Origin of the sequence: Bradyrhizobium sp. RT6a (assembly GCF_040547675.1) — a bacterium.
Taxonomy (GTDB): Bacteria; Pseudomonadota; Alphaproteobacteria; order Rhizobiales; family Xanthobacteraceae; genus Bradyrhizobium.
This window is the reverse complement of sequence record NZ_JBEPQC010000008.1, coordinates 57,672-115,342: the sequence shown is the minus strand read 5'-3', so window position 1 is coordinate 115,342 and position 57,671 is coordinate 57,672. Positions and strand designations below refer to the sequence as shown.

48 protein-coding genes and 1 pseudogene (1 of these 49 only partly in view) are annotated in these 57,671 nt (G+C 64.2%); 32 read left to right on the top strand and 17 right to left on the bottom strand.

Translation table 11 applies throughout. From position 1 onward, the window contains the following. Positions 1-52: 52 nt before the first annotated feature. The 5 genes from ABIC03_RS31425 (at position 53) to ABIC03_RS31405 (ending at position 4,473) form a co-directional block, all read left to right on the top strand. Positions 53-751 carry a cytochrome c biogenesis CcdA family protein gene (locus ABIC03_RS31425; RefSeq protein WP_354063872.1) on the top strand — a complete coding sequence of 233 codons (699 nt, stop codon included), beginning with the start codon at positions 53-55 and terminating at the stop codon, positions 749-751. A 31-nt stretch (positions 752-782) separates the two neighbouring features. After that, entirely contained in the window at positions 783-1,346 is a 564-nt protein-coding gene (locus tag ABIC03_RS31420; RefSeq protein WP_354063870.1) for a thioredoxin family protein, read from the top strand. A gap of 84 nt (positions 1,347-1,430) precedes the next feature. After that, positions 1,431-2,405 carry a hypothetical protein gene (locus ABIC03_RS31415; protein WP_354063868.1) on the top strand — a complete coding sequence of 325 codons (975 nt, stop codon included), beginning with the start codon at positions 1,431-1,433 and terminating at the stop codon, positions 2,403-2,405. Between the two features lie 382 nt (positions 2,406-2,787). Then, positions 2,788-3,381 carry a L,D-transpeptidase gene (locus tag ABIC03_RS31410; RefSeq protein WP_354063866.1) on the top strand — a complete coding sequence of 198 codons (594 nt, stop codon included), beginning with the start codon at positions 2,788-2,790 and terminating at the stop codon, positions 3,379-3,381. Positions 3,382-3,435: 54 nt separating this feature from the next. Continuing rightward, entirely contained in the window at positions 3,436-4,473 is a 1,038-nt protein-coding gene (locus ABIC03_RS31405; protein WP_027565946.1) for an amino acid ABC transporter substrate-binding protein, read from the top strand. 199 nt (positions 4,474-4,672) lie between these two features. Here ABIC03_RS31405 and ABIC03_RS31400 read toward each other — a convergent pair whose 3' ends face one another. Both ABIC03_RS31400 and ABIC03_RS31395 read right to left on the bottom strand, forming a co-directional pair. Continuing rightward, the gene (locus ABIC03_RS31400; protein WP_354063864.1) at positions 4,673-5,812 is read right to left on the bottom strand and encodes an acyl-CoA dehydrogenase family protein; all 1,140 of its coding nucleotides are present in this window, start codon (positions 5,810-5,812) and stop codon (positions 4,673-4,675) included. A gap of 148 nt (positions 5,813-5,960) precedes the next feature. Next, positions 5,961-7,175 carry an acyl-CoA dehydrogenase family protein gene (locus ABIC03_RS31395; RefSeq protein WP_354063862.1) on the bottom strand — a complete coding sequence of 405 codons (1,215 nt, stop codon included), beginning with the start codon at positions 7,173-7,175 and terminating at the stop codon, positions 5,961-5,963. A gap of 137 nt (positions 7,176-7,312) precedes the next feature. Between ABIC03_RS31395 and ABIC03_RS31390 the strand changes: the two genes are divergently transcribed. Then, the gene (locus tag ABIC03_RS31390; protein WP_354063860.1) at positions 7,313-7,858 is read left to right on the top strand and encodes a carboxymuconolactone decarboxylase family protein; all 546 of its coding nucleotides are present in this window, start codon (positions 7,313-7,315) and stop codon (positions 7,856-7,858) included. Positions 7,859-7,948: 90 nt separating this feature from the next. Then, complete coding sequence (locus ABIC03_RS31385) at positions 7,949-8,440, top strand: VOC family protein (protein WP_354063858.1); 492 nt, start codon at positions 7,949-7,951, stop codon at positions 8,438-8,440. A gap of 100 nt (positions 8,441-8,540) precedes the next feature. On the opposite strand, the gene ABIC03_RS31380 is transcribed toward ABIC03_RS31385, so the two are convergent. Then, positions 8,541-9,779: an MFS transporter gene (locus ABIC03_RS31380; RefSeq protein WP_354063856.1), complete on the bottom strand. Its 1,239-nt coding sequence runs from the start codon at positions 9,777-9,779 to the stop codon at positions 8,541-8,543. 141 nt (positions 9,780-9,920) lie between these two features. Further along, positions 9,921-11,168: an MFS transporter gene (locus tag ABIC03_RS31375; protein WP_354063854.1), complete on the bottom strand. Its 1,248-nt coding sequence runs from the start codon at positions 11,166-11,168 to the stop codon at positions 9,921-9,923. Between the two features lie 217 nt (positions 11,169-11,385). Between ABIC03_RS31375 and ABIC03_RS31370 the strand changes: the two genes are divergently transcribed. After that, positions 11,386-13,452, top strand: coding sequence for a prolyl oligopeptidase family serine peptidase (locus ABIC03_RS31370; protein ID WP_354063852.1), 2,067 nt, complete (start codon positions 11,386-11,388; stop codon positions 13,450-13,452). A gap of 116 nt (positions 13,453-13,568) precedes the next feature. On the opposite strand, the gene ABIC03_RS31365 is transcribed toward ABIC03_RS31370, so the two are convergent. Further along, a complete protein-coding gene (locus tag ABIC03_RS31365) occupies positions 13,569-14,240 on the bottom strand; it encodes a DUF938 domain-containing protein (protein WP_354063850.1) in 672 nt (223 codons plus the stop codon). Positions 14,241-14,499: 259 nt separating this feature from the next. Here ABIC03_RS31365 and soxX point away from each other — a divergent pair, with 259 nt between their 5' ends. From soxX to ABIC03_RS31315, 10 genes are all read left to right on the top strand, one after another. Continuing rightward, the gene (soxX, locus tag ABIC03_RS31360; RefSeq protein WP_354063848.1) at positions 14,500-14,853 is read left to right on the top strand and encodes a sulfur oxidation c-type cytochrome SoxX; all 354 of its coding nucleotides are present in this window, start codon (positions 14,500-14,502) and stop codon (positions 14,851-14,853) included. A gap of 32 nt (positions 14,854-14,885) precedes the next feature. Further along, on the top strand, positions 14,886-15,377 hold the full coding sequence (soxY, locus tag ABIC03_RS31355) for a thiosulfate oxidation carrier protein SoxY (protein ID WP_275168513.1): 492 nt from the start codon (positions 14,886-14,888) through the stop codon (positions 15,375-15,377). A 15-nt stretch (positions 15,378-15,392) separates the two neighbouring features. Continuing rightward, a complete protein-coding gene (gene soxZ / locus ABIC03_RS31350; protein ID WP_354063846.1) occupies positions 15,393-15,704 on the top strand; it encodes a thiosulfate oxidation carrier complex protein SoxZ in 312 nt (103 codons plus the stop codon). Then, positions 15,704-16,570, top strand: a complete 867-nt coding sequence (soxA, locus tag ABIC03_RS31345) for a sulfur oxidation c-type cytochrome SoxA (RefSeq protein WP_354063844.1) — start codon at positions 15,704-15,706, stop codon at positions 16,568-16,570. The genes soxZ and soxA overlap by 1 nt, the downstream gene beginning before the upstream one ends. Then, a complete protein-coding gene (locus ABIC03_RS31340; RefSeq protein WP_354063842.1) occupies positions 16,567-16,884 on the top strand; it encodes a hypothetical protein in 318 nt (105 codons plus the stop codon). The genes soxA and ABIC03_RS31340 overlap by 4 nt, the downstream gene beginning before the upstream one ends. A 55-nt stretch (positions 16,885-16,939) precedes the next feature. Further along, positions 16,940-18,691, top strand: coding sequence for a thiosulfohydrolase SoxB (gene soxB, locus ABIC03_RS31335; protein WP_354063840.1), 1,752 nt, complete (start codon positions 16,940-16,942; stop codon positions 18,689-18,691). After that, entirely contained in the window at positions 18,688-19,146 is a 459-nt protein-coding gene (locus ABIC03_RS31330) for a DsrE family protein (RefSeq protein ID WP_354063838.1), read from the top strand. The genes soxB and ABIC03_RS31330 overlap by 4 nt, the downstream gene beginning before the upstream one ends. 271 nt (positions 19,147-19,417) lie before the next feature. Then, on the top strand, positions 19,418-20,455 hold the full coding sequence (locus tag ABIC03_RS31325) for an MBL fold metallo-hydrolase (protein WP_354063836.1): 1,038 nt from the start codon (positions 19,418-19,420) through the stop codon (positions 20,453-20,455). Positions 20,456-20,543: 88 nt separating this feature from the next. Then, entirely contained in the window at positions 20,544-20,717 is a 174-nt protein-coding gene (locus ABIC03_RS31320; RefSeq protein ID WP_354063834.1) for a hypothetical protein, read from the top strand. Between the two features lie 278 nt (positions 20,718-20,995). After that, on the top strand, positions 20,996-22,204 hold the full coding sequence (locus ABIC03_RS31315; protein ID WP_354063832.1) for an MFS transporter: 1,209 nt from the start codon (positions 20,996-20,998) through the stop codon (positions 22,202-22,204). Positions 22,205-22,272: 68 nt separating this feature from the next. Here the strand turns inward: ABIC03_RS31315 and ABIC03_RS31310 are convergent, their stop codons facing one another. Next, positions 22,273-23,607, bottom strand: coding sequence for an MFS transporter (locus tag ABIC03_RS31310; protein WP_354063830.1), 1,335 nt, complete (start codon positions 23,605-23,607; stop codon positions 22,273-22,275). Positions 23,608-23,752: 145 nt separating this feature from the next. Here ABIC03_RS31310 and ABIC03_RS31305 point away from each other — a divergent pair, with 145 nt between their 5' ends. From ABIC03_RS31305 to ABIC03_RS31290, 4 genes are read left to right on the top strand one after another with little or no spacing between them, the layout of a single operon-like run. Continuing rightward, positions 23,753-24,406: an ABC transporter ATP-binding protein gene (locus tag ABIC03_RS31305; protein ID WP_354063828.1), complete on the top strand. Its 654-nt coding sequence runs from the start codon at positions 23,753-23,755 to the stop codon at positions 24,404-24,406. Continuing rightward, positions 24,403-26,865 carry an FtsX-like permease family protein gene (locus ABIC03_RS31300; protein WP_354063826.1) on the top strand — a complete coding sequence of 821 codons (2,463 nt, stop codon included), beginning with the start codon at positions 24,403-24,405 and terminating at the stop codon, positions 26,863-26,865. Before ABIC03_RS31305 ends, ABIC03_RS31300 begins: the two co-directional genes overlap by 4 nt. Then, a complete protein-coding gene (locus ABIC03_RS31295) occupies positions 26,855-27,937 on the top strand; it encodes a lipocalin-like domain-containing protein (RefSeq protein ID WP_354063824.1) in 1,083 nt (360 codons plus the stop codon). The genes ABIC03_RS31300 and ABIC03_RS31295 overlap by 11 nt, the downstream gene beginning before the upstream one ends. 27 nt (positions 27,938-27,964) lie before the next feature. Further along, a complete protein-coding gene (locus ABIC03_RS31290; protein ID WP_354063822.1) occupies positions 27,965-28,351 on the top strand; it encodes an MAPEG family protein in 387 nt (128 codons plus the stop codon). Between the two features lie 177 nt (positions 28,352-28,528). Here the strand turns inward: ABIC03_RS31290 and ABIC03_RS31285 are convergent, their stop codons facing one another. The 3 genes from ABIC03_RS31285 to ABIC03_RS31275 form a co-directional block, all read right to left on the bottom strand. Then, positions 28,529-29,722, bottom strand: a complete 1,194-nt coding sequence (locus ABIC03_RS31285) for an ABC transporter substrate-binding protein (RefSeq protein ID WP_354063820.1) — start codon at positions 29,720-29,722, stop codon at positions 28,529-28,531. 307 nt (positions 29,723-30,029) lie between these two features. Next, on the bottom strand, positions 30,030-33,194 hold the full coding sequence (locus tag ABIC03_RS31280; protein WP_354063818.1) for an efflux RND transporter permease subunit: 3,165 nt from the start codon (positions 33,192-33,194) through the stop codon (positions 30,030-30,032). Next, positions 33,191-34,408 (bottom strand): efflux RND transporter periplasmic adaptor subunit, encoded by a 1,218-nt coding sequence (locus ABIC03_RS31275; RefSeq protein WP_275168528.1) that lies wholly within the window; start codon positions 34,406-34,408, stop codon positions 33,191-33,193. Before ABIC03_RS31275 ends, ABIC03_RS31280 begins: the two co-directional genes overlap by 4 nt. A 282-nt stretch (positions 34,409-34,690) precedes the next feature. Between ABIC03_RS31275 and ABIC03_RS31270 the strand changes: the two are divergent. The 7 genes and pseudogenes from ABIC03_RS31270 (at position 34,691) to ABIC03_RS31240 (ending at position 43,193) form a co-directional block, all read left to right on the top strand. After that, positions 34,691-35,844 (top strand): annotated as a pseudogene (locus ABIC03_RS31270) (iron-containing alcohol dehydrogenase). 18 nt (positions 35,845-35,862) lie between these two features. Beyond that, complete coding sequence (locus tag ABIC03_RS31265; protein WP_354063815.1) at positions 35,863-37,413, top strand: AMP-binding protein; 1,551 nt, start codon at positions 35,863-35,865, stop codon at positions 37,411-37,413. 296 nt (positions 37,414-37,709) lie between these two features. Beyond that, positions 37,710-39,308, top strand: coding sequence for an ABC transporter substrate-binding protein (locus ABIC03_RS31260; protein WP_354063813.1), 1,599 nt, complete (start codon positions 37,710-37,712; stop codon positions 39,306-39,308). Between the two features lie 35 nt (positions 39,309-39,343). After that, positions 39,344-40,291, top strand: a complete 948-nt coding sequence (locus ABIC03_RS31255; RefSeq protein ID WP_354063811.1) for an ABC transporter permease — start codon at positions 39,344-39,346, stop codon at positions 40,289-40,291. Positions 40,292-40,300: 9 nt separating this feature from the next. Further along, the gene (locus tag ABIC03_RS31250) at positions 40,301-41,194 is read left to right on the top strand and encodes an ABC transporter permease (RefSeq protein ID WP_018455966.1); all 894 of its coding nucleotides are present in this window, start codon (positions 40,301-40,303) and stop codon (positions 41,192-41,194) included. Beyond that, the gene (locus ABIC03_RS31245; RefSeq protein ID WP_354063809.1) at positions 41,194-42,201 is read left to right on the top strand and encodes an ABC transporter ATP-binding protein; all 1,008 of its coding nucleotides are present in this window, start codon (positions 41,194-41,196) and stop codon (positions 42,199-42,201) included. Before ABIC03_RS31250 ends, ABIC03_RS31245 begins: the two co-directional genes overlap by 1 nt. Further along, positions 42,198-43,193 carry an ABC transporter ATP-binding protein gene (locus ABIC03_RS31240; RefSeq protein WP_354063807.1) on the top strand — a complete coding sequence of 332 codons (996 nt, stop codon included), beginning with the start codon at positions 42,198-42,200 and terminating at the stop codon, positions 43,191-43,193. The genes ABIC03_RS31245 and ABIC03_RS31240 overlap by 4 nt, the downstream gene beginning before the upstream one ends. 105 nt (positions 43,194-43,298) lie before the next feature. Here ABIC03_RS31240 and ABIC03_RS31235 read toward each other — a convergent pair whose 3' ends face one another. The 7 genes from ABIC03_RS31235 to ABIC03_RS31205 form a co-directional block, all read right to left on the bottom strand. Next, positions 43,299-45,275, bottom strand: coding sequence for an acetyl-CoA carboxylase biotin carboxylase subunit (locus ABIC03_RS31235; RefSeq protein ID WP_354063805.1), 1,977 nt, complete (start codon positions 45,273-45,275; stop codon positions 43,299-43,301). Continuing rightward, entirely contained in the window at positions 45,272-46,888 is a 1,617-nt protein-coding gene (locus tag ABIC03_RS31230; RefSeq protein WP_354063803.1) for an acyl-CoA carboxylase subunit beta, read from the bottom strand. Before ABIC03_RS31230 ends, ABIC03_RS31235 begins: the two co-directional genes overlap by 4 nt. A 113-nt stretch (positions 46,889-47,001) precedes the next feature. Next, a complete protein-coding gene (locus tag ABIC03_RS31225) occupies positions 47,002-47,868 on the bottom strand; it encodes a beta-keto acid cleavage family enzyme (protein ID WP_354063801.1) in 867 nt (288 codons plus the stop codon). Positions 47,869-48,062: 194 nt separating this feature from the next. After that, complete coding sequence (locus tag ABIC03_RS31220; protein ID WP_354063799.1) at positions 48,063-48,863, bottom strand: helix-turn-helix domain-containing protein; 801 nt, start codon at positions 48,861-48,863, stop codon at positions 48,063-48,065. Between the two features lie 204 nt (positions 48,864-49,067). Next, the gene (locus ABIC03_RS31215; protein WP_354063797.1) at positions 49,068-49,724 is read right to left on the bottom strand and encodes a glutathione S-transferase family protein; all 657 of its coding nucleotides are present in this window, start codon (positions 49,722-49,724) and stop codon (positions 49,068-49,070) included. Continuing rightward, entirely contained in the window at positions 49,724-50,887 is a 1,164-nt protein-coding gene (locus tag ABIC03_RS31210; RefSeq protein ID WP_354063795.1) for an acyl-CoA dehydrogenase family protein, read from the bottom strand. The genes ABIC03_RS31215 and ABIC03_RS31210 overlap by 1 nt, the downstream gene beginning before the upstream one ends. 115 nt (positions 50,888-51,002) lie before the next feature. Continuing rightward, a complete protein-coding gene (locus ABIC03_RS31205) occupies positions 51,003-52,139 on the bottom strand; it encodes an acyl-CoA dehydrogenase family protein (protein ID WP_354063793.1) in 1,137 nt (378 codons plus the stop codon). A 263-nt stretch (positions 52,140-52,402) separates the two neighbouring features. On the opposite strand from ABIC03_RS31205, the gene ABIC03_RS31200 reads away from it, so the two are divergent. Next, positions 52,403-53,953 carry an acyl-CoA synthetase gene (locus tag ABIC03_RS31200; protein ID WP_354063789.1) on the top strand — a complete coding sequence of 517 codons (1,551 nt, stop codon included), beginning with the start codon at positions 52,403-52,405 and terminating at the stop codon, positions 53,951-53,953. 85 nt (positions 53,954-54,038) lie between these two features. Further along, the gene (locus ABIC03_RS31195) at positions 54,039-55,259 is read left to right on the top strand and encodes an ABC transporter substrate-binding protein (protein ID WP_275168541.1); all 1,221 of its coding nucleotides are present in this window, start codon (positions 54,039-54,041) and stop codon (positions 55,257-55,259) included. A gap of 63 nt (positions 55,260-55,322) precedes the next feature. Here ABIC03_RS31195 and ABIC03_RS31190 read toward each other — a convergent pair whose 3' ends face one another. Next, on the bottom strand, positions 55,323-56,093 hold the full coding sequence (locus tag ABIC03_RS31190; protein ID WP_354063787.1) for a helix-turn-helix transcriptional regulator: 771 nt from the start codon (positions 56,091-56,093) through the stop codon (positions 55,323-55,325). Positions 56,094-56,276: 183 nt separating this feature from the next. Here ABIC03_RS31190 and ABIC03_RS31185 point away from each other — a divergent pair, with 183 nt between their 5' ends. Then, a protein-coding gene (locus tag ABIC03_RS31185) for a marine proteobacterial sortase target protein (RefSeq protein WP_354063785.1) crosses the window boundary here: on the top strand, positions 56,277-57,671 show its 5' portion. Its footprint extends 867 nt past the window's final position; only the first 1,395 of its 2,262 coding nucleotides appear in the window; the start codon lies at positions 56,277-56,279; its stop codon lies beyond the right edge, outside the window.

Sequence of the window (57,671 nt, the reverse complement as noted above, 5' to 3'; positions counted from 1 at the left end):
GTCCGACACATCCATCCCGAACAGCCCTCGTGACCCCCATCACGAGTGCCCCATGCTCGAACTTCTCTTCGCTGTCCTCGCCGGCATCCTCACCATCGCCGCGCCCTGCACGCTGCCGATGCTGCCGATCCTGCTCGGCGCCTCGATCGGCCGCAGCTCGCATCTGCGCCCCGCGATGATCGCGCTCGGCTTCGTCATCTCGTTCTCCGCGACCGCGCTGTTGCTCGGCGCCATCACGCGGCTGTTCGATTTCGATCCGAACGTGCTGCGCGAGGCGGCATCGATCCTGCTGCTCGGCTTCGGCCTGTTGATGCTGTGGCCGGCGCCATTCGAATGGCTGTCGATCCGGCTCAATGGCTGGCTCGATCTCGGCAACTCCGGCGCTACGCAGCGCGAGGGCGCGCTCGGCGGGCTCGTGCTCGGCACCACGCTCGGCCTGGTCTGGACGCCCTGCGCCGGCCCGGTGCTCGGCTCGATCCTGACGCTGGTCGCGACCACTGAGAACGCGACCTGGGCCGGTACGCTGCTGATCGCCTACGCCATCGGCGCGGCGATTCCGATGCTGGCGATCGCCTATGGCGGGCAGGCCGCAACCACGCGGGTGCGCAGTCTCGCGCGCATTTCGCCAAGACTGCAGCAGGGCTTTGGCGTCGTCGTGATCGGCTTCGCGCTGGCCGCCTATTTCCAATACGACACGCTGATCGTGGCGTGGCTCACCGGCTTCTATCCCACCGGCCAGATCGGCCTGTGATCATCGCGCATCTCAACCGGAGGACTCGTCCATGACTTTCAAACTGCTCGCCGTCTCCGCCGCACTGATCGGCATCGCCGTAACAGGCGCCGTCATCCCCGGCATCTGCGACGAAGCCGCGCGCGCCGTTCCTGTCGTTACCGCCGCCGCCAGCCGGGACAGCGCGCCCGACTTCGCCGGCATCAACAACTGGTTCAACTCGAAGCCGCTCAATATCGCCGATCTCCGCGGCAAGGTCGTGCTGGTGGACTTCTGGACCTATGGCTGCGTCAACTGCGTCAACACGCTGCCGCACGTCACCGAGCTCTACGCCAAGTACAAGGACAAGGGGCTCGTCGTGGTCGGCGTGCACACGCCGGAATTCCCGTTCGAGCGCTCGGCGTCCAATGTCCAGGCCGCACTGAAACGCCACGGCATCACCTATCCGGTGGCACAGGACAATGATTCCAAGACCTGGAATGCCTACCGCAACCGATATTGGCCGGCGCAGTACATCATCGACCAGAACGGCAAGATCGTGTTCCAGCACGAGGGCGAAGGCCGCTATGACGAGATTGACCGCACCGTCGGCCGGCTGCTGAACGCCAATAGCTAACACGCGGCGCTGGTCTCGCCGTTGTTGCTTGACTCCACGGACCCGTCCGTGGAGTTTCGCGGGCCACGCAATCAGCCGCCCGCGATGGACGACGCCACCAGCAGCACTGACATTCGCCTTCGTGAAGGCGCCTCGATCGCGCAGCGGCTGGTCATGTCCGGCTTTGCGGCCGCCGTTGCGCTGTGCTTCACGCCGGGTCTGTTCACGCACGACCCCCTGGAGGTGATCATCTCCGTGGTCGCGCTGCTGGTGGGAGCGGCGTTCGTCGGAATCATCATGATGGCGCCGGCGGTGGTGTGGATCATCACGCCGGACGAGATCCTGATCGGGGAGCAGCGCCCGTTCGGAAAACTCCGGACGCGGATCGTTGCCAAGGAAGACATTAGGGGAATGCAGGTTCCCGGCAGCAAGAGGGCGAAAGCCCGCTTTCAGCTGGCCTTCACGCTGGCCTCTGGAGAACGCCTGACGTCGCCGCCGATCACCGACGTCACGCATGTGCACGACACGGTGGCGCGGATCGCCGCGCAATTCGACGTTCCCGACGTCGAGTCTCCGGTCAATCCACTCGATGCCAGCAATCCCGAGATGCGTCTCGGCGACCCTCTCGAGCCGTTTTCCACGAAGGACATCAGGATCGTCGCACTGATCGTCGTCGCATTGTGCGCCGTTCCCTACGCCTACAGGCTCTGGCGCGGCCTGTCGCCCGGGCCGGTCGACATCATGCTGCTGCCGGTTGGCGCGCTCGCCGCTTTCGGGGTTTCCCGGTATGCCAACCTTGTGACCGGCGCTTTCTGGATCATCCGCCAAGGCGATATCCGGGTCGAACGCCTGTGGGGCGACGGCACGTTGCGCGCAGACCACATCGAAGGGCACGAGGTGAAGACGATCACGGTCGAGCGCCGCGGCCGGTCCGAGGAGGAGCACTGCATCGTCGTGATCCGATTGCTCTCAGGACGACGGTTTCGCAGCCCTCGTATCGGTTCGAGGCTCGAGGCCCGGGCCGTGGGGACGGAGATCGTCCGGCGCCTCGGGATCGCGCCGGAGAATAACAAGATCTAGCTGGCATCTCGTGCGAATTGGCGAAGTTGATCTCGCCGCTAGTTCGGTCTGAGCCTCTCCCGCTTGCGGGAGAGGTCGGCGCGCCCCGGGCGATGCGAAGCATCGTCCCGCGCGCCGGGTGAGGGTTCTCTCCACATCGGGAGTGCCCAATTGCGGAGACACCCTCTCCCCGACCCTCCCCCGCAGGCGGGGGAGGGAGCACATCGCGCCCAGCTCACTGCTTTTCGCGCCATCCCCTGTTTGTGGCATTGCCGGCGGTCGTCAAAAAACCAAAGCATTCTCGTGACATACCAGCCGGGCGCGCCATCAACTTGCCATGAAGCTGCCGCTGGGTTCAGATGGTTCCGAACGATATTCGCTGTGGCAGTGGGGAGAGCTTGAAATGACGAATTTTCGTCGCCTGACCGGGATGTTTGTGGCCGCGATCGGCCTGATCCTGTCCGCGCCGCATGCCTACGCCCAGCAGCCCGACCGCGGCGATGAGCCGGGGCTGGTCGCCGACGACGCCTTCGAGCTCGATCCGGAATGGCAGAAGCAGGTCGTCTACTTCCGCACCACCGAAGCGCCCGGCACCCTCATCATCTCGACCGCCGAACGGCATCTCTATCTGGTGCAGCCCGGCGGTCGTGCGATCCGCTACGGCATCGGCGTCGGCCGCGATGGTTTTCAGTGGCAGGGGCTGGTGAACATCACCAACAAGAAGGAATGGCCGGACTGGACGCCGCCGCCGGAGATGATCCAGCGCCAGCCCTATCTGCCGCGCTTCATGGCCGGCGGCCCCGGCAATCCGCTCGGCGCCCGCGCCATGTATCTGGGCACCACGGTCTACCGCATCCACGGCACCAATCGGCCCGACACGATCGGCACCAAGGTCTCCTCGGGCTGCTTCCGGCTGGTCAACCGGGACGTCGCCGATCTCTACGATCGCGTCCCGGTCGGCACCAAAGTGGTCATCCGGCAGAAGCCCGAGCTCTGATCTTTTCGCCCTGGCGAATATTCCTTTTCCCGATTATTTCGAGAGAGCAACATGATGCGCACTTTTCGTGGCGGCCTGCTGATCGGGCTCGCAGTCGCCGTGCTGGTCGCCGTCCTGGCCATCATTTATGAATTCTACGACACCCGCACCCTGAAGCGCACCGTCCGCCGCGGCGAGGTGCTGTGCGGCGTCAACAAGGGTCTGCCGGGCTTCTCGATCCCCGACGACAAGGGCAACTGGACCGGCTTCGACGTCGATTTCTGCCGTGCGGTGGCCTCCGCGATCTTCAACGACCCGAGCAAGGCGAAATTCGTCGCGCTCGATGCCAACGAGCGCTTCAAGGAATTGCAGAGCCGGAAAGTGGACATCCTCTCGCGCAACTCGACCTGGAGCATGGCGCGCGAACTCGACTACGATCTCTATTTCCCCGCGGTCGCCTATTACGACGGCGCAGGCTTCATGCTGCCGCGCGCGCGCAACAAGGAAACCGCGCTGGATCTGACCGGCAGCAAGGTCTGCGTCCAAACCGGGACCACCACGGCGCTCAACGTCGCGGATTACTTCCGTGCCAACAACATGAAGTATGAAGAGGTGAAGTTCGACAAGCTGGACGATGTCGTGAAAGCCTACGATACCGGCAAATGCGACACGCTCTCCGCCGACGTCTCCCAGCTCTACGCGCTGCGGATCAACCTGTCGAAGCCCGGCGACCACATGATCCTCCCCGACATGATCTCCAAGGAGCCGCTCGCGCCCGTCGTGCGCCAGCGCGACGACGACTGGATGATGATCGTGAAGTGGACGCTGTACGCGATGATCAACGCCGAGGAGCTCGGCGTCTCCTCGGAGAACATCGACGAAGCCCTGAAGTCGAAGAAGCCGGAAGTGATGCGGCTGGTTGGCACCGAGGGCAATTACGGCGAGCAGCTCGGCCTCACCAAGGATTGGGTGGTCCGCATCATCCGTCACGTCGGCAATTACGGCGAGATGTACGAGCGCAACATCGGCGAGAAGTCGAAGTTGAAGATCCCGCGCGGAATGAACCAGCTGTGGAATGCGGGCGGCGTGCAGTATGCACCGCCGGTGAGGTAACTCCTGCGTCGTCCCGGCGAAGGCCGGGACCCATACCGCGTGATCGATCGATAAGCGCAGGTGACAATACCGCGGGAGGACTCTTCAACTACGAGCCTCCGCCAAACTGCTTCCTGTGGTTATGGGTCCCGGCCCCCCGTGCGCAATCGCGCACTAGGCCGGGACGACACCTGCTAGCGGGGCACCACTGTGCCTCGCCTCAATACCCCCGCGCCCTCGCCAGCTGCTCGGTGTGGTAATTGGCGTCACCGAACAATTCCTCGCACACGCGCGCGCGCTTCATGAAGAAGCCGATGTCGAACTGGTCGGTCATGCCCATGCCGCCATGCATCTGCACGCCTTCCTGCACCGCGCGCGTGGCGGTGGTGCCGGCGCGGGCTTTTGCCACTGCGACGGCTGACGCCGCCTTGGCGACGTCCGTATCGAGCGCTTGTAGCGCCTTCATCACGGCGGCGCGGGTGATCTCGATGTCCACATAGAGCTCGGCGGCGCGGTGCTGCAGCGCCTGGAATTCGCCGATCAGCTTGCCGAACTGCTTGCGGCTCTTCAGGTACTCGACGGTACGGTTGAACACCTCTTCGCTCAAGCCCACCATTTCGGAGGCCACCGCGCCGCGTCCGATATCGAGCACGCCGTCGAGCAAGCCGGCCCCCTGGTCAACTTCGCCGAGCACGCTGTCGGCATCGACCTCGACATTGGCAAGCTCGAGCCGCGCCGCATTGTGCGCGTCGACCATGATGGTGCGCTCGATCGCGACGCCCTTGGCCTTGGGATTGACCAGGAACAGCGTTAGCCCCTCGCGCTCGCCGGCCGAACCCGCGGTGCGCGCAGCGACAATGAGGAGATCGGCGACGTGACCGTCGACCACCAGCGCCTTGGCGCCGGACAGCCTGAAACCGTTGCCGGCGCGCACGGCCTGGAGGCTGGTCTGAAGCGGGCGGTGTTTTGCGCCCTCGTCGATCGCGAGCGTCGCGAGCAGGGAGCCGTTGGAGATCTTCGGCAGATACTCCGACTTCTGCGCGGCATTGCCGCCACGGTTCAGCGCCGAGGCCGCGACCACGCTGGTGGCGAGGAAGGGCGACGGCATCAGCGTGCGGCCGATCTCCTCCATCACCACACCGGCCTCGACATAGCCGAGACCGCTGCCGCCGAACTCTTCCGGCACCAGCAAGCCGGCAAAGCCCATCTCGGCGAAGGAATGCCAAAACTCCTTGGAGAAGCCGATGGGGTCTTTGCTATCGCGCAGATGTCGCAAATGCGACACCGGCGCCTTGTCGCTGATCAGCCCGCGCGCGCTGTCGCGGAGCATCGATTGTTCTTCTGTGAGGACGAGGGCCATGTGCAATGTCTCTAACGTCTGGCGGAATGCATGTCTGTTGCTGTCATTCCGGGGCACGCGAAGCGTGAACCCGGAATCTCGAGGTTCTCAGGTGCGCAACCGCGCACCTTAGCTCGGTCCTGCGGACCGCCCCGGAACGACGGTGGAGTTAGGCCCCCGGCAGATCGAGGATGCGCTTGGCGACAATGCCGAGCATGACCTCGGTGGTGCCGCCCTCGATCGAGTTGGCCTTGGTGCGTAGCCAGGCACGCGGACGCGCTCCTTGCTTCGAACGTTCACTCTCCCATTCCAGTGCATCGACGCCGCCGGCCGACATCAGAATCTCGTAACGGCGCTTGTTGAGCTCTGTCCCGTAATACTTCATCGCCGACGAGAACGCCGGATGCGCCTGCCCCGCCTTGGCGAGATCGACCGCGCGCTCGGCGCAGGCTGCAAGCGCAGCTTCGTCGACATCGAAGCTGGCGATCCGGCCGCGCAGCATCGCATCGTCGAGCCGTCCCAGCGCATCTGTGCCGACGGAATCGGCCGCGATCTGGCCGAGCGGACGGCCGACGCCGCGCTCGCCCATGCCGGAGATCATCGCGCGCTCATGCTGGAGCAGATATTTTGCGACGTCCCAGCCGCGATTGACCGTGCCGACCACATGCGATTTCGGCACGCGGACATTGTCGAAGAACGTCTCGCAGAACGGCGAGTAGCCGGAGATCAGGAGGATCGGCTTGGTCGTCACGCCCTTCGAGGTCATGTCGAACAGGATGAAGCTAATGCCGTCGTGCTTCTTCGCGGCGGGATCGGTGCGGACGAGGCAGAAGATCCAGTCGGCGTAGTTGGCGTAGGACGTCCAGATCTTCGACCCCGTGATCACGAAATCATCGCCATCGCTCTCGGCGCGGGTCTGGAGCGACGCGAGATCGGAGCCGGCGTTCGGCTCGGAATAGCCCTGGCACCAGCGGATCAAGCCCGCCGCGATTTTCGGCAGGTGCTCTTTCTTCTGGGCATCGTTGCCGTATTTCAAAAGCGCCGGCCCGAGCATCCAGATGCCGAAGCTCGACAGCGGCGGCCGCGCGCCGATTCGTCCCATCTCCGCGCGCAGCACCTTGTGCTCGGCAGCGCTCAGGCCACCGCCGCCGTACTCCTTCGGCCAATCGGGTACGGTCCAGCCCTTGTCGCGCATGCGCTCGAACCAGATGCGCTGCGGCTCGGACGAGAACTTTGCATTGCGTCCGCCCCAGAACACGTCGGCATCTGATGTTGCGGGCTTGCGCATTTCCGGCGGGCAGTTGGTTTCCAACCAGGCGCGCGTTTCACTGCGGAATGTTTCGAGATCGGCGGTCTCAGTCTCGCTGGTCCTGGAGTCAGTCATTGGTCGTTTCCATCATTTAAAATCGGCTTGTTGGGCGCGACTCTGGGCCAAGCTCCCGCGGAATTCAACCACTTCCGTGTCACGCATCCGCTATAGTCGCCGCGACGGCGAAGCTTGAAAACAAAGAGGAAACAACAATGCGCCTGAAGCTTCTTTCGCCTGGCGAAATGAACGAGAGCCAGCGGCAGACCTATGACGAGTCGATTGCCGGCAAGCGCGGCAAGCCGCCGGCGCCGATGATGGCTTGGCTCAATAGCCCCGACATGGCCCGTCACGCCACGCGGTTGGGCGAGGTCCTGCGCTACGATACGATATTTCCCGCGAAGCTCTCGGAGATCGCGATCCTGGTGACGGCGCGGCACTGGACCGCGCATTACGAATGGTACGCGCACAAGCGCCTGGCGCTTGCCGGCGGCATGGATCCTGAGATCATCGACGCGATCCGCGACCGGCGCACGCCCGTCTTCGACGATCCCAAGGCCAAGATGATCTACGACGTCGCGAAGTCGCTGCATGAGGGCCACGGCGTCGAGAAGGGCCTCTATGACGAGGCGGTGAAGCTGCTCGGCGAGCGCGGCGTGGTCGAGGTGATTGGTCTCTGCGGCTATTACACCCTGGTGTCGATGACGCTGAACACGTTTGAGTTCGAGCTGCCGGAGGGCGAGGTGCGGGAGCTGTCATAGTTTCGCATATGGAAACGCTGGGTTTCGGGATAGGTCAGTAGCACTGCTCCGAGGCTCGCCTTATGTGGGGATGGTCAACGGAGCAGCCACATGTCGCAGAACCCCGTCGCCGCCGGCACCAGGATCGGCCACGTTCACCTCAAGGTAGCCGATCTCGACCGCGCACTCGGCTTCTATTGCGGCGTGCTCGGTTTCGAGCTGATGCAACGCATGGGCTCCGGCGCGGCCTTCATCTCGGCCGGCGGCTATCATCACCACATCGGGCTCAACACCTGGGAAAGCAAGGGCGGCTCGCCGCCGCCTGCGGGAACGACCGGCCTCTATCACACCGCGATCCTATATCCGACGCGCCCCGCGCTGGCTGATGCGCTGCACCGCGTGCTGACGGCCGGCATTGCGCTGGACGGCGCGAGCGACCACGGCGTCAGCGAGGCGCTGTATTTGCGCGATCCGGACCAGAACGGCGTTGAGCTGTATTGGGACAAGCCGCGGGAGCAATGGCCGTTCGGGCCGGATGGCAAGCTGTCGATGTTTACGAAGCGGCTGGATGTGGAGGAGCTGCTGAAGCAGCGGGACGCGTGACGCCGTAGTGATTGCGTAGGGTGGGTTAGCCGAAGGCGTAACCCACCTCTTTCGCCTCCGCGGAGGCAAACAATGGTGGGTTACGCTTCGCTAACCCACCCTACGAAAGCTTTGCTCGCGGCTTCCCCCGCACCATGATCAACGCCGCCGCTGCTACCTCCAGGGCAATACACAGATAGAACGGCAGCTCATAGCCCCCGGAGAAATCGCGCAGAAAGCCGACCACGCCGGGGCCGAACGCATAGGTCACCTGGTTGATCGCGGTGTTGAGGCTGATCAGCACGCCGAACGAGGCGGAATCGAATTCCTGCTGTACGATCAGCGACGGCAGCGTGATGAGATTGCCGACCGAGAAGCCGAACAATGCGCAGGCGGCGATCAGCACGTAGTCATTGTGCAAATTGATGACGACGAGAAGCGCCACGGCCTGGCTCAGGAACGATAGCGCCGAGGCGAGCCGCTGGTTGAGTCGGTCGATCACCAGCGAGAACAGCACCCTGCCGATCACCGCCATCGCGGTCAGCACCGCAACCGCGACGGCCGCGCGTTCGCGCCCGATCACGGGATCGAGGAACGAGATCAGGTGGACGATGAAGCCGACCTGCGCGAACAGCACCAAGGCAAAGGCAATGGTCACGGTGAGGAAGCCGACGTCGCGCAAGGCCTGGCTGCGGATCTGCGCCGACGATTGCGGCTTCGCCTTCGTCGCGGCGCGCCGGCCATGGAGATCGGGCGGGCGGCCGACGACAAACAGGATCACCGGCACGAGCAGCGCCAGCATGGCACCGGCCACGATAAACATCGCGCTGGCGAAGCCGACATGGCCGATCAAGGTCACCAGCAGCGGCACGCCGACGATGCCGCCGAAGCTTGCGCCGTTCAGCGCGAGACTGATGGCCATGCCGCGCTTGTGGTCGAACCACATGCTGATCGTGTTGGTGATCATGGCCAAACTCGTGCCGGCCCAGCCGAAGGCGAGCACGGCATTCGCGAGATAAAGCTGCCACGGCTCGCGCACCGCGCCGATCGCGACGGCGGCAGCCGACATCGCCAGCGTCCCCGCGATCAGGCCGAGACGCGGGCCGTATTTGTTGACGGCCTCGCCGACGAAGACGACGAGCAGCGCGCCGAACAGATAGAAGAACGTCGTGGCGGATGAGATCAGCGAGGCCGACCAGCCGTGCGCGCGCTGGAGCTCGGCGACATAGACGCTCTGGCCGTAGAAGCCGAGCCCCCAGCCGAAGGTCGCGAGCAGGAAGCAGACCGCGACGATGCGCCAGCCTTCGTAGCGGAGCGAGGATTCGTCGACGGATGCGTCGTATCGGGGGTTGTCGAGCATTTGCGCTTGTCCTTCGTTTCCCCCGCGAGCGCCGTGCTTCACGCTCGCCTGTTCATGACGAGCATCATGTAACAACCCAAGCCCCGGAAATCACTTCGACCTGGATCGAACTATCAACGCTGCTGACAGCCTCCCGCCACCTCAGATCGCATCCGGGAACTCGCCCATGGCCGCGTCCAGCCGCGCCTTGCGGCGGCGGGCAAAGGACGCCAGCGAGAGCACGGCGAGACCGAGTGCTACCGGTGGGAACACCACCATGTTCACTGCGGACCAGCCGTAACTGGCGAGCAATTGGCCGGACGAGAACGAGCCGATCGCCATCATGCCGAACACCAGGAAATCGTTGAAGGCCTGCACCTTGTTGCGCTCCTGCGGCCGGTGCGTCTCCAAGACCAGCGCGGAGGCGCCGATGAAGGAGAAATTCCAGCCGATACCGAGCACGATCAGCGTGGCCCAGAAATGCATCGCGGTGATGCCGGACAGGCCGATGCCGGCCGCGCCGGCCTCCAGCAGCAGGCCGGCGGCAACGACCTTCCGCGCGCCGAAGCGGGCAATCAGCGCGCCCGTGAAGAAGCTCGGCCCGTACATGGCGACGATGTGCCATTGAATGCCGAAATTGGAATCGGAAACGCTCAAGCCGCACAGCTTCATGGCGAGCGGCGCCGAGGTCATCACCAGATTCATCATGGGATAGGAGATGACGCCGCAGAGCGCCGCCGCAATGAAGCGCGGCTGGGTCACGATCTCGAGCAGCGGCCGCCCGCCGTGAAGATCGGCCGGTGCCGGCTTCGGCATGTCGACCCCGGCGACGATGCCCATCGCGATGAGCGCGACAGCAGCCTGGACCAGGAAGCTGAAGGCGAACAGATAAGGCTGCCAGACATCCATGGTCCATTGCACGAGCTGCGGACCGAGCACGCCGGCGAACACGCCGCCCGCCATCACCCAGGACACCGCCTTGGGCCGATAGGCAGCGCTGGCGCCGTCGGCGGCAGCAAAGCGATAGGACTGCGCCACCGCGCCGTAGAGGCCGCCGAGAAAAGTCGCGAGACAGAACAACGGAAACGAAGCATGCAGGATCGCAAAACAGCCGAGCAGACCGGTCAGCGCGCCCAGACCGGTGCCGACGATGAAAGCGACGCGGCGGCCGAAGCGTCGCGAGATCGCGCCGGTCGGCAGCGTGCCGGCGGCGAGGCCGAGCACATACATCGAGATCGGCACGGTCGCGAACGAGACGTCGGGCGCGAGCGTCGCGCCGACGATCGCGCCGGTGGCGAAGATCACCGCCGAGTTGGCGCCGGTCAGCGCCTGCGCGGCGGCAAGGCGCACCACATTGCCGCGCACGCGAGCGTCGGCGGCGATCTCATTGGCTGCAGTCACATCCAGCATCGGCATTTCCGCCCCAACGGGCTTTCGAGGGGCTTCAAAGGCTTTCAAGGGCTCGCTTGATTCCCGGCACTATGGCGGGGCGCGGGAGGGCGGGCAACCGGCGCAAACGGGCGCAGGCCATGTCTCTGACGCAATCGGGCCGATGATAATGGGCCGCGCACTTGACGGCTTGCGCTCGATCAAATCCTATCCGCCGCGACCTTTCGGAGTTTCGTTCATGTCCGTCGACGACAGGCCTACGCTCAGCGCTCCCGACGACGATCCCTGGCTCTGGCTCGAGGAGATCGAAGGCAAGCAGGCGCTCGATTTCGTCACGCGGCAGAACAGCTTGACGCTCGACGCGTTCGGCGGAGCGGCCTTCGCGCGCGACCGCGATATCCTCGCGGCGATCTACGATCGTCCGGACAACATTCCCTATGTCAGCCGGCGCGGCGACGAACTGCACAATCTCTGGAAGGACGCCACCAACCCGCGCGGCCTGTGGCGGAAGACTTCGCTTGCGGAGTTCCGCAAACCGCATCCCACGTGGGAGATCATGCTGGATGTCGACCAGCTCGCGGTGCGCGAAGGCGAGGACTGGCTGCTGAGCGGCATCACCACACAGAAGGGAAGCGCGCGCGCCATTTTGAGTCTGTCGCGCGGTGGCAGCGACGCCGTCACCTTGCGGGAATTCGACCTCGACACCAAGAGTTTCGTTGCGGACGGATTTGCGCTGTCGGAAGCCAAGGGCGGCGCCGATTGGCTCGATGCCGACACGCTGCTGCTGTCGAGCGCCCATGGCGAAGGCATGGCGACGAGTTCGGGATATTCGCGGACGGTTCGCCTGTGGCGGCGTGGGCAGCCTGTCGATCAGGCGCAAACGATCATCGAGACCACGGCCGATCATATGGCGATCTCGGGAATGGTCGACGACACCGCTGCGGCCCCGCGCAGCTGGATCGTGGACCAAATCGATTTCTTCAATCATGCGCTCTGGCTGCGCGATGCAGACGGCACGACGACGAAGCTCGATCTGCCGACCGGCATCTGGATGCAGGCGCATGGCGACTGGTTCGCGATGAAGCTGCGCGAAGCCTGGTCGATCGAGGGCAGAACCTATGCCGCCGACACCGTGCTCGCCATGTCGCTCTCGGCGTTCTTGGCCGGCAGCCGCGATTTCGCGGTGCTGTTCGAGCCGGAACCTCGCCGCGCTTTGCAAGGTCTGTTCTGGACGGGAGGAAAGCTGGTGCTGTCGATCCTCGACGAGCTCCAGCCGCAATTCGAGATCTGCACGCCGTCCGCCACAAGCTGGAGCCGCGCGTCACTCGGCGGCCTGCCGCAGATCGGCGTCGTCGACATCTGGCCGCTGGATCGCCATCCCTCCGAGAGCAATGGCGACTTGCTTGCCAACGTGCAGGATCCGCTGACGCCGCCGTCGCTGCTGCTGATGGAGCGCGGCGTCGCGAGCCCGACCGTGTTGAAGCAGGCGCCGAAAACATTCACCTCCGACGATCTCGTGGTGACCCAGCACGAGGCGATCTCGATCGACGGCGAGCGCATTCCCTATGTGCAGACCGGCCCCAGCGGCGAGACCGGCGATGCACCGGTCTATATGAGCGCCTATGGCGGCTTCGCCCATTCGGTGAAGCCGTATTACAACGCATCGCTGGGCAAGCTGTGGCTGGAGCGCGGAGGCACGACGGTGCAGGCGAATTTGCGCGGCGGCGGCGAATTCGGCACACGCTGGCACGATGCCGGCCGGCTCGCCGGCAAGAAATTGTCGCACGACGATTTCGCCGCCGTTGCCGCCGATCTCGTCCGCCGCGGCGTGACGACAGCAAAGCGCATCGCCGCGCAGGGTGGATCGAACGGCGGCATCCTCATCACCAACATGCTGGTGCGATACCCCGATCGTTTCGGCGCGCTGTTCTGCACCATCCCGCTGATCGACATGCGCCGCTACACGAAGCTGCTCGCCGGCGCGAGCTGGATCGCGGAATATGGCGATCCCGACAAGCCTGAGGAGTGGGACTGGCTGAAGACCTACTCCGCCTATCACAACGTCAAGGCCGGCCAGCCCTATCCGCCGATCCTGATCGCCACCACGCGGCGCGACGACCGTGTCCATCCCGGGCATGCGCGCAAGATGGCGGCAAAGCTCCAGGCCATGGGCTACGAGGCCTGGTTTTACGAGCCTGAAGCGGGCGGCCACGGCTACGGCAAGGACAACAAGGAGCGCGCGGGGTTCGAGGTGATTGGTTTTCGGTTTTTGAAAGACAAGATCGGGTGGAAGGACGAGGGCTAGCGTTTGCGGGGCTGACGTTTCCGCATCGTCATGGCCGGGCTTGACCCGGCCATCCACGCCTTGGCTGGTGCACGAAGAACGTGGATGCCCGGGACAAGCCCGGGCATGACGACGTCCTATCGCGCGAATACCAAGGTCAGATTATTCGCCGGCATGTCGATCGTATCGACGAGGCGAAGTCCTGCGCCGCGGGCGAGCGCCTCGACATCGCTGATGTCACGCACGCCCCAGTCGGGATTGCCTTCACGCAAGGAGGTGTCGAACACAGCATTGCTGAGCGCGATGTGCTTGCCGCCGCGCTTGAACGGGCCGTAGAGGAACAGCTTGCCGTCGGCCCGCAAATAGCGGCCGGCGCCGGCGAACAGGCCCTCGGCGACGCTCCATGGCGCGATGTGGATGACATTGGCGCAGAACACGGCGGCAAGACTTGACGGCGCCTGCCCGCCTTTCATCTCCGGGCACCAGTCGGGGTCGGTGAGATCGATCCGCAGCGGCGAGTGGATGTTTTTCAGGCCTGAATGAACGCGCCAGGCCTCGATGCTCTTGAGGTGGCGCTGGTTGAGATCGCTGGGCCACCAGATCAGGCCGGGCGTATGACGCGCGAAGTAGACCACGTGCTGGCCGGTTCCGCTGCCGAGCTCGACCACATTGCCGGTGCAGCCGGCGAGATGCTGTTCCAGTGCCGCCCAGAGCGGCTCGTGATTGCGATGAAATGCCGGTGCGTCGAGCCGCCCATCCGACTCGACCCGACCGCCATCCCTGCCGAATTCGACGACATATTCAGCCAAGTGAGGTCCCCTTGAAAAAACGAGAACGCGTTGAAAACAGGTTGAGCGGCAAAACGCTCAGGAAACAGCGGGCCCGCGCCACGGCCCTAAACTCTCGGGCCAGATCGGCTGAACAAATAATCTCATTAGTTGCAATGGGGAAGATATTAACTCCATTTTGTCGCGTGCATAGTCTTGATTGTCAGACGGTGCCCTTTGTGCTTTGGAACGCTTCTATTTCGCGATCGAGACCAACGCTATAACGCCTCGGAATGACGCCTTGACCGCCTTTTCCCGGACGCCCGTTCTGTTCATCTTGCTGGCCATTGCCGCCGGCCTCGCCAGCCCGGCGTGGGCGCAGTCCGCTGTGGCCGACGGCCGGAAACTCGCTTTCGATCGCGGCAAGGGCAATTGCCTGACCTGCCATGTCATCAGAGGTGGCGACCTGCCGGGAACGATCGGGCCGGAACTGAAGGACCTCAAGACCAAGTACCCCGATCGCAACGAGCTGGCCGCGATCATCTTCGACGAGACCAAGCGCAATCCGCAGACCATGATGCCGCCGTTCGGCCGGAACCGGATTTTGACCGAACAGGAGATCAGCGCGATCGTTGATTTCCTGCAGACCCTGTGACTTCAGGCACGAGATTGCCCAGGAGACCCGAGATGACCACACTCACCGGCCCTACCGCGACGCGGCGCCTGATCCTTCAGGGCGCAGCCTCGGTCGCGCTGCTCGGCCTCGGCAATCTGCCGTTCGGTGCCGCTCCCGCGCGGGCCGCGGCCAACGACAAATATCCGGAAGAGGCCTTCAAGCAGAAGAGCGAGGCGGATGCCATCAAGGCGCTCTACGGCAAAACCGCCGAGCCCTCCGACAAGATCAAGCTGGACGCCCCCGAGATCGCCGAAAACGGCGGCGTGGTGCCGATCTCGGTGACGACGACGCTCGACAAGGTCACCTCGATCTCGTTCTTCGTGGCCGAGAACCCGAGCGCGCTTGCGGCGTCCTACAGGATTCCCGAAGGCACAATCCCTACTGTCGCTAACCGCCTGAAGATGGCCAAGACCACCAACGTGGTCGCGATCGTGGAGGCCGACGGCAAGCTCTACAGCGCGACCAAGGAAGTCAAAGTCACCGTCGGCGGCTGCGGCGGTTAAGCGAGGAAGATCGAGATGGCATCCAGCATTCGCGTTCGCGCCACCGCCAACGGCGACATCACCGAGGTGCAGGCGCTGATCCAGCACCCCATGGATACCGGCTTCGTCAAGGACGCCAAAGGCGAGCTGATCCCGGCGCATTACATCCAGCAGCTGAAATTCGAATGTAACGGCAAGGACGTCTTCGTTGCCGATTGGGGCACCGCGGTCTCGAAGGACCCCTACGTCAAGTTCAGCTTCAAGGGGGCCAAGAAGGGCGACGATCTGAAGGTCTCCTGGACGGATAACAAGGGTGCGTCGGATACGATCACCGCGAAGATCTCGTGATGAAGGCGGCCCGCACCTCCATCCTGCTTGGTTCGTTGAGCGCCGCGCTCGTCGCGTTGGCTCTCACCTCTCCGCGCGTGGTGGCAGCCGACAAGGTCGATCCCCTTGCCGATGCCAAGGCATTCCAGAACTTCTTCTTTCAGAAATTCCCTGATGTGAAGCACGAGGATTTCGTCAACGGTCCTTATTCCATGAACGAGGACATGAAGCGGCAGTGGCAGGAGAAGGAGGAATTCCCGCCCTACGAGTTCGCGCTCGACGCCGGCAAGGAGATGTTCGCCACCCCGTTCAAGAATGGCAAGACCTATGCCGACTGCTTCCCGAACGGCGGCATCGGCATCCGCCAGAACTATCCTCATTTCGACGAGAAGGAAGGCAAGGTCGTCACGCTGGAGCTGGCGCTCAACCGCTGCCGCGAGGCCAATGGCGAGGCGCCCTATTCCTACGTCAAGGACGAGATGGCCTCGCTCACCGCCTACATGGCCTTCACCTCGCGCGGCAAGCCGATGGACATCAAGATCCCCGACGATCCTCGCGCGCTCGCGGCCTTCGAGAACGGCAAGCGCTATTTCTACACGCGCCGCGGCCAGATGAATTTCTCCTGCGCGAGCTGCCATGTGCAGAGCCCGGGCGAGCGCATCCGCGCCGAGATCCTGGCGCCGGCGCTCGGCATTCTGAACGCGATGCCGATCTACCGCTCCGAATGGAGCGGCATGGGCACGACCAGCCGCCGCTTCGTCACCTGCAACAGCCAGACCCGCGCGGTTCCGCTGGAGCCGCAGGCGGATGAATACCGCGACGTCGAATATTTCCTGTCCTACGTCGCCAACGGCCTGCCGATATCGGGACCGGGAGCGCGGCCATGAACCGGTCACTTGCCGTCGCCATGTTCCTCGCCTTGCTGCTTGCCCTGAGCCTCGCGCCAGCGGCGCGCGCGGCAAATGAGGCAGACTACAAGACGGCCTATTCCGCAGCCGAAGCTGCCGCGAAGGAGGCTGCCAGCTTGCGCCACCAATGGACCGTGACCGTCTCGACGCTGGCCGCCGCAAAGAAGGCAGCCGATGGCGGCGATTTCGACCGCGCCGTGGCCGCAGCCAAGGAGGCCGAGGCGCTGGCGAAGGCGTCGATCTTCCAGGCGATTTCCGAAAAAGAAGCCTGGAAGGCGATGGAAATCCGCTAGACTGTTCGCTTGTGCAACAGCCTTGCGACCATGAGAGGGCGCGGAGAATTTCTGGATGGCGATCCGCCGCCGCGATTTCCTGAAGAATGCAGGCCTTGCTGCCGCATCGCTCAGCCTGCCGCGGCTTGCGCGCGGTGCTGAGGCCGCGAGCATTTACGACCTCGAACGGTTCGGCAATGCGCGCATCCTTCACCTCACCGACACGCATGCGCAACTCAATCCGGTCTATTTTCGCGAGCCCAGCGTCAATATTGGGATCGGCGAGATGGCGGGACGGCCGCCACATCTGGTCGGCCGCGCCTTCCTCGACCGTTTCGGCATCAGGCCCGACAGCGCGGACGCCTATGCCTTCAGCTGCTTCGAGTTCGAGAAGTCGGCAGGCCGCTTCGGCAAGCTTGGCGGCTTCGCCCATCTGAAGACGCTGATCGACCGCTTGCGCGGCGATGTCGGCGAAAAACGCTCCGTGCTCGTCGACGGCGGCGATCTCTGGCAAGGCACGGGACTCGCCAACATCATGCAGGGCCGCGACATGGTCGAGGCCGCAAACCTGCTCGGTATCGAAGCGATGACCGGGCATTGGGAATTCACCTACGGCGAGCAGGCGCTGCGCGACAATCTCGCGCGCTTCAAGGGCGAGTTCCTGGCGCAGAACGTTTTCCTGACCGAGGAAGCCGCATTCAACGACGCCCCCGCCTTCGACAAGGCGACGGGGCGCGTGTTCAAGCCCTCCTTGATCAAGGAGCTCGGCGGCCATCGCGTCGCCATCGTCGGCCAGGCCTTCCCTTACGTACCGATCGCGCATCCCAAACGGTTCACGCCGGACTGGACCTTCGGCATCCGCGAGGAAGAACTCCAGAAGCATGTCGATGGCTTGCGCGGCACCGACAAGGTCGATGCGGTCATCCTGCTGTCGCACAACGGCATGGACGTCGATCTCAAGCTCGCAAGCCGCGTCACCGGCATCGACGTCATCCTCGGCGGCCATACCCATGACGCGGTCCCGCAGCCGATCGCGGTGAAGAATGCGAGCGGCACGACGCTCGTCACAAATGCCGGATCCAACGGCAAATTCCTTGCCGTGCTCGATCTCACGCTCGACAAAGGCAAGGTCGGCGACGTCAGATATCATCTGCTGCCGGTCTATTCCGAGCTGTTGAAGCCCGATCCTGGGATGGCAGAACTGATCGGCCGGCTGCGGGCGCCCTTCGTTACCGATTGGTCGGACAAGATCGCGACGCCCGATCGTCTGCTGTATCGCCGCGATAATTTCGCCGGCCCGGTCGACGAGCTGATCTGCAGTGCGCTGCGCACCGAGCTCGAGGCCGAGATCGCGCTGTCGCCGGGCTTCCGCTGGGGCGTCACCGGGCTGTCCGGCCAGGCGCTGACAATGGAGGATTTGCTGGCGGAAACCGCGATCAGTTATCCCGAGACCTATGTGCAGGAGATGACGGGAGCCCAGATCAAGGACGTGCTGGAAGACGTCTGCGACAATCTCTTCAATGCCGATCCCTATTACCAGCAGGGCGGCGACATGGTGCGCGCCGGTGGGCTCAGCTACACCTGCATGCCGACGGCGGCGATCGGCAGCCGCATCTCGGAGCTGAAGCTCAATGGCGGCAAGGCGCTCAGTGCCAGCCACCGCTACAAGGTCGCGGGCTGGGCCTCGGTCAACGGCCTGCAGGGCGCGCCGGTGTGGGATGTGGTGGCAAAATATCTGCGCTCGGGCCGGATGTTTCAGGAGCGGCTCGGCTCCGGCGTCACGCTGAAAGGCGTCGAGGGCAATCCGGGCATCGCAGGACAGGGATGATGCGGTCGCAAACCTTATCCGCGATGCTGCTGACACTGCTCGCCTGGACGGCGATGCCGCCGGCTTTTGCGCAACAGGTGCCGCTCCAGGACAAGCCGTTCGCCGAGCACAAGATCGTGCTGCAGCTCTCCGATGGCGATGCGAAGAAGCAAGCTCTGGTGCTCAGCGTCGCCAACAATTTGCTGAAGGCCTACGACCCGGACAAGGTCGCGATCGAGGTGGTGGCCTTCGGTCCCGGCATCGATCTCCTGTTCACCGGCAGCGAGCGCCGCAAGCAGGTCGAGAGCCTGATCGCGCAAGGCGTACGCTTCGACATCTGCCTCAACACCGTCGACACGATCGAGCGGGAGACGGGCAAGCGGCCGGATTTCATCCCCTCGGCGACACCGGTGCAGGTCGGGGTGGGGCAGATCCTGTTTCTCAGCGAGAACGGGTACACATTGGTGCGGCCCTGAGCCTTTTGTCGGGGCAAAGCGTCGCGGCACACTCGGTGTCATCGCCCGCGAAGGCGGGCGATCCAGTACTCCGAGACGGCGAGGGTACGGAGAGGGCGCGGCGTACTGGATTCCCCGCCTTCGCGGGGAATGACAGCGGTGGCCGGGTGACGCCCGCCCGCCCGTCACAGGAATAAAAATCTTCCAAATTTTCTTGCTTACACAGTGAATTGCTTCTCTTGTGAGCCCGAAATGTAGTAGAATCTCCGGGTAATTCACGCCGGGTCTTGCCATGATTTTCCGCCAGCTCTTCGACAGTGTTTCGGGTACCTACAGCTATCTCCTGGCGAGCCGCGCCGGCGGCGAGGCGCTGATCCTCGATCCCGTGCTGGAGAAGGTCGACCGCTACTGCCAGCTGCTGCGCGAGCTTGATCTCAAGCTGGTCAAGGCCGTGGATACCCATCTACATGCCGACCACGTCACCGGCCTTGGCGAGCTGCGCGATCGCACCCATTGCATGACGGTGATGGGCGACCAGACCAAGGCCGACGTGGTGGCGATGCGGGTTGCCGACGGCGACAAGGTGACGATCGAGGGCCTGGCGCTCGACGTGATGTACACGCCTGGCCACACCGACGATTCCTATTCCTATTTGATGGGCGACCGCGTCTTCACCGGCGACACGCTGCTGATCCGCGGCACCGGCCGCACCGATTTCCAGAACGGCTCGTCGCGCGCGCAGTACGATTCGATCTTCAACCGCCTGCTCAAGCTGCCCGACGAGACCATGGTGTTCCCGGCGCATGACTACAAGGGCGACACCGTCTCCACCATCGGCGAGGAGAAGCGCTACAATCCACGGCTCCAAGTGCGCTCGGTCGACGACTATATCGAGCTGATGGCCAATCTGAAGCTGCCCAATCCGAAGATGATGGACGTCGCGGTGCCCGCCAACATGCATGTCGGCCTGCACCAGGAGGAGCTGGAGAAAGAGGGTCGCGCGCTCCGCGCCGTCGAGGCGATCCGCAGCCTCGGCCGTCCCGATATCCTGCTGGTCGATTTGCGCGAGACCAATGAGCGCATGAAGCACGGCATGCTCGAAGGCGCACTGCATACGCCCTATCCGTCCGTTGAAGACAGCCTCAAGCCCGGCGGCATGCTGCGCGAGGTCGCGGCCGCCACCGGCCGCCGCGTCGTGTTCTTCTGCGCCTTCGGCGAACGCTCTGCGATGGCTGTCGCCGCCGCCAAGGAGGCCGGGCTCACCAACACCGCCCACATCGCCGGCGGTATCGATGCCTGGAAGAAGGCCGGCGGCCCGGTGGTGCACTGAGCGCCCTTGCCGCCGTTCTTGAGATAAATCAGCAGCTGCCCATATATTCAGGCTAGGACGGATGCAGCATCACCATCCGGGACCAGCCATGGCCAAGATCGGCAAGCCGAGCGCGCCGCCCAAAATTGCGGACAACACGCCAGCAAAAGACAAGGCGAAGAAGCCTCCGCCTCCGCGCGACACCGAAGATGATGATTACGAAGACGGCGACATCGCGACACCGAAGCGCGACCGCTACGGGCCGGATGACGAGCCGTTTTGAGGGGTAGCGGCTTGTGTTTTGACGGCCCGCGCCTCCTCTCCGCCGTCGTCTTGGCGAAGGCCAGGACCCATACCGCGTGATCCCTCGATCGTGGATGCTCGCAGTACCGGACCACGAGTTTTCGCCAAACTGGTTCCTGGGAATGGGTCCTAGCTTTCGCCAGGACGACGGCGGGGAATCTCCTGCCCCGCGCTACTGCCATGCGCCTGCGTTCATGGACAAATAACCGCTCTGCCCGATAGTTTGCGCGTCTCCAAAGGACGTGAAACGGAACTGCAATGGTCGACGTTCTCGCCGCACCGCAACAAGGCAAGGCGGACAGCGCGCTACGCACGCTGACGGGAATTTCGATCGCGCATTGGGTCAGCCATTTCCATCTGCTGGTCCTGCCGATGCTGTTTCCCTTCCTCAAGAATCAACTCGGCGTCGGCTATGTCGAGCTCGGGTTTGCACTGACCGTGTCGGCCGTGGTGTCGGGGCTGACGCAGGCGCCGACCGGTTATCTCGTCGACCATTTTGGCGCGCGAAAGATTTTGCTGGGCGGTCTTACCCTCGGCGGCTTCGCGCTGATCCTGCTCGGCCTGCATCTGAGCTACACCTCGCTGATCGCCTGCGCCGTGCTGCTCGGGCTCGCCAATAGCGTTTACCATCCCGCCGATTACGCCATCCTCGCCGAGCACATGGACGAAGCACGGATGGGCCGCGCCTTCTCGATCCACACCTTTGCAGGCTATTTCGGCGGCGCGGTGGCGCCGGCGATCGTCGCCGCACTGGTCATCGTGTCCGGCGGTGCCGGTGCGCTGATCGCATCGGGCGCGATCGGCGTTCTGGTCGCGCTGTTGCTGGTGACGATGAACATTCCCGATGCCGGCGCGCACAACACCAAGCCGGGCACCGAGAGCGCACCCAAACAGGCCGTGATCACGCCGGCGCTGATCACGCTGACGGCGCTGTTCATGCTGCTCAGCCTGTCGGTCGCCGGCATCAACAATTTCGGCGTGGTGGCGCTGATGAGTGGCTATGGCGTGACCTATTCCGCGGCCAATGTCGCGCTCACCGCTTTCCTCGGTGCAAGCGCCGCCGGCGTGCTCGCGGGCGGCTTCCTTGCCGACCACACCGAGCGCCACGGCTATGTCGCCGCCGCTTGCTTTGCCGCAAACGCGGCGATCGTGCTGCTGATCGCGCTGGTCACGCTGCCGGGCTGGGCGCTGACCGCCACGATGGCGGCCGCGGGATTCCTCTCCGGCGTGATCGCGCCCTCGCGCGACATGCTGGTGCGCAATGCAGCACCTCCCGGCGCGGCCGGTCGCGCCTTCGGCATCGTCTCCACCGGCTTCAATCTCGGCGGCATCGTCAGCCCGCTGCTGTTCGGCTGGATCATGGACCAGAGCGCGCCGCACTGGGTGTTCGGCGCGTCCGTGATCTTCATGGTCGCGACAGTGGTGCTGTCGCCGTTCACGGAGCGGAAGCGGAAAATCGCGGCTTGAGCAACACTCAATTGTCGTCCCGGCGAAGGCCGGGATGACAGTTGTGGTAGGGGGGCGAGGATGCGCCCTTACGTCGGCGACACCGCGCTCTTCAGCGGCGCTGCCTGCGGCGTAGCACCACCGGTGAGCCTCGCCTTTTCCGTGTTCGGCCAGAGCAGGAGCAGCCCGAGCAGGCCGGAGCCGACCATGATCGCGGCGTTGATGGTGAAGCCGGTCATGTAGCCGTCGAGCATGCTGCCGGCGCGCTGGATCACGCTGCCCATCACGAGCGGCGCGATGATGCCCGAAAGGGTATAGAGCGCACCGTAGATCGCGAGAACCGCGCCGCGCTGCGACGTCGGCGTGAACTCGCCGAGCATGGGCGGGCAGACGACGTAGATCGCGCCGCAGAGGCCGGAGCCGACCACGAGCAGGGCGATCTGAAGGCCCGCGCCTTGGACGTGCGGCATCATCGCGAGGATCAGGCCGCCGACGATCAGCGGCACCGAGCCGAGCACGCCGCGGGAGATCCGCGACGTGTAGCCGCGTGCCAGCATCACCTGCGAGATCCAGCCCGTGAGAATGACGATGGTCGCCCCGAACACCCAGGGAAGGATCGAGACGAAGCCCGCCTGAGACTGCGAGAAGCCGAGGCCCTTGACGATGAAGGGCGTGAACCAGGTGAGCCCGAGCGACAGCGCCCAATAGGCGCCGAAGGTCGCGGTCACGCAGCCGATGAAGGTGCGCGATGTCAGAAGCTGGAGATAGGGTATTTTAGGTTCGATCACGGCCGATGCGTGGGTGTCCAGCGGGCCTTCCTTGCCAAGTGCGAGCCAGGCGGCGACCCAGATCAAGCCGACGATTCCGAGCGCGCCGAACGCATAGTGCCAGGAATGGTTGACGATGATCCAGTTCAGCGCCGGGACCGCCAGGATCACGCCAAAGGCCGAACCCTGCGAGAGGATCGCGGTCGGCATCGTGCGCTTCTCGTCTGGGAACCATTTGTAGACCGCGTGCATCGCCACCGAGGCCGCCGGGCCTTCGCCGGCGCCGAGCACGATGCGGCAGATCAGGAGCGTGGTGAAAGAGACGGTGCCGACCATCGGAAACTGCGTCAGTGCCCAGATCACCGCGAGCGTCAGCAGCACCCAGCGGGTCGGCACTTTGTTCACGATGAAGCCGACCACGATGGCCGAGATCGAGAACAGGAAGAAGAATGAGGAGCCGAGCAGGCCGAACTGCTCGGGCTCAAGCTTCAGCTCCGTCATGATCGGAACGCCCGCAAGACCGACGACGATCTTGTCGGCGAAGTTCACCAGCATGAAAAGAAACAGGAGAAATGTAACGGTCCAGGCACCCTTCGGCGTTTCCTTGGACGTCCCTGTCATTTTGCCCGCCGCGGGCTGCGTTGCCTGAGCGCTCATCATTCTCCCCGTCGTCCCTGTTTGGCACTTTTTTGACTTGGTCCTCTTAGGAGCTAACAACGGCTTCAATACCAACGCAACCCGGCATTTCCGCAGCAAGTGTGCTACGCAGCAATTCCGCTAATTCCGTCCGGCGCCATTCATCGTGCTGAGCATCCGAAACCTCTCCAAGACGTTCTCTTCGGCCGGTGAGCCGGTCCATGTCCTGCGCGGCGTCGATCTCGACCTCAAGGCCGGCGAACGCGTCGCACTGACCGGCGAGTCCGGCAGCGGCAAGAGCACGCTGTTGCACCTGATCGCCGGGCTCGATGCCGCCGATGGCGGCACGATCCGACTGGAAGACACTGAGGTCACCAAACTGTCGGATGCGGGACGCGCCGGCCTGCGGCGCGACCGGATCGGCCTGGTGTTTCAACAGTACAATCTGATCCCGAGTCTGTCGGTCGGGGACAATCTGGCGTTTCAGGCGCGGATCGCCGGCCGGTACGACACAGCTTGGTACGAGGAGCTGATCGAGCGTCTCGGGCTCGGCGGCCTGCTCAAGCGGTATCCAGAACAATTATCAGGCGGACAGCAGCAACGGGTCGCGATCGGCCGGGCGCTGGCGACGAAGCCGTCGTTGCTGCTGGCGGACGAGCCGACCGGCAATCTCGACGAGGCCACCGCCGAGGACGTGCTTGCGCTGACGCGCGACCTCGTCACGCGCACCGGCTGCGGCTTTCTGATGGTGACGCATAGCCTGCATCTGGCCGCGACACTCGATCGCCACGTCAATCTGCATGCCGGGCGAATCGCATGAGGCGCGCGCTCTGGGTCCTCGCCGTGCTGCTCAGTCATTGGCGGCGCCACAAGATGCAATTCGCGACGCTTCTGATCGGGCTGATCGCGGCGACCGCGCTATGGAGCGGCGTGCAGGCGATCAACCAGCAGGCCCGCAACGCCTATGACCGCGCCGCGGCAACCTTCGGCGGCGCGCGCACACCGATGCTGGTCGCGCCTGATGCCGCGACATTTCCGCAGGAGCTGTTCGTCAAGCTCCGCCGCGCCGGCTGGCCGGTCTCACCTATGCTGGAGGGACGGATTCAGGTCAACGGGCGCTCGGTCCGGCTGCTCGGCATCGAGCCGGTGACGCTGCCGGTCGATGTCGGCAATGCACCGCGCCTCGGCGCTTCGGATCTCAGCAACTTCATCGCGCCGCCGGGCCAGACGCTGGTGGCACGGGAGACGCTGAACGATTTGCAGGAGCAGGAGGGCGCGGCACCAGTGATCAGCAACGGCGCAAAACTGACGCCGCTGCGCGTGCTGCCGCAGCTCGTGCCCGACGTGCTCGTCGTCGATATCGGCGTGGCACAGCGGCTGCTGAATAAGCCCGATCAGATCTCGCGACTTCTGATCGGCAAAGCGAAGGGCAAGCCCGCGCCATTGGCAAGCATTGTCGGCGACCGCTTGCAGCGGGTCGAGCCCAATGCGGAGACCGAGCTGGAGCGTCTCACCGACAGCTTTCACCTCAACCTCACCGCGTTCGGCCTCCTGTCGTTCTTCGTCGGTCTTTTCATCGTCAATTCAGCCGTCGGCCTCGCCTTCGAGCAGCGGCTGCCGATGCTGCGCACGCTACGTGCCTGCGGTGCCTCGGCGCGACTGGTCAACACTGTGCTGGTGGTCGAGCTCGTGGCGCTGTCGCTGGTCGCAGGCCTGATCGGGCTTGCCTGCGGCTATTTCATTGCGGCCGCGCTCTTGCCCGACGTCGCGGCATCCCTGCGTGGGCTCTATGGCGCGCAAATCCCGGGGCAGCTCAGCTTGCGGCCCGAATGGTGGCTCGCCGGGATCGGCATCAGCATTGCCGGCGCGCTGGTGGCCGCGGCGACCAGCCTGATCAAGGCTGTCAGGATGCCGGTGCTGGCGACCGCGCAGCCGCGCGCTTGGCAACAGAGGCAGCGCCGTTGGCTGATCTTGCAAAGCGGGGCTGCCTGCGCCGTGTTCGCCGTCGCGCTGTTGCTGCTCCAGTACGGGCAATCGCTGATCGCGGGCTTTGGCGTGCTGGCAGCGCTGATGTTCGGCGCCGCGTTGATCCTGCCCGCGTTCCTCGAACTCATCCTGCTGGCCGGGCAGCGTTTGGCGCGGAGGCCGCTCGCCCTGTGGTTCTGGGCGGACAGCCGGCAGCAGCTCTCGGGTTTGTCGCTGGCGCTGATGGCGCTGCTGCTCGCCCTCGCGGTCAATGTCGGGGTGTCCACCATGGTGGAGACGTTCAGCCGCACCTTCATCGGCTGGCTCAACGGGCGGCTCGCAGCCGACGTCTACATCAGTGCCTCCGATAATGCGAAAGGCGTCGCGATCCGCAACTGGCTGAAGGAGCGCCGCGATGTCGAGGCGATCCTGTCGGGCGGACGTGCCGAGACGCAGGTACAGGGCCAGCCGGTGGAGCTGCTCGGCCTGCCCGATCATGCGCTCTATCGCGAGCGCTGGCCGCTGCTGGAAGCCGCGCCGCGTGCCTGGACCCGGCTCATACCCGGCAATGCCGCCTTCATCAGCGAGCAGCTGAGCCGCCGCCTCAACGTCCGCGTCGGCGATGTCGTTGACGTACCGGCTCCGGGTGGGACCTGGCAGCTCGACATCGTCGGCATCTATGCCGACTACGGCAACCCCAAGGGACAGCTTGCGGTGAATGTCGCGGCGCTGATCCGGCAATTTCCGCAGACGCCGCAGACGCGCATCGGCCTGATTGTCGCGAAGGAGAATATCCCCGGCCTGATCGCGGCGCTGCAGAAGCAGTTTGCGCTCGACGACCGCAGCGTCGCCGACCAGGCGACGGTGAAGGCGGAGTCGATCCGGATCTTCAACCGCACCTTCGCGGTGACTTCGGCGCTGAACGCGTTCACGCTCGGCGTCGCCGGAATCGCGCTGCTGACCAGCCTTCTCACGCTGGCGAACTCGCGCCTGCCGCAGCTCGCGCCGCTCTGGGCGATCGGCATCACGCGGCCGCGCCTTGCCGCGATCGAATTGACCAAGACGCTGTCGGTCGCGCTGTTCACGTCGCTTCTGGCCGTGCCGCTCGGGTTGCTGGTGGCGTGGTGCCTGATCGCGATCGTCAACGTGAAGGCGTTCGGCTGGCGGCTGCCGTTCCATGTGTTTCCGTTGCAACTGGTCGAGCTGGTCGCAGTCGCGCTGTTCGCCTCGTTGCTTGCCGCCCTGCTGCCGATGATCCGATTGGCCCGGATGCAACCGGCGAGCCTCGTCAAGGTGTTTGCCAATGAGCGCTGACAGGATCTCGCGGCGCACCTTCGCCGGCGGCATCGCGGCGCTCGCTCTCGCGCGCCGCACACATGCGCAGGGCTATGCCGGCCTCGGTGAAACCGCCGACGGGTTTGCGAAGGTCGAGCCGGGAAAGACGTTCGCCTTTCCGGGCGATCACGGGCCGCATCCGGAGTTTCGCATCGAGTGGTGGTATCTCACGGCGAATCTTGTCGATAGCAGCGGCGCGGCTTGCGGCCTGCAATGGACGCTGTTCCGTCAGGCGATGCAGCCCGGACCGCAAGGCGAGGGCTGGGCCAACCAGCAGGTGTGGATGGCGCATGCCGCGGTGACGCGTGCCGACACCCACCGCTTCAGCGAGCTGTTTTCCCGCGGCGGTGTAGGACAGGCCGGCGTCACCGCGAAACCGTTTGCGGCATGGATCGACGATTGGGAGATGAACGGATCCGAGCACACCGGCGATCGAACCCTGGCGCCGCTGACGCTGAAGGCCTCGGGCGCCGACTTCAGTTACGCGCTGACATTGGAGGCCGATCGCCCCGTGGTGTTGCAGGGCGATCGCGGCTACAGCCGCAAGTCGGAGCGCGGACAGGCCTCCTACTATTACAGCCAGCCGTTCTATCGCGCCCGCGGCACGCTTACCATCGACGAGGGGCCGGTCGATGTTTCCGGCCAAGCCTGGATGGACCGCGAATGGAGCAGCCAGCCGCTCGACACCGACCAGACCGGCTGGGACTGGCTGTCGCTGCACCTGTCATCCGGCGACAAGCTGATGCTGTACCGGCTGCGCCAAAAAGATGGCCAGAATCATCCGTTCGGCAACTGGATCTCGGCTGCCGGCGACACGCACATGATCGCGGGCGACGACATCCAGATGAGTCCGAAGGCGACCGCCGAGGTCGCGGGACACAAGCTGCCGGTGGAATGGCAGATCGCGATCCCCTCGCGGTCTTTCTCGATCGAGTGCAAGCCGCTCAATCCAAAGGCGTGGATGGGGACCGGTTTTTCCTATTGGGAAGGACCGATCAGCTTTGCCGGTACGCATGACGGCGTTGGCTATCTCGAGCTGACCGGGTATTGAACCGGGACTTCTTCGAAGGGACTAGCGATGTATCACCTCACCGCCCTCGTCACACTGCTGGCGATCCTGTTCTACTTCTTCATCACCATCAACGTGTCGCGCTCGCGCACCAAAACCGGCGTCAAGGTGCCGGCAATGTCGGGCCATCCGGATTTCGAGCGCGCGTTCCGAATCCAGATGAACACGCTAGAATGGATGCCGATCTTCCTGCCGTCGCTCTGGCTGTTTGCGATTTACATCAGCGATGCCGGCGCAGCGGCGATCGGTGCGGTCTGGATCGCCGGCCGCATCGTCTACTTCATCGGCTATTCCAAGGCCGCTGCAAAACGCGGCCCGGGATTCTTTATTCAGGGCATCGCGGCCATTGCATTGTGGGCGGGGTCGCTGGGAGCGTTGGTGCTGCGGCTGGTGTGACGGGCGGGCAACCGCCACACACTCAGTGTCGTCCCGGCGAAGGCCGGGACCCATAACCACGGGATGTGGTTTGACGAAGACTAGGAGTTACCAGTTCGGGCCCACAACTTCTCCCTGGGATTATGGGTCCCGGCTTTCGCCGGGACGACATGGGAGTTATTGGCGCGGTCCTGACCTTCACTTCGTCAGCGGACAGCCGCTCTCCTTGGCGGTGAAGAACGCCTTCTCGCCGGGAACGACCGCGAGCTGCTTGTAATAGTCCCACGGCTTCTTCGATTCCGAGGGCTTCTTCACTTCGAACAGATACATGTCGTGGACCATGCGGCCGTTCTCGAGCACCTTGCCGCCTTGCGCGAAGTCGTCGTCGATCGGCAGCTCCTTCAGCTTCCTGGCCACCGCATCCGGATCCTTGGTGCCGGCGGCCTTGACCGCCTTGAGATAGCTCAGCGTCGCCGAATAGGTGCCGGCCTGGATCATGTTCGGCATCCGGCCGGTGCGCTTGAGAAAGCGTTCGCCGAGATTGCGCGTGCGGTCGTTGATATCCCAGTAATAGCCCTCGGTCAGCACCAGGCCTTGCGCGGCCTGCAAGCCGAGGCCGTTCACTTCGGCCAGCGTCATCAGGAGGCCCGCGAGCTTCTGGCCACCGGAGACGATGCCGAACTCGGACGCCTGCTTGATCGAGTTGGTGGTGTCGAGGCCGGCATTGGCAAGGCCGACGATCTTCGCCTTCGAGCTCTGCGCCTGGAGCAAGAAGGAGGAGAAGTCCGAGGAGTTGAGCGGCACGCGCACCGAACCAAGCACCTTGCCGCCATTGGCCGCGACGATCTCGCTGGTGTCCTTTTCCAGCGCGTAGCCGAAGGCGTAGTCCGCGGTGAGGAAGAACCAGCTGTCGCCGCCGGCCTTGGTCAGCGAGCCGCCGGTGCCGACACCGAGCGCGCGGGTGTCATAGGCCCAGTGGAAACCATAGGGCTGGCAGGCATCGCCGGTGAGGCGCGAGGTCGCAGCGCCGACGACGATGTCGATTTTCTTCTTTTCCTTAGAGAGCTCGTGGATCGCGAGCGCAACCGACGACGTCGTCAGCTCCGTGATCATGTCGACGTTCTCGACATCGTACCAGCGGCGCGCGATCGAGGTCGCGAGATCCGGCTTGTTCTGGTGGTCGGCGGTGACGAGTTCCACCTTCTGGCCCAGCACCTCGCCGCCGAAATCCTCGATCGCCATCCTGGCGGCCTCGACCGACCATTTGCCGCCGTAATCGGCATAGACGCCGGACTGGTCGTTGAGGATGCCGATCTTGACGCCTTGCGCAGAGGCCGGCGCGGCCAGCAGCAGGGTGGAGGTTGCGACAGCGGCCAAAAGTGCTGATTTCATTCGTTAGCTCCCAGCAGTTTTCTGTTTGAAATCGCGCGGATAGTAGTGAAGAACCCCGCGCCTGCCCATCCATTGCATGTTGGTCGTTAGTATGAAGGGCGTGCCAAGCAGACGGCGTCGTCCCGGACAAGCGCAGCGCAGATCCGGGACCCATAACCACAGGGCGTCGTTTTGCGACGACTCGTGGTTGCGAGCTTCGCATCAAACTCCGCCCTGTGGCTATGGGTCCCGGCCCCCGTGCGCAATTGCGCACTAGGCCGGGACGACACTGTGGGTGTTGATGCGCTGGCGGCTGCACTGACTACGATCAGGCCACCACCCTCGGCTTTCCCTCGTTCTTCCCCTCGGCCAGGTTCCTCACCACCACGTAGAAGATCGGCGTGAACAACAGTCCGAACAGGGTGACGCCGATCATGCCGAAGAACACGGCGACGCCGACGGCTTGCCGCATCTCCGAGCCCGAGCCGGACGATATCACCAGCGGCAGCACGCCGAGAATGAAGGCGAAGGACGTCATCAGGATCGGCCGCAGGCGCAGGCGGCAGGCATCGATCACGGCCTCCAGCCGCGGTTTGCCTTCGTTCTCGATATCGCGCGCGAACTCGACGATCAGGATCGCGTTCTTCGCCGCCAATCCCACCAGCACGACAAAGCCGATCTGGGTGAGGATATTGACGTCCTGCCCCATGATGCGCACGCCGATCGTGGCGGCCAACAGGCACATCGGCACGATCAGGATCACCGCGAACGGCAAGGTCCAGCTGCCATATTGCGCGGCGAGCACGAGATAGACGAACAGCACGCAGATCGGGAACACGTAGAGACCCGCATTGCCGCCGGTGATCTGCTGGTAGGACAGGTCGGTCCATTCGAAAGTGAAGCCGCTCGGCAGGGTGTCGTCCGCGAGCTTCTTGATGGCGTTGAGCGCGGTGGTCGAGCTGGTGCCCGGCGCGGGCTCGCCCTGCAACTCGGACGCCGCATAGAGATTATAGCGCGCGACACGGTCGGGGCCCGAGACGTCCTTGAACTCGACCACGCTGCCGAGCATCACCATGTCGCCGGAAGCGTTGCGCGTGCGCAGGCGCGAGAGATCGCTGGGCTCCTTGCGGAACGGGAAATCCGCCTGCGCGGTGACGTGGTAGGTCCGCCCGAACAGGTTGAAGTCGTTGACATAGGTCGACCCGAAATAGGTCTGGATCGTGTCGTTGATGCCGGCGATGGGAACGCCGAGCTTCTGCGCCTTGGTGCGGTCGATGTCGACGAACAGCTGCGGCGTGTTGGCTGAGAACGGCGAGAACACCGAGGGAGCGAGCAGCGAGGGCGATTTGCGCGCCGCTGCGACGAGCTCGTCGGTAGCTGCGGCGAGCATCTCCGGCCCACGGCCCTGGCGGTCCTGAATGCGGATGGTGAAGCCGCCGCCGGTGCCGATGCCGGGTACGGCCGGCGGCGGAATCACGATGATGAAGGCACCCTGAATCGCGGCCAGGCGCTTGCGCAGCTCGACCGTGATGGCGTTCGCGGACAATCCCTTCTTCATCCGCGCCTCGGGCTCGTCGAACACCGGAAATAACGCCGCCGCGTTGCCGGCCTGCGTGCGCGTGGCGCCGGAGAAGCCGGCGAAGGCGGCGACGCGGATGATACCGGGCGTATCCAGCGAGATCCGCTCGATCTCGCGCACGACCTCGGTGGTGCGTGCCAGCGAGGCCGCGCCCGGCAATTGCACGGAGATGATGACGTAGCCGCGATCCTGCGCCGGAATGAAGCCCTGCGAGGTAGTCGCGATCAGCCAGCCGGCGCTGCCGATCAGCACGACGTAGATCAGGATCATCACCGCCGAATGCCGGATCACGAAATTGGCTAGGCCCGCATAGCCATGGGCGAGACGGTCGAACACTCGGTTGAAGACGCCGGTGAAAGCGTTCCAGCCGCGTGCGACAAGATTCCAGCGCGCCGGCGGCCGTTTCTCCTCGTGCGGGACGAGGAGAAGCGAGGCCAACGCCGGCGACAGCGTCAATGAACAGAAGCAGGAGATTGCGGTCGCAACCGCAATGGTGACGGCGAATTGCTGAAAGAACTGGCCGGAAATGCCGCCCAGAAACGCAGTCGGGACGAACACCGCGCAGAGCACCAGCGCGATCGATACCAGTGCGCCGCCGACCTCCTCCATGGTCTTCAGCGCGGCGTCGCGCCGGCTCATGCCATGCTCGAGATGCCGCTCGACATTTTCGACCACGACGATGGCGTCGTCGACCACGATGCCGACGGCGAGCACGAGCCCAAACAGCGTCAGGTTGTTGATTGAGAACCCGAGCGCCGCCATCACCGCGAAGGTGCCGACCAGCGAAACCGGGATCGCGATGATCGGGATGATCGCGGGCCGCCACCCTTGCAGGAACACCAGAACCACGATGACTACGAGCAACATGGCCTCGTAGATGGTCTTGATCAGCTCATGAACGGACTGCGCGATGAACTCGGTCGGGTTGTAGCCGATATTGAAGTCGAGGCCCTTCGGAAAGGTCTCCTTCAGCTTCGTCATCGTGTCCGAAATATTCTTCGCGGTCGCGAGCGCGTTCGATCCCGGCCGCTGCGTCACCAGCATCGCGACCGCCGATTTGCGCAGCAGGAAGCTGTTGGTGGAGTAGGCGAGCGCACCGAGCTCGATACGGGCGACGTCGCGCAGGCGCACCGTGCGGCCGTCCGAGCCGGCCTTGATCAGGATGTCCTCGAACTGCTTCTGGTCTTTCAAACGGCCGGTGAAGGTAAGGTTCGGCTGGAAGGCGCGGTCGGCGATCGGCGGTTCGGCGATCTGACCGCCCGCGATCTGCACGTTCTGCGCACGGATCGCGGCGAGCACTTCAGCAGAAGTCAGGCCGAGATTGGCGATCCGGTCGGGGTCGAGCCATAGCCGCATCGAATAATCGCGCGCGCCGAAGATCTGGATGTCGCCGACGCCGTCGATCCGCAGCAGCTGATCGCGGACCTGGAGCAGCGCATAGTTGGAGATGTAGAGCTGGTCGAAGGTGTCGTCGGGCGACAGCATGAACACGACCATCAGAATGTCGGGCGAGTTCTTGCGCGTGGTGACGCCGTTGCGCTGAACCTCTTCAGGCAGGCGCGGTTGCGCGATCGCGACGCGGTTCTGCACCAGCACCTGGGCCTTGTCGAGATCGGTGCCGAGCTTGAAAGTGACGGTGATGGTAAGCTGGCCGTTCGAGGTCGCCTGGCTGTAGAGATACAGCATGTCCTCGACGCCGTTGATCTCCTGCTCGATGGGAGCTGCAACCGTGTCGGACACGGTCTGCGCGGAAGCGCCGGGATATTGCGTAGTGACGACGACGGTCGGCGGCACCACTTGCGGATATTCGGAGACTGGCAGCGTGGTGTATGCGATCGCGCCGACGATCAGCAGCACGATCGACAGCACCATGGCGAGGATGGGCTGGTTGATGGAGAGGCGGCCGAGATTCATGACTTGTCACCGGGCTTGCCGCCAGCCGGCGCTGGTGCAGTCTGCGGCGCGACCTTGGCGCCGACGCGGGCGCGCTGGATGCCGTTGACAATGACGCGGTCCTCCGCCTTCAGCCCCTCGCGGATTACGCGCAAGCCGTCATCGAGCGGCCCCAGCGTCACCGGACGTGCCTCGACGGTGTCATCAGGCTTCACCACGAACACGATCTTGCGGGACTGGTCGGTCGCGACCGCGACGTCGGGAATCAGCAGCGCCTCATAGGGCGCGCTGCCGATCAGGCGGACGCGACCGAACTGACCCGGCAGGATCGACAGATCGGTGTTCTTGATCACGGCGCGGCTGCGCAGCGTGCCGGTGGAGACATCGAGGCGGTTGTCGAGGAAATTGATGCTGCCTTCACGGGATGGTTTCGTCTCGCCGGCGAGGGTCACCTGCACCGGGTTCGCCGTATCGCGCGAACTTGGGCGGCGGCCTTCGAACCACAGCTTGCTGTATTTGATGAAGGTCGCCTCATCCATGTCGAAATAGATATAGATCGGGTCGAGCGTCACGATCGAGGTGAGCAGCGTCGACGTTCCGGTATCGCTGCCCTGCACGAGATTGCCAGGGCTGACAAGATGGCGGCTGACGCGGCCGGTCAGCGGCGCCGTCACATGCGTGAATTCGATATTGAGCTTGGCGACTTTGAGCGCACCCTCGGCCTGTGTTTCGGCAGCGTGCGCGGCCTGCAAGGCCTGACGGCGCTGATCGACCACCTGCTCGGAGACGGCGCTGGTCTGCACCAGGCTCAAACCGCGATCGAGCTCCCGCTTTGCAAGCTCCACCTTGGCACGCGCATCGGAAAGCTGCCCCTCCGCCTGCGTGGCCACCGCCTCGAACGGACGAGGGTCGATGACATAGAGCAGATCACCCTGACGCACGATGGCGCCATCCTGGAATTCGACAGAGTTGACGAACCCGCCGACGCGCGGGCGGACCTGCACCTCCTCCATGGCCTCGAAGCGGCCGGTGAACTCGTCCCAATCGGTGACGGTGCGCTTGACCGGCTGGGCTACCGTCACCGGCGCCGGCGGCGGCGCGGCCGCTTGCGGGGTCGGCTGGCCACAGCCCGCAAGACCGAATGCCGCGGCGAAAAGCCCGGCGATCACGCGAGGTCGAGGCGAAACGAAATCGTGCCTTTTGACAAACTGCTCGCTTCCGTCCGGTCCAGTCATCCCAGGTCCTCGCATAAAAACCGCGGAAATAGCAGGGTACGCCTGTACCCGCGGGCGCCGCAAGATGGGTTTCAATGATGAACTCTTCAAGACCACCGCACGCGCAATGCTCGGAAGAATGCCCTGGCCGGATGACGGGTTGACAGGGCTTGTTCGCCTCTCTCCGGCAAGACTGGGGAAAGGTGGACGAGAGAGCGACAGCGTCTTCACACATGACGGGCGGAGCCGGCTCGGCTAGATTACCCCTCATAAAACAAGACGAATTGTCCGGGGAGGACAGGCGTGCACCAGGGACGTGTCGTTTACGGCGCCATCGAGGAGGTCGTGTTCGGCCACCCCGCGGCCGAAGCCGTGGTCGCCCAGATGGACCGGCTGGGGACGCGCAGCGCCTTCCTGATGGTCTCGGGCACGCTCAACCGGCAGACCGACGAAATCGCGAAGATCAAACAAGCCCTGGGCACACGCTGCGCGGGCGTCTTCGACGCGATGCCAGCCCACACACCGCGCGAGGCGGTGATCGCCGCCACCAATGCGGCGCGCGAAGCGGGCGCCGACCTGATCGTCACCGTGGGCGGCGGCTCGATCACCGACGGAGCCAAGGCGGTGCAGCTCTGCCTTGCCAACGGCATCGACGATGTCGACGGCATCGAACGTATCCGCGTGCACAAGGGCGTCGCGCCCGAGATGACGGCGCCGACCGTGCGTCAGATCAGCGTGCCCACCACGATCGCCGGCGGCGAGTTCAGCTCGGTCGCAGGCGTCACCGACCGCACCGCTCATGTGAAACAGATGCTGCGGCATCCGCTCAGCGTTCCGCGCGCGACTTCCTCGATCCCGCCATCACCGTGCACACGCCGGAATGGCTATTCCTCTCGACCGGCATCCGCGCCATCGATCATTGCGTCGAGGCGATCTGCTCGCGCGAGACGCACCCCTATGCCGACGCGCAGTCGGTGAAGGGCCTCGCGATGCTCGCCGACGCGCTGCCGCGGGTGAAGGCAGACCCTGCTGACCTCGACGCGCGCATGGATGCGCAGATCGGCACATGGCTGTCGATGGGCGCGCTCGCTGCCGGCGTGCCGATGGGGGCAAGCCACGGCATCGGTTACGTGCTGGGCGCAGCCTTCAATGTGCCGCATGGCTACACCTCCTGCGTCATGCTTCCGGCTGTGATGCGCTGGAATGCGCCCGACAATGCCGAGCGCCAGATGATCGTCGCGGCCGCGATGGGCTTTCCCGGCCACAAGGCGGCCGACGTGCTCGATGCCTTCATCCGTTCGCTCGGCATGCCCCGCAGCCTCGCCGATGTACGCGTCTCGCCGGAACATTTCGACGCGATCGCGGACGCTGCGATGCGCACGAACTGGATCCCACGCAACCCGCGCAAGATCGACGGTCCCGCGCAGTTGCGCGAAATTCTGCTTCTTGCCGCATGATCTAAAGCCGGAGGACCGATGTATCCAGGTCAACATGCCCGCCTGCGCCCGCTCCAGCCTGCCTTCATCATGGCGGCGACTGGCGAGGCCGTCAGCTATCGTGAGCTCGATGTGCGCAGCAACCGGCTGGCGCATCTGTTCCGCAAGCACGGCTTGAAGCGGCTCGACCATTATTCGATCTTCATGGAGAACAATTCGCGCTACCTCGAAGCCTGCGGCGCGGGCGAGCGCTCCGGTCTCTACTACACCTGCATCAACTCGTTCCTGACGCCGGGCGAACTTGCTTATCTGCTGGTCAACAGCCAGTCCAAAATCCTGATCACCTCGGTTGCAAAGCTCGATATCGCGCGCGAGGCAATCAAGGTCTGCCCCGACATCGGGCTGTGCATCGTCGCCGACGGCCCGGGCGAGAGTGTGCGCATCGTTGGTCTCACTGAGGTGACCGCCGAGCTGCCGAAGACGCCGATTCCCGATGAATGGCTCGGTACCGCCATGCTGTATTCATCGGGCACGACGGGACGGCCAAAAGGGATTCTGCGGCCGCTTTCGGAGGAGCCGCCAAAGCACAATCTGCCGTTGTTCGATTTCCTGACAAAGCTTTGGCAATACCGCGAGGGCATGATCTACCTCTCCCCGGCGCCGCTTTATCATTCGGCGCCGCAGGCCGCGGTCAACCTGACGATCCGGATGGGCGGCACCGCGATCATCATGGAAAATTTCGATCCCGAGCGGTACCTCCAGCTCGTCGAGCAATGGGGTATAACCCACACCCAGCTGGTGCCGACGATGTTCTCACGCATGCTCAAGCTGCCGGAGCAGGTGCGACAGCGCTACGACCTCTCCTCTCTCGAGATCGCGATCCATGCCGCCGCGCCCTGCCCGGCCCTGGTCAAGGACGACATGATCAAATGGTGGGGACCGATCATCCACGAATATTACGGCGCGACCGAAGGACTTGGCTTCACCGCCTGCGACAGCGCTGAATGGCTCGCCCATCGCGGCACCGTCGGCAAGGTGCTGCTCGGCGACCTCCACATTCTCGACGAGAATATGAAGCCATGCCCGACCGGCACGCCGGGACAGGTCTGGTTCAAGACGGCTACGCCATTCGAATATTTCAACGACCCGGAGAAGACCAAGGAAGCGCGCTCGGCCGACGGCAGCATGAGCACGGTCGGCGACGTCGGCTATGTCGATGAGGACCGCTTCCTTTATCTAACGGACCGCGCGACCTTCATGATCATCTCCGGCGGCGTGAACATCTATCCGCAGGAGTGCGAGAATCTGTTGATCACCCATGCCAAGGTCGCGGACGCCGCGGTGTTCGGCGTGCCCAATCCAGATCTCGGTGAAGAGGTGAAGGCGGTGGTGCAGCCGATGCCGGGCGTCGTGCCGGACGAGGCGCTCGCCGAAGAGCTGATCGCGTTCTGCGGGGCGTCGCTCTCGCGGCAGAAGGTGCCGCGCTCGGTCGATTTCGAAAAGGAGTTGCCGCGGCTGCCGACGGGGAAGCTGTACAAGCGGCTCCTTCGGGACCGGTATTGGGGGAACAAGGCGTCAAGGATCGTGTGAAAACCGCTGTCGTCCTGGCGAATGCCAGGACCCATACCGCGTGATCTCACGATCGTCGGAGGTAGCAATACCGAACGACTTTCTTCGCCAAACACCTCCCTGGGGTCATGGGTCCGGGCGTTCGCGAGGACGACGCCGGAGGGACGTCTCGCAATTTGTGAGAGAGCCGCCCCTGCGGCCTTCCGTCATCCGAATTGCCGAGAGAGTAGCAGACCTTGCCGGTTGCCTCACCGCGCTCGCGTCGCTATCGTCTGCTCAAACAGGCCGCAAAAGGCTGATGTCCAGGGAGGACGAGGATGCGGAGCGTACGGGCGCTCGCCGCGACGGCGGCGCTATCTTTGCTGGCGTTTTCGACCATTGCACTCGCCGGCGAGCCCAAGCAGGGCGGCATTTTGCGGATGTATCACCGCGACAGTCCCGGCAATGCCTCGATCCACGAAGGCGCGACCTACTCGCTCAACGTTCCCTTCATGCCGGTGTTCAACAACCTCGTCATCTACAAGCAGGACGTGGCGCAGAACAGCATGGACACCATCGTGCCCGAGCTCGCAGAGAGCTGGGCTTGGGTCAACGACAACAAGACGCTGACCTTCAAGCTGCGCCAGGGCGTGAAGTGGCACGACGGCAAGCCGTTCACCTCGGCTGACGTCAAATGCACCTTCGAGATGCTGATGGGCAAGTCGCAGCAGAAGTTCCGGCAGAACCCGCGCAAGAGCTGGTACGAACAGGCCAACGACGTCTCCACCAACGGCGATCTCGAGGTCTCCTTCAACCTGAAGCGGCCGCAGCCTTCGCTGCTGGCGCTGCTCGCCTCCGGCTACACGCCGGTCTATCCCTGCCACGTCTCGCCCGGCGACATGCGCACGCACCCGATCGGGACCGGGCCGTTCAAGTTCGTCGAGTTCAAGGCCAATGAATCGATCAAGCTGACCCGCAATCCCGACTATTGGCGCAAGAGCCGGCCCTATCTCGACGGCATCGAGTTCACCATCATCCCGAACCGCTCGACCGCCATTCTCGCCTTCGTCGCCGGCAAGTTCGATATGGCCTTCCCGACCGAAGTGAGCATCCCGCTTCTCAAGGACGTCAAATCGCAGGCGCCGAACGCGGTCTGCGTGGTCGAACCCAACAATGTCGCCACCAACATCATCGTCAATTCGTCCGCGCCACCGTTCGACAATATCGACATCCGCCGCGCCATGGCGCTGTCGCTCGACCGCAAGGCCTTCATCTCGATCATGTTCGAGGGTCAGGGCGACGTCGGCGGCACCCTGCTGCCGCCGCCGAACGGGCTGTGGGGCATGCCGAAGGAGATGCTCGAGACCATTCCGGGCTACGGCCCCGACATCAACGCCAACCGCGAGGAAGCAAAAAAGCTGATGCAGAAGGCCGGCTATGGGCCGGACAAGCACCTCGCCGTCAAGGTCTCGACCCGCAACATCCCGGTCTATCGCGATCCCGCCGTGATCCTGATTGACCAGCTCAAGAGCATCTATATCGACGGCGAGCTCGACGTGGTCGAGACCGCAAATTGGTTCCCGAAGGTTGCGCGCAAGGACTACATGCTCGGGCTCAATTTGACCGGCAATGCCGTCGACGATCCCGACCAATCCTTCTACGAGAACTATTCCTGCGGCTCCGAGCGCAACTACACCAATTACTGCAACAAGGAGATCGAGAAGCTGTTCGACGTGCAGTCCCAGGAGACCGACCTCAACAAGCGCAAGAAGCTGGTGTGGGACATCGACAAGAAGTTGCAGGAGGACGTCGCCCGCCCGATCATCTTCCACGCACGTACCGGCAGCTGCTGGCAACCTTACGTCAAGGGCGTGACGGTGATGTCCAACAGTTCCTATAACGGCTATCGGTACGAGGATGTCTGGATGGACAAGTAGCGCAGGCGGCTGACGGGTTCGACGGGAGGCGATGCATGTTTGCCTATCTGGTGCGGCGCCTGTTCCTGATGTTCGTGACCCTGTTCGGGATCTCGATCGTCATCTTCTTCCTGCTGCGCATCGTCCCCGGTAACATCGTCGACATCCTGTTTGCCGCGGCCGGCTATGTCGACCCCGCCGACAAGGCCAATCTGGAGAAGGAGCTCGGCATCGACCAGCCGCTGGTGGTGCAATATTGGCACTGGATCAGCGGCTTCCTGCGCGGTGATTTCGGCTACTCCTACGTTTCCGAGAAGCCGGCGCTTCAGGAGATCCTGCCACGGATTCCGATCACCGCACGGCTCGCCGGCCTGGCGCTGCTGTTCTCGGCGTCGATCGGCATTCCCTTGGGCGTCATCAGCGCGGTGAAGCAGGGAACGAGGCTCGACTACGCGTTGCGTGTGGTGAGCCTGAGCGGATTGTCGCTGCCTTCGTTCTGGCTCGGCCTGCTCATCCTCACCGCCTCGGTGGCGATGTTCAACCAGATGCCGATCTTCAATCCCAATCCGGCGACCTGGCTGGAAGCGTTTGCGACCTATGCCGTGCCCGCCGCCGCCGTCGGCTTCCGCAGCGCGGCACTGACCATGCGCATCACGCGATCCTCGATGCTGGAGGTGCTGCGGCAGGACTATATCCGCACCGCACGTGCCAAGGGCGCATCGGACGCCGCCGTGAACTATCAGCACGCGCTCAAGAACGCGATTTTGCCCGTCATCACCGTGATCGGAATCGAGGCGGCGTTCCTAATCGGCGGCCTTATCGTGACGGAGACCGTGTTCAACATCCCCGGCGTCGCGCGCTTCCTGGTCGAGGCGATTCGCTGGCGCGATTATCCGATCGTGCAGAACCTGGTGATGCTGATTGCCATCGTCGTGGTGAGCGCGAATTTCATCGTCGACATGCTGTACGCCGTGTTCGACCCGCGCATCAGGTACACGGATTAGGAGAGGCGCTTGGCTGCGATCGACTACGACGTTGAACTGAGGCGCGCCGGGGCGCACGCGACCGTCGGCTGGCGGCGCGTGCTGTTTTTGGCGCAGCGGCATGTGCTGGGTGCGGCCGGGCTCGTCATCATGACCCTGTTCGTGTTCACCGCGATCTTCGCCGACTTCATCGCGCGCTACGATCCGCTGACGATCGACGCCGCCCGGGCACTGGCGCGCCCAAGCCTGGCACACTGGATGGGCACGGATTCTTTCGGCCGCGATGTCTTCAGCCGCATCATTCATGGCGCGCGGATCTCGCTCGCGGTCGGCATCGGCTCGACGGCGCTCGGCGGCAGCATCGGCGTGATCGTCGGCCTCACCTCCGGCTATCTCTCCGGCTGGGTCGATCTCGTGTTCCAGCGCGTCTCCGACGTCCTCCAGGCGCTGCCGCTGCTGGTGCTGGCCCTGATCATGACCGCAGCGCTTGGACCGTCCTTGCCGAACGTCATCATCGCGATCGCCATTCCGCTGATCCCGACCGTCTCGCGCGTCATCCGCGCCAACACGCTGGCGCTGCGCGAGCTGCCGTTCATCGAGGCGGCCAAGTCGATCGGCATGAGCGAGGTGCGCATCGCACTGCGTCACGTGCTGCCGAACACACTAGCACCGCTGATCGTGCTTGCGACGGCCCAGCTCGGCTCGACCATCCTCACTGAGGCCTCGCTTTCCTTCCTCGGCCTCGGCATTCCCGAGCCGTACCCGTCGTGGGGCCGCATGCTCTCTGAATCGGCCGCCGAATATGTCCGCACGGCGCCCTGGCTGGTGATCTTCCCCGGCATCGCCATCAGCCTCGCGGTGTTCGGCGCCAATCTGTTCGGCGACGCCTTGCGCGACATCCTCGATCCCCGGCAGCGCGGCTGATGGCTGACAAATCCGATCTCGTGCTCGAAGTGAAGAACCTGAAGACGGTGTTCTTCACCAACTCCGGTCTGTTCAAGGCCGTTGACGATGTTTCCTTCACGGTGAAGCGCGGCGAGACGCTGGCGATCGTCGGGGAATCCGGCTGTGGCAAGAGCGTCACCGCACTATCGCTGATGCGGCTGGTGCCGGATCCGCCCGGCCGCATCGTCGGCGGCTCCGTCACGCTCGAAGGAACCGATCTTCTGACGCTGGACGAAGCAGAGATGCGCGCCGTCAGGGGCAACCGCATCTCGATGATCTTCCAGGAGCCGATGACCTCGCTCAATCCGGTGATGCGGATCGGCGACCAGATCGTCGAGGCCGTGCGGCTTCACCGGAACATGTCAAGCAAGGAGGCCCGGGACATCGCGATCGAGATGCTGCGCCTGGTGCGCATTCCCGAACCGGCCCGGCGCGCGCGAGAATATCCGCATCAACTGTCCGGCGGGATGCGCCAGCGCGCCATGATTGCCATGGCGCTGGCGTGCCGGCCGGCGCTGCTGATCGCGGACGAGCCCACGACCGCGCTCGACGTCACCATCCAGGCGCAGATCCTGGCGCTGATCCTGGACCTGCAGAAAGAGCTCGGCACCGGGCTCGTGCTGATCACGCATGATCTCGGCGTCGTCGCGCAGACCGCGCAGCGCGTCATCGTGATGTATGCGGGACGAAAGGTCGAGGAAGCCAGCGTCGAGGCACTGTTCGCCGCGCCAAAGCATCCCTACACGCGCGGGCTGATGGCCTCGATCCCGGCGGTGCCGGCGCCGGGCGTCGCCGCCCAGGCGCGGCTGAACGAAATTCCGGGTACGGTGCCGTCGCTGGTGCGACTGCCGAAGGGTTGCGCGTTCGCGCCGCGCTGCAAGCTCGCGATCAAACGCTGTGAGGCCGAATATCCGCCACTCATCGATTGGGGCGGTGGCCATCTCGCTGCATGCTGGCGCGCGGCCGAGATTGCGGAGGTGGCATGACCGAGGCGCTGCTCGAAGTCACCGATCTCAGGAAGCACTATCCGGTGCGCGCCGGTGTGTTGCGCCGACAAATCGGCACAGTGCATGCGGTCGACGGCGTCTCGTTCTCGGTGGGTGTCGGCGAAACGCTGGGCCTTGTCGGCGAATCCGGCTGCGGCAAGTCGACGGTGGCGCGGAGCGTGCTGCGGCTGGTCGAGCCGACCTCGGGCCAGATCCGCCTCGAAGGCGAGGACATCACCCACCTCTCCAAGTCCGCGCTGCGGCCGCACCGCCGTTCGATGCAGATCGTGTTCCAGGATCCGTTCGCCTCGCTCAACCCGCGCATGACTGCCGGTGACATCGTCGGCGAGCCGCTGTTCGTGCACGGGCTCGCGACCGGCAAAGCGCTGGAGGCGCGTACCGCAAACCTGTTCGAACAAGTCGGCTTGCGGCCCGACCAGATGCGCAACTTCCCGCACCAATTCTCCGGCGGCCAGCGCCAGCGCATCTGCATCGCCCGCGCGCTGGCGCTCGGGCCTCGGCTGATCGTCTGCGACGAGCCGGTCTCCGCGCTCGACGTCTCGATCCAGGCGCAGGTGATCAACCTCCTGATCGACCTGCAACGCGAGCACGGCTTCTCCTATCTCTTCATCGCGCATGACCTCGCGGTGGTCGCCCATATCAGTCACCGCGTCGCCGTGATGTATCTCGGTCGCATCGTCGAGATTGCCGACAAGGACGAGCTGTTTGCAAATCCGCGCCATCCCTACACGCAGGCTCTGCTCGCCTCGGTGCCGGTCGCCAACCCGCTCGCCAAAAAGCTCGTGCCGCTGGTGGACGGCGACGTGCCAAGCCCGGTCAATCCGCCGCCGGGATGCGCGTTTCACACCCGCTGCCGGTTTGCGATGGAGCGATGCAGGACGGAACGGCCGGCGCTGGTGGATGCGGGCGACGGGCACCAGGTGGCGTGCCTGCTGAACGACGGGACGGGGCGACCAAATGCGATGTCGTAGGGTGGGCAAAGCGAAGCGTGCCCACCATTCAATCGCAATCGCCGCACGATGGTGGGCACGGCGCTGCGCGCCTTCGCCCACCCTACGATAGCTACGCTTGCCGCCCTACCCCGCCCCGATCTCCGCCACGATCTTCCCCGTCGTGACCTGCTCGCCCTCGGCGACGTCGATCGCGGCGACCACGCCGTCGATGCCGGCCTTGTGGACGTGCTCCATCTTCATCGCTTCCAGCGTCATCACCGGCTGACCGGCGGTGACGCGGTCGCCGGGCTTGACCAGGACGGCAACGACGCGACCGTTCATGGCGGCGCGAACCTTGCCATCGCCGCCGTTGCTTGCGGCGGCCTTCGGCGCGGCCAGCGTGAGATCGGTCGCCGCGAGCGGGATGCCGCGGCGCTGGAGGTGGAGCCGGTCGCCATCGCGCAGGAATTTGGCGCTGTCCATCACGCCGTCATGGCGGAAGCGGATCGCGTCGAAATCGAGCTGATCGATCTCGAACTTATCCTCCCGGCCGTCGATGGCAACAGTGTAGCCGCCATCGCGTTCGCGCCAGACTTCCAACTCATACGCCTGGCCTGCGATCTCGATCTTCGCAGGCAGCGGGAACGTTGCCGCGAGGCTCCGTCCGCGGCGCCAAGCCGGTGCCTGCGGGTTCGTGACGTAGAGCAGCAGGCCGGCCAAAGCCATATCGAATGCGGCGTCCGCGCGCCACGCCAGCAACTCGTCGCGATGCGCACCAATGAATGCCGTGGTCGCCTCGCCTTTGGCGAAGCCGGGATGACGCAAGCACGACATCAGGAAGGCCTGATTGGTGGTCACACCGAATCCGGTCAGTTGCTCCAGGCCGACGATCAGCCGCCCCCTCGCCTCTTCGCGGGTCGCGCCATGGGCGATCACCTTGGCGATCATGGAATCGTAGAACGGCGGAATCTCGGAGCCCGATTGCAGCGCATGCTCGACTCGGACGCCATCCGGCACCTGCCAGCGCGCCATGCGCCCGGACTGCGGCATGAAATCATGCGCGGCATCCTCGGAGCACAGCCGCACCTCGATGGCGTGGCCGGTGAAGCGAATATCCTGCTGCTTCACCGGCAATGGCTCGCCGCGCGCGACGCGCAGCTGCAATTCCACGAGATCAAGCCCGGTGATCGCTTCGGTCACGGGATGCTCGACCTGGAGTCGCGTGTTCATTTCCATGAAGTAGAACGCGCCGCTCGTATCGAGCAGAAATTCGAGCGTGCCGGCCCCCTCGTAGCGCAGCGCCTTCACCGCGGCGACCGCGACCTCGCCCATCTTTCCGCGCAGTTCCGGCGTCACCGCGGGCGACGGTGCCTCCTCGATCAGCTTCTGGTGACGCCGCTGCACCGAGCAGTCGCGCTCGCCAAGATGGATGGCATTGCCATGGCTGTCGCCAAATACCTGAATCTCGATGTGACGGGGATTCTGGATGGCGCGTTCGAGGATCACCGTCGGATCGCCAAACGCCGCCTTCGCCTCGGACCGAGCGCTACGCAGTGCATCGGGGAACGAATTCGCATCCACCACGAGCCGCATCCCGCGCCCACCGCCGCCGGCGACCGCCTTGATCATCACGGGAAAGCCGATCTTCTTGGCCTCCACGAGCATCACCTCGTCGCCCTGGTCGGCGCCCTGATAGCCCGGCACGACGGGCACGCCGGCCTTTTTCATGATCTCCTTGGCACCGGCCTTGTTGCCCATCGACTCGATCGCCTGCGGCGAGGGGCCAATGAAGACGAGCCCGGCATCCTTGCAGGCTTGCGCAAAATCCTCGTTTTCGGCGAGGAAGCCATAGCCGGGATGAACGGCATCCGCGCCACTGGCCTTTGCGGCCGCGATGATCGCGGCGATGTTGAGATAGGATTGCGCCGGCAGCGCTTCGCCGATGCGCACGGCCTGGTCGGCCTGTTGCACATGAAGCGCATCGCGATCCGCATCCGAATAGACCGCGACGACGCCGAGCCCGAGCTTCCGCGCGCTGCGCATCACGCGTAGCGCGATCTCGCCGCGATTAGCGATCAGGACCTTGAAGAACGGTCGGTGCTGCACTGATCCGTTCCTCATGGGCGAGCCACCGAAAACTGCATACGTTGGGGTGTACGCGCATCGCCCTCGCGGCAGATCGCGAGCACTTCCGAGAGCACCGCGCGGGTGTCGCGCGGATCGATCACGCCGTCGTCGAGCACGCGGGCGCTGGTCGAGAACACGTCCATCTGGCCGTCGAACACGCCAACGATCTGCGCCTTCATGGCATCGAGCTTTCCTTTCTCGACCGGCTTGCCCCGACGAGCTGCTGCGGCTTCGGTGACGATCGCCATGGTCTCGGCGGCCTGCTCACCGCCCATCACGGCCGTCTTGGCGTTGGGCCAGGAGAAGCAGAAGCGGGGATGGAAGCCACGCCCGCACATGCCGTAATTGCCGGCACCGAACGAGGCGCCGCAATAGATGGTGATCTGCGGCACCGTCGCCGACGTCACCGCCTGGATCATCTTGGAGCCGTGCTTGATCATGCCGGCTTCTTCGTAGGATTTGCCGACCATGTAGCCGGTGGTGTTGTTCAGATACAGCAATGGCGTGCGGGTCTGGCAGCACGCCTGGATGAAATGCGTCGCCTTGTTTGCACCCGCCGGATCGAGCGGGCCGTTGTTGGTGATGATGCCGATGGCCCGGCCCTCGATGCGGGCGTGGCCGCAGACGGTCGCCGGGCCGTAGTTCGGCGCCATCTCGGTGAAATCGGAATCGTCGACGATGCGCGCGATGACCTGCTTCATGTCCACGGAGCGCTTGTGGTCCATCGGCATGATGCCGAGCAGCTCGTCCTGATCGTAGCGCGGCGGCTTGTATTGCGCAGCTCCCTGGTCCGGCCGCTCCCATTCCAGCGCCGTCATGATCTCGCGCGCGATGCGCAAGGCGTCGCGGTCGTCCTCGGCGAGATAGTCGCCGAGGCCGGAAACCTGCGTGTGCATCTCGGCGCCGCCAAGTTCCTCCTCGGTCGCGATCTCGCCGGTTGCGGCCTTCAGCAGCGGCGGCCCGGCAAGGAAGGCGCGGGTGCGGCCGCGGACCATGACGATGTAGTCGGACAGGCCGGTCTGATAGGCGCCGCCAGCGGTCGAAGAGCCATGCGTCACGGTGACGACGGGCAGCCCGGCCGCCGAGAGCCGCGCGAGATTGCGAAAGATGTTGCCGCCACGGACGAAGTCTTCGACGCGGTAACGCAGGAGATTGGCGCCGGCGCTTTCGACCAACTGGACGTAAGGCAGCTTGTTCTCCAGCGCGAGCTCCTGCACCCGCAGCGTCTTGTCGAGACCATAAGGCTGAAGCGCGCCGGCATCGATGCCGGAATCGTTGGCGCTGACCATGCAGCGGATGCCCGAGACGAAGCCGATGCCGGCGATGACGCCGCCGCCGGGCACGCTTTTGTCCGGATCCGATACGTCGAACATGTAGCCGGCGAGCGTGGACAGCTCGATGAAGGGCGCGCCGGGATCGAGCACCAGCGCGACGCGTTCGCGCGGCAACAGCTGGCCGCGCTTGTGGAATCGGTCTTTCGCCGCGGCCGACGCCGCGCGCGTACGCTCTTCCAGCGCGCGCATGCGGTCGATCAGGCCAAGCATGCCGTCGCGGTTGGCGCGGTAGGCGGCGCTGCCGGGGGAAATGGTGCTTTCGAGAATGGACATGATTATTTCCTACCCGTCATTGCGAGGAGCGGAGCGACGAAGCAATCCAGACTGCATTCATGGAAAGATTCTGGATTGCTTCGCTTCGCTCGCAATGACGGCTGGGGCTACATTCAGCGATTCGTCCCAAAAATCTTCCGCGCTTCCGCCGGGCTCGCGATCTCGCGACCCGCACGGCGGGCGCAGGCGGCGATGGCCTCGATCAGCTGGCCGTTCGACGTCACCTTCTTGCCGTCGGCGAGATAGAAGGCATCCTCGAGACCGGTGCGCAGATGGCCGCCGAGCTCGGCGCAACGCTGGTGCAGCGGCCAGATCTCTTCGCGACCGATCGCGGTGACCTGAAACTGCGCCTCGGGACACTTCAGCTTGATCAGGATCGGCAGCAGATCGGGATCCGACGGCATGCCGGAGGCGACGCCCATCACGAAATTATATTCGAGCGGGCCCTTGTACATGCCGACCTGGCGGTACATGCCGACACAGCGGACGATGCCGACGTCAAAACATTCAAATTCGGGGATAGTGCCGACCGCGTTCATGACGTCGAGATAGTCCTTCACCTTCTCGACCGCGTTGTCGAACATCATCGGCGGCCAGGCCCAGCTGTTGTCGGCCTTCACCTTCAGATAGTTGAGCGAGCCGGCATTGCAGGCCGCGATCTCCGGCCTGGTCTCGCGGATGCAATCCAAGGCGCCGCTGTAGTTCGGCCCGGAGACGCCGGAGGTGTGATTGATGATCACGCCGGGGCAGGCTTCGCGGATCGCCTGCTGGATCTCCTTGCTGACGCTGACCTCCCAGGACGGCAGATGCCCCTTGTCCGGCGCCTGCTGGCGCAGATGGATGTGCATGATGGACGCGCCGGCATCGAACGCAGCCTTGGCCTCGCGCGCCATCTGCTCGGGCGTTACGGGCACATTGTGCTGCTTCGGGTCGGTGAGCACGCCGTTCAGCGCGCAGGTGATGACGGCCTTGTCGCTCATGCCTTGAATATCTCGCACGTTGACAATTCAACGTTTGCGATCATGTGATGGGCGGCATGCGGCTTCTTGCGCGGAGAAGCTGGAAAGCGAGATGCCGTGGGGTGGGTTAGCCGAAGGCGTAACCCACCTCTTGAGCTTCCTTGGAGGCACAGTTGGTGGATTACGCCTTCGGCTAATCCACCCTACGAAGGATATCAGCTCGCCTCCGCCAGCCTCACCGTCTCGCTGCTGCGATAAATCGCAAGATCGCGCGAGCCGACGAAGATCGCGCGGGGCTTCAGTCCATAGAACCGGCGGATCGAGTGGCTGAAATGGGTGCTGTCGGGATAGCCGATGTCTTGCGCGAGATGGGCGAGGTTGAGGTCCTGGTTGGCGAAGTGCAGCAGATGCCGCGCGCGTTTCCAGGCGCGGAAGGAGCGAAACGAGATGCCGGTCTCTTCCTTGAACAGATGCAGGAAACGCGAAGCGGAAAGTCCGGCGTCCGCCGCGCATGTGTCCGCCGTCACGGGCTCACCTGTGAAGCGGCCGATACGGGCGACCGCACGCGTCACGCGGGGGTCGAGCACGCGGCGCGGCAGCGCTTCGGCAAAACACATCTCGTCGAATTCGGCAGTGGTGATGTCGCCGTAGCGGCGCTGGCGCAGCAGCGTGTAGGCGGCAAGGATCTTGCGGGCATAGACCGTCCTGTCGGGTCCGGTGAGCCGCTCGGCCAGGACCTCGATCACGCCATCGGGCATGCTCTCCGGCTCCAGCGTTACGCTGATCGCGGTGCGGTAATCGCTGGCAATGGAATGCCGCTGGTTTGGCAGGGTGACGAACAGCTCGCCGGTGGCGAGAGCATCGTCGATCGTGAGATGCAGGCTGCCCTTCACCGCGACATAGACATGGCAGCAGCCGGGCGTCCGCTTGCGGGGGCGGCCGAGCAGGCCGGCATAGAATACCCGCTCCGGCGTGATCAGCATCAAATGGTCGGATTCGCGACCGTTATCTTCCATTGGGATCCTCCTCGCGCGGCTCTTTGGCCGCTGCGGACGGAGGTCACCTTAGCGGAAATCTGGGCGCTGTCACGGCGGGATAGCGCTATCATGAAGCGCAAAAGGTCGGCACTCCGGGACGGATGGCGGGAGGGCCCGGAACTCTTCAACTAACGCCGTCCCGGCCTAGTGCGCAATTGCGCACGGGGGCCGGGACGACCAGTCTTAAGCCCTCACCCTTGGCGCCACGTTCTGCTCGAGGCCGGCCTGTTGCTCCGCAGCAACCGCGCGCTTGAAACCATCGCGCTGCTGCAAGCGCGCCCAATAGGCTGCGACATTTGGCCCAAAATCCTTGGCAAGCCCGATATTGTCGGCGAGGCGGAGCGCGTAGCCGATCACGATGTCGGCGGCAGTGAAGCGGCCGGCGCACAAGGCCTCGGTATTTGCGGTCGCTGCCTCCACGGCGCGCAGCCGGCCCAAGAACCATTTGGCATAGTCGCCGGCGACCTGCGGATTGCGGCGCTCTTCCGGCTCGAGCTGGGTATATCGGAGCACTAGCGTCTGCGGGAAGGTTAACGTGGCGTCACTGAAATACATCCAGTTCAGAAACGCGCCATAGGCGGGATCTTCCGGCCCGACCATCAGTGGTGTCGGTCCATGCCTGACACCGAGATAGTGGCAGATGCCGGACGATTCCGTCATCCTGGTCTCGCCATCGACCATGAAAGGAATCGTGCCCAACGGATTGAGCGCGAGGTATTCCTTCGCAAAGACCCGCGGCGGGAACGGCAGCATCTTCAATTCGTAGGGAAGCCCCATCTCCTCCAGCATCCAGAGCGGACGGAAGGAACGCGCAGCATCGCAGTGATAGAGCGTGATCATCAGGAATTTCCTTTGCTGCCGGGCAGCGTGCCCATCATCTTGCACAGGACCATCAGCATGACCTCGTCGGCACCGCCGCCAATCGATGTCAGGCGGCTGTCGCGATAGGCGCGGCTAACCGGCGTCTCGTTGGTAAAGCCCATTCCGCCCCAATATTGCAAGCAGGCGTCGGTAAGCTCGCGGCCGAGTCTCCCGGCCTTCAGCTTGGCCATGGTCGCAAGTTTCGTGACATCCTCGCCCGCCACCAGCGCCTCGCCAGCACGGTAGATCAGTGCACGCAACAGCTCGACCTCGGTCTGCATCTCCGCGAGCTTGAAGTGAACGACCTGGTTGTCGAGGATCGACTTCCCGAAGGCCTTACGGTTTCGGGTGTATTCGATGGTCTCGTTGATGATGTATTCGTGCGCCTTCAGGCAGGCGGCCGCGCCCCAGAGCCGCTCCTCCTGGAATTGGATCATCTGGTAGGTGAAGCCCTTGCCCTCCTCGCCGATCCGGTTGCGTCTGGGCACGCGGACATTGTCGAAGAAGATCTGCGCGGTGTCGGAGGAGCGCATGCCCAACTTGTCGAGCTTGCGCGCGATGGTGACGCCCTTGGTCTTCATCGGCACGCAGATCAACGATTTGTTGCGGTGAACGAGCCCTTCGCCCGTATTGGCGAGCAGGCAGATCCAGTCGGCCTGAGTGCCGTTGGTGATCCACATCTTGCCGCCATCGATGACGTAGTCGTCGCCGTCGGAGCGCGCATTGGTCTTGATCGAGGCGACGTCAGAACTCGCGCCCGGCTCGGAGACGCCGATGCAGGCCACATAGTCGCCGGAGATCGAGGGCGCCAGGAATTCGCGCCGCACCTCGTCCGAGCCGAACCGCGCCAGCGCCGGCGTCGCCATGTCGGTCTGCACCCCGATCGCCATCGGCACGCCGCCACAGGTAATGGCGCCCAGTTCCTCCGCCATCATCAGCGCATAGGAATAGTCGAGGCCGGAGCCGCCGAATTCGACCGGCTTGTTCAGCCCGAGAAAGCCGAGGCTGCCCATCTTCTTGAACAGCTGGTGCGCCGGGAAGATGTCGGCCTTCTCCCATTCATCGACATGAGGATTGATCTCGTTGGCGATAAATTTTTGTAGGGAACGGCGGATCTCGTCGTGGTCGGCGGTAAACAGCATTTCTTTCCCTTTGTCATTCCGGGGCGCGCGAAGCGAGAACCCGGAATCCAGAGATGAGTCCTACAATATCGAGATTCCGGGTTCGACGCTTCGCGTCGCCCCGGAACGACCGAGGTCACAACCCCATCTGCCGGCTGGCCAGATCTTTCATGATCTCCTCGGTGCCGCCGCCGATGGCGTTGACCTTGACCTCGCGGTAGATGCGCTCGGCCTTGATGCCGCGCATGAAGCCCGCGCCGCCAAAAATCTGCACGGCTTCAGAGGCGCAGAATGCCATCGTCTGGGTCGCCTGGTTCTTCATCATGCAGATCTCGGCGACCGGGCTTTCGCCCTGCTCCAGCCGCCAGGCCAGCATCTCCAGCATCGCTTGCGATGCGGCGACTTTCTGCGCCATGTCGACGATCTTGTGGCGGATCACCTGGTGCTGCGCGAGCGGCTTGCCAAAGGTCTTGCGCTCCTTGGCATAGGCAATCGCCTCGTCGAGGCAGACGCGCGCGAACGCGGTGCAGCCCGCCGCCATGCCCATGCGCTCGCTGTTGAAATTCTGCATGATGATCTTGAAGCCCTGGCCTTCCTCGCCAATCAGGTTTTCCGCCGGTACGCGGCACTCGTCGAAATGCAGGGTCGCGGTGTCAGAGGCCCACCAGCCCATCTTCTTCAGCTTTGTCCGCGACAGGCCGGGCGTATCCCCCTCGATCAGGAGCAGGCTGACGCCGCCGGCGCCCTCACCGCCGGTGCGCACCGCAACGGTCAGATAGTCGGCGCGCATGCCGGAGGTGATGAAGGTCTTCTCACCGCTCACGACGTAGTGATCGCCGTCGCGCCGCGCCTTAGTCCGGAGGCCCGCGACGTCAGAACCGCCGCCCGGCTCGGTGATCGCAAGCGCGGATATCTTTTCGCCGCTGAGCACCTGAGGCAACACGCGCGCCTTAACCTCGGCGCGCGCGGCCCGCGCGATCGGCGGCGAACCGATCGTATGGCTCATCAAGCTGGCGCTGACGCCGCCGGCGCCAGCCCGCGCCAGCTCCTGGCTGGCGACGATCTTCATGAACTGGTCGGCGGCGATCCCGCCATATTCCTCGGGGAATCCGAGCCCCAAGAGCCCGATCTCGGCCGCCTTGCGATAGAGCGCGCGCGGGAATTCGCCGGCCTCGTCCCACTCGTGGGCGAAGGGCGCAATCTCCTTGTCGACGAAGCGGCGCATCACCTCGCGAAAGGCGTCATGCTCGGCGGTATAGAACGGGCTCATCATCGCACTCTCGCCTTGCTGGCGGATTCGTCTCGTCCACCATGGCCGGAACCTTGGCGGCTCACTTGCGCGGAGTGGCTGGCCGGGGCTCCCCTCCGAGCAGGCCCGCTCTAGCAACTCAACGCAAGACGATTTTCACCGCGCGCGCGCCAACTCCGGATCAAAAAAGACGTGGCGCACAAACTCCGGCTGGCCCCAGGGCCATGCCGGGCATGGTGCACGGCAATAGGGACGCGGGCGGCACAAGTCCGCCGAGGGAGGAATTCTTGGCCGTTCGTTACTATGACTGGATCGCCCACCATGGCCGCCGCACGCCGAACAAGATTGCGGTGATCGACCTCGCGAGCGAGCGCCGCTTCACCTATGCGCAGCTCGATTCGCGTATCTCGCGTCTCGCGTCATTCCTGCGCCACACGCTGAAAGTCTCACGCGGCGAGCGGGTCGCGGTGCTGGCACTGAACACGACCGATACGCTGGAGGTGCAATTCGCCTGCGGACGGCTAGGTGCGGTCTTCGTACCGCTGAACACCCGCCTCACCGTTCCCGAGCTCCAGTTCATCACCGGCGATTGCGCCCCGAAGGTGATGATCCACGACACCGATCTCGCCGAAACGGCGCTTGCCGTCGCAAAGCTCTGCGGCATTGCGACCAGCCTGCTGCTTGGTCCCGGCGGGACTTACGAGGCCGGTATCGCCGCCGCAAAGCTGCTTGAGACAATCGAGGAGGTTACCCTCGATGATGTCTCGACCATCATGTACACCTCCGGCACCACGGGCCATCCCAAGGGCGCCACCATCACCCATGGCATGACCTTCTGGAATTGCGTCAATCTCGGCGGCCCCGCCTGCATCGGGCCCTCGTCGGTGCTGCTCACCGTGCTGCCGCTGTTCCACACCGGCGGCCTGAATTGCTACACCAATCCGGTGCTGCATGCCGGCGGCACCGTGATGATCATGCGCGCCTTCGATCCCGGTACGGCGCTTGGTCTGATCAATGATCCCGCGCAGGGCATCAACGTGTTCTTCGGCGTGCCCGCGATCTACCAGTTCATGGCACAGCACCCGGCCTTCGCGACCACCGACCTCGGTCGCCTGATCGTCGGCGGTGTCGGCGGCGCACCGATGCCGGTGCCGCTGCTCAAGGTCTGGGAGGCGCGCGGCGTCGCACTCCAGCAGGGCTACGGCATGACCGAGACCTCGCCGGCCGTGCTGGTGCTCGACCGCGAGGATGCGGCACGGAAGGCCGGCTCCGCCGGCAAGCCGGTGCTGCACACGGAAGTGCGCATTGTTCGCCCTGATGGCAGCGACGCCGATGTCGGCGAGCTCGGCGAACTCTGGGTTAAGGGACCGAACATCACGCCCGGCTACTGGAACAGGCCGGAGGCGAACAAGACGTCGTTCACCGATGGCTGGCTGCACACGGGCGACGCGACACGCGTCGACGAGGAAGGTTTTTACTACATCGTCGACCGCTGGAAGGACATGTACATCTCCGGAGGCGAGAACGTCTATCCGGCCGAGGTCGAGAACGTCCTGCACCAGCTCAACGCCATCGCGGAAGCCGCCGTGATCGGCATTCCCGATGCGCAATGGGGCGAGGTCGGCCTCGCCATCGTCGCGATCAAGCCCGGCCAGCGGTTGACCGAGGCCGATGTCTTCGCGCACTGCGCGGCGAATCTCGCGCGCTTCAAATGTCCACGCCAGGTCTGCTTCGTCGATGCGTTACCCCGCAACGCGACCGGCAAGATCCACAAGCCGACCTTGCGTAAGGAATTCTCAGGCGCCTCGGAAGTCGACAAGATAGCTGCCAACGCCTGATCAAAGCGCCCTCTCGTGGGCGCTTTTCTTTTTCGACGTGCCTGCTCCGACCCAGAAGAAACCTCAAGGGATTTAAGGAATTTTCATGAACAAGAAACTCCCCCTGCTTGCCGCAGCAACGGCGTTGGCGCTGCTCACAACCCAAAGCGCCCATGCTCAAAAAGCGTACGACACGGGCGTCACCGACACGGAGATCAAGATCGGTAATGTCGAGGCCTATTCCGGCCCGGCTTCCGCCTACGGCGTCATCGGCAAGACCGAGGAAGCCTATTTCAAGATGATCAACGATCAGGGTGGCATCAACGGCCGCAAGATCAACTGGATCTCCTACGATGACGGCTATTCGCCGCCGAAGACCGTTGAGCAGATCCGCAAGCTGATCGAGAGCGACGAGGTCTTCCTGGTGTTCAACGCGCTGGGCACGCCGACCCAGACCGCTGTGCAGAAATATCAAAACGCCAAGAAGGTGCCGCAGCTGTTCCTTGCCACGGGCGCCAGCAAGTGGAACGATCCGAAGAACTTCCCCTGGACCATGGGCTTCCAGCCCAGCTACCGCGTCGAAGCCCAGATCTTCGCCAAATATATTCTGAAGGAGAAGCCGGACGGGAAGGTTGCCATCTTCTATGCCAACGACGATTTCGGCAAAGACTACCTCGCCGGGATCAAGGACGTGTTCGGTGAGAAGGCATCGAAAATGATCGTGGCCGAAGAGAGCTACGAGACGTCGGAACCCTCGATCGATGCTCATATCGTCAAGCTCAAGGGCACCGGCGCCGATGTCTTCGTGAACATCGCGACCCCGAAATTCGCGGCGCAGGCGATCAAGAAGATCGCGGAGCTTGAGTGGAAGCCGATGCATCTCATGACTGATGTCTCGGTGTCGATCGGCGCGGTGATGAAGCCGGCCGGCCTCGAGGCATCCGAAGGGGTGCTGTCGGCGGGCTATCTGAAGGATGCCTCGGATCCGCAGTGGAAGGATGATGAGGGCATGAAGAAGTTCATGGTCTTCATCGACAAGTACATGCCCGGTGCAAATATTTCCGACGCCAATCTGGTTTACGCCTATGCCGCGGCTCAGACGATGGTACAGGTGCTGAAGCAGGCGGGCGACAATCTGACCCGCGAGAATGTGATGAAGCAGGCAGCGAGCCTCAAGGACTTCGTCCCCGACACCCTGATCCCGGGCATCAAGATCAACACCTCCGCAACGGACTTCGCGCCGATCGAGCAGCTCAAGATGTGGCGGTTCAAGAAAGGCCAGTGGGAGCTGTTCGGCGACATCATCAGCGCCGAAACGGGCGGCTAGCTCGCGACGATCGCACGGACCTCGACGAAAATAGCGGCCGAAAGGCCGCTATTCTTTTGTGTGCTAACCCGGCAGGAACAGTGCGAAGGACTCCTCGACCGTGCGGCGCAGGTGCTTTCGATACGACGCGTGGTTTTCATCGTCGGGCCCGATCCGTCCCAGCGACGGCTTCTGAACATTCCTGAGCGGCACATAGGCGATCGGCGCGGCGATCGGCGTCAGCTGCGAGCCGGGGCCGGCGCGGAGCGTCGAGATGATCCCGTACATCTCGCCGGCGACCGTCGGCCGCGACACCGTGATCACGCGATGCTGACCATGCTTGATGATGACGAGATAGATGAAGCCGGACTGATGCGGCACCGCGACCTCGCCGGTGTGTTCATAGGCGGCATCGGTCCGCTCCCCCTCGCGGAACACCAGTGAAGAGACCTTCGGCTCCCAGACGATCTCGGTGCGGTAGGCGAAGATCGCGTCCTTGTCGCCGAACGACGGTCGCAGCGTGATGTAGACGTCCTCAAGCCAGGTCACCGCGCGATGGGCATAGGAGCCGAGGCTGTCGGGCGCGACATCGCTGGCGGCCGGGGGCGCCACCATGGCGGAGCTTCTGCGCAGGGAGACGCCCAGCGCCTGCTCCAGCCGCACCGTGGTCGCCAGCGTGAACGGCCGTCGGCCGCCGAGCACCTTCTCCAGCGTGGACAGGCTGAGCTTGGCCTGCTCGGCCAGCGCCTGCCGGGAGATCCGGCGCCTGGCGAGCTCCTCGCGAATGGTCTCCGCGATCTCGCGACTCTGCTCGTCCGAAAGCTGCTTGTCGGCGAATTTGTCCTGCGTCTGCATCGTGGCCCTGCTCCAGGACGACATCCTAGCAGGGCGGACAAACCAGCACAAAACCGCACTTGGCCACCCGGCGGCAGGCCGCGCGGGCCGGCCGCGGCGGATCATTGCCGATCATTCTGCTCGCGAGATCGGGCCGTCCCGGCGGATGCTCAGAGCCAGCAAACATCCTCGGGAGCAGGCCAAATGGATACCTACGACACGACGGACAGCAACGAACACCCTTGGCTGGGCAGACTCATCGTGGTCGGACTGTTCCTTCTGGCGCAGGGCATCGCGGTGATGCTGGTCGCCTTCGTGGCGCTGCTGGTGAGCTTCCAGCCGGGCTGGTCGGCAACGACGGAGCAGGCCAGCCTGCTTCAGCCCGGCGACGCCAAGTCCGGCACCCTGCTTCTGAAGGAGGACGGGGCCTACACGGAAGCGATCCGCCTCGGCATCGACGTCGACATCACGGTCTCGGGCCCGACACTGCGAGCACGAGTCACCCAAATCTTCCGCAACCCGACCAAGGACTGGGTCGAGGCGACCTATGTCTATCCGCTCCCCGCCGGCGGTGGCGTCGATTCGCTGAAGATGGTGGCCGGCGACCGCGTCATCGTCGGCGACATCAAGGAGCGGCAGCAGGCGCGCGTGATCTACGAAGAGGCGCGCCGCGCCGGCCAGAAGGCCGCGCTCACGGAACAGGAGCGGCCGAACATCTTCACCAACTCGGTCGCCAATATCGGCCCCGGCGAAACCGTGCTGGTGCAGATCGAATATCAGGAGCCGGTGCATCAATCCGGCAACGAATATTCGCTGCGCCTGCCGCTGGTGGTCGGGCCTCGCTACAATCCGGCGCCGATCGTCCAGAGCGTCGATTTCCGCAACGATGGCTCCGGCTGGGACGCGACGAACTCGGACCCGGTGCCGGACCGCGATCGTATCTCGCCGCCCGTGCTGGATCCCGCCAGGGATGCGCCGGTCAATCCGACCAGCATCACGGTACGCCTGAACGCCGGCTTTGCGCTCGGCGAGATCAAGAGTCCCCATCATAACGTCAAGGTCGAGAGCCCGGACAAAACGACGCGAATCGTCTCGCTTGCCGACGGTGCCGTGCCTGCCGACCGCGATTTCGAACTGTCCTGGAAGCCGGCCGCCGTGATGGCGCCGTCGGTCGGCTTATTCCGCGAGCGCGTCGGCGACGCCGATTATTTGCTCGCCTTCGTCACCCCGCCCGCCGCCGAGCAGGCGACGCAGAAGCCACGGCCGCGCGAGGTGGTGTTCGTGATCGACAATTCCGGCTCGATGGGCGGCACGTCGATCGTTCAGGCCAAGGCGAGTCTCACCTACGCGCTCTCCCGTCTCCAGCCCACCGACCGTTTCAACGTCATCCGCTTCGACGACACCATGGACGTGCTGTTTCCGGCCTCCGTGGCCGCGGATGCCGAGCGTGTCGGTGAAGCCACCTCGTTCGTCAGCGCGCTGCAGGCGCGTGGCGGCACCGAGATGGTGCCGGCGATGCGGGCCGCGCTGACCGACAAGCTTGGCGACGCCGGCATGGTTCGTCAGGTCGTGTTCCTGACCGATGGTGCAATCGGCAAC

Bases quoted from the DNA above. Each gene is read 5' to 3' on its own strand.
- ABIC03_RS31425 (WP_354063872.1), top strand. From the start codon at position 53: ATGCTCGAACTTCTCTTCGCTGTCCTCGCCGGCATCCTCACCATCGCC.
- ABIC03_RS31420 (WP_354063870.1), top strand. From the start codon at position 783: ATGACTTTCAAACTGCTCGCCGTCTCCGCCGCACTGATCGGCATCGCC.
- ABIC03_RS31415 (WP_354063868.1), top strand. From the start codon at position 1,431: ATGGACGACGCCACCAGCAGCACTGACATTCGCCTTCGTGAAGGCGCC.
- ABIC03_RS31410 (WP_354063866.1), top strand. From the start codon at position 2,788: ATGACGAATTTTCGTCGCCTGACCGGGATGTTTGTGGCCGCGATCGGC.
- ABIC03_RS31405 (WP_027565946.1), top strand. From the start codon at position 3,436: ATGCGCACTTTTCGTGGCGGCCTGCTGATCGGGCTCGCAGTCGCCGTG.
- ABIC03_RS31400 (WP_354063864.1), bottom strand. From the start codon at position 5,812: ATGGCCCTCGTCCTCACAGAAGAACAATCGATGCTCCGCGACAGCGCG.
- ABIC03_RS31395 (WP_354063862.1), bottom strand. From the start codon at position 7,175: ATGACTGACTCCAGGACCAGCGAGACTGAGACCGCCGATCTCGAAACA.
- ABIC03_RS31390 (WP_354063860.1), top strand. From the start codon at position 7,313: ATGCGCCTGAAGCTTCTTTCGCCTGGCGAAATGAACGAGAGCCAGCGG.
- ABIC03_RS31385 (WP_354063858.1), top strand. From the start codon at position 7,949: ATGTCGCAGAACCCCGTCGCCGCCGGCACCAGGATCGGCCACGTTCAC.
- ABIC03_RS31380 (WP_354063856.1), bottom strand. From the start codon at position 9,779: ATGCTCGACAACCCCCGATACGACGCATCCGTCGACGAATCCTCGCTC.
- ABIC03_RS31375 (WP_354063854.1), bottom strand. From the start codon at position 11,168: ATGCTGGATGTGACTGCAGCCAATGAGATCGCCGCCGACGCTCGCGTG.
- ABIC03_RS31370 (WP_354063852.1), top strand. From the start codon at position 11,386: ATGTCCGTCGACGACAGGCCTACGCTCAGCGCTCCCGACGACGATCCC.
- soxY (WP_275168513.1), top strand. From the start codon at position 14,886: ATGACCACACTCACCGGCCCTACCGCGACGCGGCGCCTGATCCTTCAG.
- soxZ (WP_354063846.1), top strand. From the start codon at position 15,393: ATGGCATCCAGCATTCGCGTTCGCGCCACCGCCAACGGCGACATCACC.
- soxA (WP_354063844.1), top strand. From the start codon at position 15,704: ATGAAGGCGGCCCGCACCTCCATCCTGCTTGGTTCGTTGAGCGCCGCG.
- ABIC03_RS31340 (WP_354063842.1), top strand. From the start codon at position 16,567: ATGAACCGGTCACTTGCCGTCGCCATGTTCCTCGCCTTGCTGCTTGCC.
- soxB (WP_354063840.1), top strand. From the start codon at position 16,940: ATGGCGATCCGCCGCCGCGATTTCCTGAAGAATGCAGGCCTTGCTGCC.
- ABIC03_RS31330 (WP_354063838.1), top strand. From the start codon at position 18,688: ATGATGCGGTCGCAAACCTTATCCGCGATGCTGCTGACACTGCTCGCC.
- ABIC03_RS31325 (WP_354063836.1), top strand. From the start codon at position 19,418: ATGATTTTCCGCCAGCTCTTCGACAGTGTTTCGGGTACCTACAGCTAT.
- ABIC03_RS31320 (WP_354063834.1), top strand. From the start codon at position 20,544: ATGGCCAAGATCGGCAAGCCGAGCGCGCCGCCCAAAATTGCGGACAAC.
- ABIC03_RS31315 (WP_354063832.1), top strand. From the start codon at position 20,996: ATGGTCGACGTTCTCGCCGCACCGCAACAAGGCAAGGCGGACAGCGCG.
- ABIC03_RS31310 (WP_354063830.1), bottom strand. From the start codon at position 23,607: ATGAGCGCTCAGGCAACGCAGCCCGCGGCGGGCAAAATGACAGGGACG.
- ABIC03_RS31300 (WP_354063826.1), top strand. From the start codon at position 24,403: ATGAGGCGCGCGCTCTGGGTCCTCGCCGTGCTGCTCAGTCATTGGCGG.
- ABIC03_RS31295 (WP_354063824.1), top strand. From the start codon at position 26,855: ATGAGCGCTGACAGGATCTCGCGGCGCACCTTCGCCGGCGGCATCGCG.
- ABIC03_RS31290 (WP_354063822.1), top strand. From the start codon at position 27,965: ATGTATCACCTCACCGCCCTCGTCACACTGCTGGCGATCCTGTTCTAC.
- ABIC03_RS31285 (WP_354063820.1), bottom strand. From the start codon at position 29,722: ATGAAATCAGCACTTTTGGCCGCTGTCGCAACCTCCACCCTGCTGCTG.
- ABIC03_RS31280 (WP_354063818.1), bottom strand. From the start codon at position 33,194: ATGAATCTCGGCCGCCTCTCCATCAACCAGCCCATCCTCGCCATGGTG.
- ABIC03_RS31275 (WP_275168528.1), bottom strand. From the start codon at position 34,408: ATGACTGGACCGGACGGAAGCGAGCAGTTTGTCAAAAGGCACGATTTC.
- ABIC03_RS31265 (WP_354063815.1), top strand. From the start codon at position 35,863: ATGTATCCAGGTCAACATGCCCGCCTGCGCCCGCTCCAGCCTGCCTTC.
- ABIC03_RS31260 (WP_354063813.1), top strand. From the start codon at position 37,710: ATGCGGAGCGTACGGGCGCTCGCCGCGACGGCGGCGCTATCTTTGCTG.
- ABIC03_RS31255 (WP_354063811.1), top strand. From the start codon at position 39,344: ATGTTTGCCTATCTGGTGCGGCGCCTGTTCCTGATGTTCGTGACCCTG.
- ABIC03_RS31245 (WP_354063809.1), top strand. From the start codon at position 41,194: ATGGCTGACAAATCCGATCTCGTGCTCGAAGTGAAGAACCTGAAGACG.
- ABIC03_RS31240 (WP_354063807.1), top strand. From the start codon at position 42,198: ATGACCGAGGCGCTGCTCGAAGTCACCGATCTCAGGAAGCACTATCCG.
- ABIC03_RS31235 (WP_354063805.1), bottom strand. From the start codon at position 45,275: ATGAGGAACGGATCAGTGCAGCACCGACCGTTCTTCAAGGTCCTGATC.
- ABIC03_RS31230 (WP_354063803.1), bottom strand. From the start codon at position 46,888: ATGTCCATTCTCGAAAGCACCATTTCCCCCGGCAGCGCCGCCTACCGC.
- ABIC03_RS31225 (WP_354063801.1), bottom strand. From the start codon at position 47,868: ATGAGCGACAAGGCCGTCATCACCTGCGCGCTGAACGGCGTGCTCACC.
- ABIC03_RS31220 (WP_354063799.1), bottom strand. From the start codon at position 48,863: ATGGAAGATAACGGTCGCGAATCCGACCATTTGATGCTGATCACGCCG.
- ABIC03_RS31215 (WP_354063797.1), bottom strand. From the start codon at position 49,724: ATGATCACGCTCTATCACTGCGATGCTGCGCGTTCCTTCCGTCCGCTC.
- ABIC03_RS31210 (WP_354063795.1), bottom strand. From the start codon at position 50,887: ATGCTGTTTACCGCCGACCACGACGAGATCCGCCGTTCCCTACAAAAA.
- ABIC03_RS31205 (WP_354063793.1), bottom strand. From the start codon at position 52,139: ATGATGAGCCCGTTCTATACCGCCGAGCATGACGCCTTTCGCGAGGTG.
- ABIC03_RS31195 (WP_275168541.1), top strand. From the start codon at position 54,039: ATGAACAAGAAACTCCCCCTGCTTGCCGCAGCAACGGCGTTGGCGCTG.
- ABIC03_RS31190 (WP_354063787.1), bottom strand. From the start codon at position 56,093: ATGCAGACGCAGGACAAATTCGCCGACAAGCAGCTTTCGGACGAGCAG.